50 protein-coding genes and 6 pseudogenes are annotated in these 56,628 nt (G+C 62.9%); 25 read left to right on the forward strand and 31 right to left on the reverse strand.

Going from position 1 to position 56,628, the window contains the following annotated elements; translation table 11 throughout:
- Nucleotides 1-297, forward strand: a pseudogene (locus FB600_RS30390) (nitrite/sulfite reductase); the annotation flags it as partial.
- A gap of 18 nt (nucleotides 298-315) precedes the next feature.
- On the forward strand, nucleotides 316-837 hold the full coding sequence (locus FB600_RS30395; protein WP_046578589.1) for a DUF934 domain-containing protein: 522 nt from the start codon (nucleotides 316-318) through the stop codon (nucleotides 835-837).
- A 21-nt stretch (nucleotides 838-858) separates the two neighbouring features.
- Here FB600_RS30395 and cobA read toward each other — a convergent pair.
- Nucleotides 859-1,566 (reverse strand): annotated as a pseudogene (gene cobA / locus FB600_RS30400) (uroporphyrinogen-III C-methyltransferase); the annotation flags it as partial.
- A 351-nt stretch (nucleotides 1,567-1,917) separates the two neighbouring features.
- Between cobA and FB600_RS30405 the strand changes: the two are divergent.
- The 3 genes from FB600_RS30405 to FB600_RS30415 all read left to right on the forward strand — a co-directional run bounded on the left by FB600_RS30405 (nucleotide 1,918) and on the right by FB600_RS30415 (nucleotide 4,231).
- Nucleotides 1,918-2,808, forward strand: coding sequence for a LysR family transcriptional regulator (locus FB600_RS30405; protein ID WP_145757890.1), 891 nt, complete (start codon nucleotides 1,918-1,920; stop codon nucleotides 2,806-2,808).
- A gap of 247 nt (nucleotides 2,809-3,055) precedes the next feature.
- Nucleotides 3,056-3,418 (forward strand): DUF4148 domain-containing protein, encoded by a 363-nt coding sequence (locus tag FB600_RS30410; RefSeq protein ID WP_096749289.1) that lies wholly within the window; start codon nucleotides 3,056-3,058, stop codon nucleotides 3,416-3,418.
- 3 nt (nucleotides 3,419-3,421) lie between these two features.
- Nucleotides 3,422-4,231 (forward strand): response regulator transcription factor, encoded by an 810-nt coding sequence (locus tag FB600_RS30415; protein ID WP_145757891.1) that lies wholly within the window; start codon nucleotides 3,422-3,424, stop codon nucleotides 4,229-4,231.
- Between the two features lie 263 nt (nucleotides 4,232-4,494).
- Here FB600_RS30415 and FB600_RS30420 read toward each other — a convergent pair whose 3' ends face one another.
- Nucleotides 4,495-4,986: an Lrp/AsnC family transcriptional regulator gene (locus FB600_RS30420; RefSeq protein ID WP_098154229.1), complete on the reverse strand. Its 492-nt coding sequence runs from the start codon at nucleotides 4,984-4,986 to the stop codon at nucleotides 4,495-4,497.
- 91 nt (nucleotides 4,987-5,077) lie between these two features.
- Here FB600_RS30420 and FB600_RS30425 point away from each other — a divergent pair, with 91 nt between their 5' ends.
- Nucleotides 5,078-6,265 carry an MFS transporter gene (locus FB600_RS30425; protein WP_145757892.1) on the forward strand — a complete coding sequence of 396 codons (1,188 nt, stop codon included), beginning with the start codon at nucleotides 5,078-5,080 and terminating at the stop codon, nucleotides 6,263-6,265.
- Entirely contained in the window at nucleotides 6,262-6,711 is a 450-nt protein-coding gene (locus FB600_RS30430; RefSeq protein WP_098154227.1) for an OsmC family protein, read from the forward strand. Before FB600_RS30425 ends, FB600_RS30430 begins: the two co-directional genes overlap by 4 nt.
- Nucleotides 6,712-6,830: 119 nt before the next feature.
- On the opposite strand, the gene FB600_RS30435 is transcribed toward FB600_RS30430, so the two are convergent.
- The 7 genes from FB600_RS30435 to FB600_RS30465 form a co-directional block, all read right to left on the reverse strand.
- A complete protein-coding gene (locus tag FB600_RS30435) occupies nucleotides 6,831-7,898 on the reverse strand; it encodes an aldo/keto reductase (RefSeq protein WP_098154226.1) in 1,068 nt (355 codons plus the stop codon).
- Between the two features lie 26 nt (nucleotides 7,899-7,924).
- A complete protein-coding gene (locus FB600_RS30440) occupies nucleotides 7,925-8,899 on the reverse strand; it encodes an oxidoreductase (protein WP_046578577.1) in 975 nt (324 codons plus the stop codon).
- A gap of 146 nt (nucleotides 8,900-9,045) precedes the next feature.
- Nucleotides 9,046-10,212, reverse strand: a complete 1,167-nt coding sequence (locus tag FB600_RS30445) for a porin (protein ID WP_098181111.1) — start codon at nucleotides 10,210-10,212, stop codon at nucleotides 9,046-9,048.
- Between the two features lie 711 nt (nucleotides 10,213-10,923).
- Complete coding sequence (locus FB600_RS30450; RefSeq protein WP_160293639.1) at nucleotides 10,924-11,289, reverse strand: MarR family winged helix-turn-helix transcriptional regulator; 366 nt, start codon at nucleotides 11,287-11,289, stop codon at nucleotides 10,924-10,926.
- Nucleotides 11,290-11,406: 117 nt separating this feature from the next.
- Nucleotides 11,407-12,030, reverse strand: coding sequence for a TetR family transcriptional regulator (locus tag FB600_RS30455; protein ID WP_098181109.1), 624 nt, complete (start codon nucleotides 12,028-12,030; stop codon nucleotides 11,407-11,409).
- 446 nt (nucleotides 12,031-12,476) lie between these two features.
- The gene (locus FB600_RS30460) at nucleotides 12,477-13,754 is read right to left on the reverse strand and encodes an ATP-binding protein (RefSeq protein WP_098181108.1); all 1,278 of its coding nucleotides are present in this window, start codon (nucleotides 13,752-13,754) and stop codon (nucleotides 12,477-12,479) included.
- The gene (locus FB600_RS30465) at nucleotides 13,738-14,487 is read right to left on the reverse strand and encodes a response regulator (RefSeq protein ID WP_145757893.1); all 750 of its coding nucleotides are present in this window, start codon (nucleotides 14,485-14,487) and stop codon (nucleotides 13,738-13,740) included. The genes FB600_RS30460 and FB600_RS30465 overlap by 17 nt, the downstream gene beginning before the upstream one ends.
- Before the next feature lie 317 nt (nucleotides 14,488-14,804).
- Here FB600_RS30465 and FB600_RS30470 point away from each other — a divergent pair, with 317 nt between their 5' ends.
- The 3 genes from FB600_RS30470 to FB600_RS30480 are packed head-to-tail and all read left to right on the forward strand — an operon-like array spanning nucleotide 14,805 to nucleotide 20,695.
- Nucleotides 14,805-16,043, forward strand: a complete 1,239-nt coding sequence (locus FB600_RS30470; RefSeq protein WP_145757894.1) for an efflux RND transporter periplasmic adaptor subunit — start codon at nucleotides 14,805-14,807, stop codon at nucleotides 16,041-16,043.
- A 12-nt stretch (nucleotides 16,044-16,055) separates the two neighbouring features.
- Nucleotides 16,056-19,271 (forward strand): efflux RND transporter permease subunit, encoded by a 3,216-nt coding sequence (locus FB600_RS30475; protein WP_145757895.1) that lies wholly within the window; start codon nucleotides 16,056-16,058, stop codon nucleotides 19,269-19,271.
- A complete protein-coding gene (locus FB600_RS30480; RefSeq protein ID WP_098181104.1) occupies nucleotides 19,268-20,695 on the forward strand; it encodes an efflux transporter outer membrane subunit in 1,428 nt (475 codons plus the stop codon). The genes FB600_RS30475 and FB600_RS30480 overlap by 4 nt, the downstream gene beginning before the upstream one ends.
- A gap of 689 nt (nucleotides 20,696-21,384) precedes the next feature.
- Here the strand turns inward: FB600_RS30480 and FB600_RS30485 are convergent.
- From FB600_RS30485 to FB600_RS30500, 4 genes are all read right to left on the reverse strand, one after another.
- Entirely contained in the window at nucleotides 21,385-22,398 is a 1,014-nt protein-coding gene (locus FB600_RS30485; RefSeq protein ID WP_046578554.1) for a transporter, read from the reverse strand.
- 123 nt (nucleotides 22,399-22,521) lie between these two features.
- The gene (locus FB600_RS30490; RefSeq protein ID WP_098181103.1) at nucleotides 22,522-23,415 is read right to left on the reverse strand and encodes an acetoacetate decarboxylase family protein; all 894 of its coding nucleotides are present in this window, start codon (nucleotides 23,413-23,415) and stop codon (nucleotides 22,522-22,524) included.
- 511 nt (nucleotides 23,416-23,926) lie between these two features.
- Complete coding sequence (locus FB600_RS30495) at nucleotides 23,927-24,790, reverse strand: fumarylacetoacetate hydrolase family protein (protein WP_145757896.1); 864 nt, start codon at nucleotides 24,788-24,790, stop codon at nucleotides 23,927-23,929.
- Nucleotides 24,791-24,824: 34 nt separating this feature from the next.
- Nucleotides 24,825-25,754, reverse strand: a complete 930-nt coding sequence (locus FB600_RS30500; RefSeq protein WP_046578550.1) for a VOC family protein — start codon at nucleotides 25,752-25,754, stop codon at nucleotides 24,825-24,827.
- A gap of 198 nt (nucleotides 25,755-25,952) precedes the next feature.
- Here FB600_RS30500 and FB600_RS30505 point away from each other — a divergent pair, with 198 nt between their 5' ends.
- The 4 genes from FB600_RS30505 to FB600_RS30520 all read left to right on the forward strand — a co-directional run bounded on the left by FB600_RS30505 (nucleotide 25,953) and on the right by FB600_RS30520 (nucleotide 30,146).
- Complete coding sequence (locus FB600_RS30505) at nucleotides 25,953-26,696, forward strand: GntR family transcriptional regulator (RefSeq protein ID WP_046578549.1); 744 nt, start codon at nucleotides 25,953-25,955, stop codon at nucleotides 26,694-26,696.
- A gap of 142 nt (nucleotides 26,697-26,838) precedes the next feature.
- Nucleotides 26,839-28,083 (forward strand): MFS transporter, encoded by a 1,245-nt coding sequence (locus FB600_RS30510; RefSeq protein ID WP_098181102.1) that lies wholly within the window; start codon nucleotides 26,839-26,841, stop codon nucleotides 28,081-28,083.
- Between the two features lie 60 nt (nucleotides 28,084-28,143).
- A complete protein-coding gene (locus FB600_RS30515) occupies nucleotides 28,144-29,745 on the forward strand; it encodes a bifunctional 3-(3-hydroxy-phenyl)propionate/3-hydroxycinnamic acid hydroxylase (protein ID WP_098181101.1) in 1,602 nt (533 codons plus the stop codon).
- Nucleotides 29,746-29,795: 50 nt separating this feature from the next.
- Nucleotides 29,796-30,146: a nuclear transport factor 2 family protein gene (locus tag FB600_RS30520; RefSeq protein ID WP_261383506.1), complete on the forward strand. Its 351-nt coding sequence runs from the start codon at nucleotides 29,796-29,798 to the stop codon at nucleotides 30,144-30,146.
- Between the two features lie 57 nt (nucleotides 30,147-30,203).
- On the opposite strand, the pseudogene FB600_RS30525 reads toward FB600_RS30520, so the two are convergent.
- Nucleotides 30,204-31,082, reverse strand: a pseudogene (locus FB600_RS30525) (IS3 family transposase); the annotation flags it as partial.
- A gap of 64 nt (nucleotides 31,083-31,146) precedes the next feature.
- Here FB600_RS30525 and FB600_RS30530 point away from each other — a divergent pair.
- Nucleotides 31,147-32,304 (forward strand): IS30 family transposase, encoded by a 1,158-nt coding sequence (locus FB600_RS30530; protein ID WP_145757899.1) that lies wholly within the window; start codon nucleotides 31,147-31,149, stop codon nucleotides 32,302-32,304.
- A 12-nt stretch (nucleotides 32,305-32,316) separates the two neighbouring features.
- Here the strand turns inward: FB600_RS30530 and FB600_RS30535 are convergent.
- Together FB600_RS30535 and FB600_RS30540 are read right to left on the reverse strand one after the other, a co-directional pair.
- Nucleotides 32,317-32,568 (reverse strand): annotated as a pseudogene (locus FB600_RS30535) (transposase); the annotation flags it as partial.
- Nucleotides 32,569-32,651: 83 nt separating this feature from the next.
- The gene (locus tag FB600_RS30540) at nucleotides 32,652-33,494 is read right to left on the reverse strand and encodes an NAD(P)H-dependent oxidoreductase (protein WP_145757900.1); all 843 of its coding nucleotides are present in this window, start codon (nucleotides 33,492-33,494) and stop codon (nucleotides 32,652-32,654) included.
- A 164-nt stretch (nucleotides 33,495-33,658) separates the two neighbouring features.
- Here FB600_RS30540 and FB600_RS30545 point away from each other — a divergent pair, with 164 nt between their 5' ends.
- On the forward strand, nucleotides 33,659-34,564 hold the full coding sequence (locus FB600_RS30545) for a LysR family transcriptional regulator (protein ID WP_080959612.1): 906 nt from the start codon (nucleotides 33,659-33,661) through the stop codon (nucleotides 34,562-34,564).
- A gap of 73 nt (nucleotides 34,565-34,637) precedes the next feature.
- Here the strand turns inward: FB600_RS30545 and FB600_RS30550 are convergent, their stop codons facing one another.
- Nucleotides 34,638-34,913, reverse strand: coding sequence for a DUF1330 domain-containing protein (locus FB600_RS30550; protein WP_160293644.1), 276 nt, complete (start codon nucleotides 34,911-34,913; stop codon nucleotides 34,638-34,640).
- An 83-nt stretch (nucleotides 34,914-34,996) separates the two neighbouring features.
- On the opposite strand from FB600_RS30550, the pseudogene FB600_RS30555 reads away from it, so the two are divergent.
- A pseudogene (locus FB600_RS30555) lies at nucleotides 34,997-35,307 on the forward strand (transposase); the annotation flags it as partial.
- A 124-nt stretch (nucleotides 35,308-35,431) separates the two neighbouring features.
- On the opposite strand, the gene FB600_RS30560 reads toward FB600_RS30555, so the two are convergent.
- The 3 genes from FB600_RS30560 to FB600_RS30570 are packed head-to-tail and all read right to left on the reverse strand — an operon-like array spanning nucleotide 35,432 to nucleotide 39,074.
- Nucleotides 35,432-36,538, reverse strand: a complete 1,107-nt coding sequence (locus tag FB600_RS30560; protein WP_096749286.1) for a porin — start codon at nucleotides 36,536-36,538, stop codon at nucleotides 35,432-35,434.
- A 53-nt stretch (nucleotides 36,539-36,591) separates the two neighbouring features.
- Nucleotides 36,592-37,920: a uracil-xanthine permease family protein gene (locus tag FB600_RS30565; RefSeq protein WP_186467890.1), complete on the reverse strand. Its 1,329-nt coding sequence runs from the start codon at nucleotides 37,918-37,920 to the stop codon at nucleotides 36,592-36,594.
- 38 nt (nucleotides 37,921-37,958) lie between these two features.
- Nucleotides 37,959-39,074, reverse strand: a complete 1,116-nt coding sequence (locus FB600_RS30570; RefSeq protein WP_145757903.1) for an aryl-sulfate sulfotransferase — start codon at nucleotides 39,072-39,074, stop codon at nucleotides 37,959-37,961.
- 104 nt (nucleotides 39,075-39,178) lie between these two features.
- Here FB600_RS30570 and FB600_RS30575 point away from each other — a divergent pair, with 104 nt between their 5' ends.
- Nucleotides 39,179-40,135: a LysR family transcriptional regulator gene (locus FB600_RS30575; protein WP_096749283.1), complete on the forward strand. Its 957-nt coding sequence runs from the start codon at nucleotides 39,179-39,181 to the stop codon at nucleotides 40,133-40,135.
- A gap of 146 nt (nucleotides 40,136-40,281) precedes the next feature.
- Here FB600_RS30575 and FB600_RS30580 read toward each other — a convergent pair.
- The 3 genes and pseudogenes from FB600_RS30580 to FB600_RS30590 all read right to left on the reverse strand — a co-directional run.
- Nucleotides 40,282-40,590: pseudogene (locus tag FB600_RS30580) on the reverse strand (IS3 family transposase); the annotation flags it as partial.
- Between the two features lie 155 nt (nucleotides 40,591-40,745).
- Nucleotides 40,746-40,931, reverse strand: a complete 186-nt coding sequence (locus FB600_RS38235) for a hypothetical protein (RefSeq protein WP_124076192.1) — start codon at nucleotides 40,929-40,931, stop codon at nucleotides 40,746-40,748.
- 216 nt (nucleotides 40,932-41,147) lie between these two features.
- The gene (locus tag FB600_RS30590; RefSeq protein WP_105819299.1) at nucleotides 41,148-42,074 is read right to left on the reverse strand and encodes a LysR family transcriptional regulator; all 927 of its coding nucleotides are present in this window, start codon (nucleotides 42,072-42,074) and stop codon (nucleotides 41,148-41,150) included.
- Nucleotides 42,075-42,203: 129 nt separating this feature from the next.
- Here FB600_RS30590 and FB600_RS30595 point away from each other — a divergent pair, with 129 nt between their 5' ends.
- On the forward strand, nucleotides 42,204-42,596 hold the full coding sequence (locus FB600_RS30595) for a tautomerase family protein (protein WP_013697583.1): 393 nt from the start codon (nucleotides 42,204-42,206) through the stop codon (nucleotides 42,594-42,596).
- A gap of 109 nt (nucleotides 42,597-42,705) precedes the next feature.
- On the opposite strand, the gene FB600_RS30600 is transcribed toward FB600_RS30595, so the two are convergent.
- Nucleotides 42,706-43,335 (reverse strand): aldehyde dehydrogenase family protein, encoded by a 630-nt coding sequence (locus FB600_RS30600; protein ID WP_200055594.1) that lies wholly within the window; start codon nucleotides 43,333-43,335, stop codon nucleotides 42,706-42,708.
- A 328-nt stretch (nucleotides 43,336-43,663) separates the two neighbouring features.
- Between FB600_RS30600 and FB600_RS30605 the strand changes: the two genes are divergently transcribed.
- Nucleotides 43,664-44,464, forward strand: coding sequence for an FkbM family methyltransferase (locus FB600_RS30605; RefSeq protein WP_105819297.1), 801 nt, complete (start codon nucleotides 43,664-43,666; stop codon nucleotides 44,462-44,464).
- A 19-nt stretch (nucleotides 44,465-44,483) separates the two neighbouring features.
- Here the strand turns inward: FB600_RS30605 and FB600_RS30610 are convergent, their stop codons facing one another.
- The 3 genes from FB600_RS30610 to FB600_RS30620 are packed head-to-tail and all read right to left on the reverse strand — an operon-like array spanning nucleotide 44,484 to nucleotide 47,294.
- Entirely contained in the window at nucleotides 44,484-45,869 is a 1,386-nt protein-coding gene (locus FB600_RS30610) for a sensor histidine kinase (RefSeq protein ID WP_096749280.1), read from the reverse strand.
- Nucleotides 45,866-46,417 carry an oxidoreductase gene (locus tag FB600_RS30615; protein ID WP_145757904.1) on the reverse strand — a complete coding sequence of 184 codons (552 nt, stop codon included), beginning with the start codon at nucleotides 46,415-46,417 and terminating at the stop codon, nucleotides 45,866-45,868. Before FB600_RS30615 ends, FB600_RS30610 begins: the two co-directional genes overlap by 4 nt.
- A 4-nt stretch (nucleotides 46,418-46,421) precedes the next feature.
- The gene (locus FB600_RS30620; RefSeq protein WP_096749278.1) at nucleotides 46,422-47,294 is read right to left on the reverse strand and encodes a helix-turn-helix domain-containing protein; all 873 of its coding nucleotides are present in this window, start codon (nucleotides 47,292-47,294) and stop codon (nucleotides 46,422-46,424) included.
- A gap of 166 nt (nucleotides 47,295-47,460) precedes the next feature.
- Between FB600_RS30620 and FB600_RS30625 the strand changes: the two genes are divergently transcribed.
- A complete protein-coding gene (locus FB600_RS30625; protein ID WP_186063353.1) occupies nucleotides 47,461-48,426 on the forward strand; it encodes a cell division protein FtsZ in 966 nt (321 codons plus the stop codon).
- Here FB600_RS30625 and FB600_RS30630 read toward each other — a convergent pair.
- On the reverse strand, nucleotides 48,423-49,340 hold the full coding sequence (locus tag FB600_RS30630; protein ID WP_098181092.1) for a LysR family transcriptional regulator: 918 nt from the start codon (nucleotides 49,338-49,340) through the stop codon (nucleotides 48,423-48,425). The genes FB600_RS30625 and FB600_RS30630 overlap by 4 nt on opposite strands.
- 102 nt (nucleotides 49,341-49,442) lie before the next feature.
- Here FB600_RS30630 and FB600_RS30635 point away from each other — a divergent pair, with 102 nt between their 5' ends.
- Complete coding sequence (locus FB600_RS30635) at nucleotides 49,443-50,177, forward strand: glutamine amidotransferase (RefSeq protein ID WP_098181091.1); 735 nt, start codon at nucleotides 49,443-49,445, stop codon at nucleotides 50,175-50,177.
- A gap of 33 nt (nucleotides 50,178-50,210) precedes the next feature.
- Here FB600_RS30635 and FB600_RS30640 read toward each other — a convergent pair whose 3' ends face one another.
- Nucleotides 50,211-50,981 (reverse strand): DeoR/GlpR family DNA-binding transcription regulator, encoded by a 771-nt coding sequence (locus tag FB600_RS30640; RefSeq protein ID WP_036051928.1) that lies wholly within the window; start codon nucleotides 50,979-50,981, stop codon nucleotides 50,211-50,213.
- A gap of 258 nt (nucleotides 50,982-51,239) precedes the next feature.
- On the opposite strand from FB600_RS30640, the gene FB600_RS30645 reads away from it, so the two are divergent.
- Genes FB600_RS30645 through pdxA form a run of 3 tightly spaced genes read left to right on the forward strand, consistent with a single transcriptional unit; the run spans nucleotide 51,240 to nucleotide 54,577 of the window.
- Nucleotides 51,240-52,241, forward strand: coding sequence for a 2-keto-3-deoxygluconate permease (locus FB600_RS30645; protein WP_145757906.1), 1,002 nt, complete (start codon nucleotides 51,240-51,242; stop codon nucleotides 52,239-52,241).
- The gene (locus tag FB600_RS30650; protein WP_105819294.1) at nucleotides 52,238-53,539 is read left to right on the forward strand and encodes a four-carbon acid sugar kinase family protein; all 1,302 of its coding nucleotides are present in this window, start codon (nucleotides 52,238-52,240) and stop codon (nucleotides 53,537-53,539) included. Before FB600_RS30645 ends, FB600_RS30650 begins: the two co-directional genes overlap by 4 nt.
- Before the next feature lie 36 nt (nucleotides 53,540-53,575).
- Nucleotides 53,576-54,577 carry a 4-hydroxythreonine-4-phosphate dehydrogenase PdxA gene (gene pdxA / locus FB600_RS30655; RefSeq protein ID WP_096749273.1) on the forward strand — a complete coding sequence of 334 codons (1,002 nt, stop codon included), beginning with the start codon at nucleotides 53,576-53,578 and terminating at the stop codon, nucleotides 54,575-54,577.
- 134 nt (nucleotides 54,578-54,711) lie between these two features.
- Here the strand turns inward: pdxA and FB600_RS30660 are convergent, their stop codons facing one another.
- Entirely contained in the window at nucleotides 54,712-55,893 is a 1,182-nt protein-coding gene (locus FB600_RS30660) for an MFS transporter (RefSeq protein WP_145757907.1), read from the reverse strand.
- Nucleotides 55,878-56,483, reverse strand: a complete 606-nt coding sequence (locus FB600_RS30665) for a cupin domain-containing protein (protein WP_096749271.1) — start codon at nucleotides 56,481-56,483, stop codon at nucleotides 55,878-55,880. The genes FB600_RS30660 and FB600_RS30665 overlap by 16 nt, the downstream gene beginning before the upstream one ends.
- Nucleotides 56,484-56,628 lie beyond the last annotated feature (145 nt).

Below are 56,628 nucleotides of genomic sequence, written 5' to 3' on the forward strand. Positions count from 1 at the left end.
TGCGGCCATCACCACGTCGGCAACATCGGCATCCTCGGCGTCGACAAGGACGGCGCCGAGTGGTACCAGATCTCGCTGGGCGGCGAGCAGGGCACGGGCGCGGACGGCCTGAAGCTGGGCCGCGTGATCGGCCCGTCGTTCTCGGCGCATGAAGTGCCGGACGTGATCAGCACGCTGGTCGACACCTTCGTGGAATCGCGCATCGACGGCGAGCGCTTCATCGATACCTACCAGCGTATCGGTCTCGCGCCGTTCAAGGAACGCGTCTACGCGGCCCGCCAGCCGGCCCACGCCTAAGCAACGAGGAATTAGCAGATGGCTTCGATTATCAAGAACCGCGCCGTGATCGACGACGCATGGCAAGTGGTGCGGGCTGCCGAGGACGGCGCCCTGCCCGCGGTGAACGCGCTGCCGGCCGGCAAGCTGCTGGTGCCGCTGGCCTACTGGCAGGCCGAGCGCGAGGCGCTGGTCGCCGCGCGCGGCAAGGACGAACTGGGCGTGTGGCTCGCGCCGGACAGCGAACCGGCCGAGCTGGTCGCCGATTTCGACAAGCTGACGGTGATCGCGGTGGACTTCCCGCGCTTCGGCGACGGCCGCGGCTACAGTACGGCGCACCTGCTGCGCAATCGCCACGGCTGGACCGGCGAGCTGCGCGCGATCGGCGACGTGCTGCGCGACCAGTTGAACTACATGTCGCGCTGCGGCTTCGACGCCTTCGCGGTGCGCGCCGATCGCGACCCGCATGATGCGCTGAACGCCTTCACGGAGTTTTCGGAGCGCTACCAGGGCGCGGTGGACGTGAGCTTGCCGCTCTTTCGGCGGCGGTTCGCGGTTTGAGCGGGAAGAGGCTCCGCGCTATCGCTTGCCGAATGCCTCACCGATCATCAGGAGCGACGGCTGGGAGGGGGCGAACCAACTGGCGGCTGCACCCATGCTGATCTCATGCAGCGTCGATTCCAGGATCCGCTGCCGGTGGGTGCTGCATGACTCGACCACCACCACCGGGGTATCCGGCGCTCGTCCGGCCTGGAGGAATTGTCGGGCGATATCCGAGGCGCGTTCGCGTCCCATGTAAACCACGTGTGAATCGGCGTCCAGCGGCGGCATGCCAGGCGCCGAGCCGCTTGCGTGGCTGGCAGTCGAAAAGCACACGCTGCGTGCAACGCCGCGAAGGGTCAGTGAGCGGCGTATCGCGGCCGCGCCTGCGAGCGCCGTGGTAATGCCAGGGACGATTTCGAAGGGCAGCCCGGCAGCCTCGAGCGCGCGCATTTCCTCGTCCGCGCGGGCATACAGCATGGGATCTCCGCCTTTGAGCCGCACCACGACCGGATATCGGCGGCCGGCGTCGACGATCATCTCGTTGATGTCGGCCTGGTCCACGCCGGCCTGCCCATGACGTTTGCCTACCGCGATGCGAATCGCTTGTGGCCGGGCAAGATCGAGCATCGCGGGTTCGATGAGCGCGTCGTGGAGCACCACATCGGCCATGCCGAGCACGCGCGCACCGCGAAGCGTGATCAGGTCGTCGGCGCCCGGGCCCGCGCCTACCAGATAGACCTTGCCCATTGTCTCAGCCGGCAAGCCATTCGGGCCTGGCCGGGCAGCTTGCCGAATCGACGGGAACGGATTGCATGCGTTTGCCCTTGCGCGAGTAGAAGGATCGATATGACGATCGGCGATGACAGTCTAGGGCGTGGCTGCACACGCGAACAATACTGTTTTTCGATTGCTTCGATACCAAATTGATATGCAGGAGCGAGAATGCCGGAAGGTCCACGCCGCGATCCGAAGGTGTCGACCCGCATCAGGAAGCGACCATGGCGCGAGCACGACGAGACGCCGACATCGCGCGCCTGGCCGCTGGCACGACGACGATCGATGGTGCTGGCGACTCACTCCAACTAATGAATATTCCCCATGAATTTCACCCATCTTCTCGCTTTTTACGAGGTTGCGCGGGCCGGCAGCGTGAGTGCCGGCGCGGAGCGTCTGCATGTCAGCCAGCCGGCCGTGACGCGGGAGATCCGCGAACTCGAGCAACGTGTCGGGCTGGTCCTGTTCGATCGTCTGCCGCGTGGCGTTGCCTTGACCGAAAGCGGCCGGGTCCTGTTTCACCATGCAAGCAGGATCTTCACGCTGGCCGATGCGGCTGAAGCCGAAATGAAGGAACTTGCCGGCATCGGCAAGGGCCACCTGAATATCGGGGCAAGCGCGACGCTGGGCGTCTACCTCGTGCCCGGCTTGATTTCAAGCTTCAACGCCGCCTATCCGCGAATCGGCATCGACTTGACTGTCAGCAACACCGAACGTGTCGAGGCTGGGCTGAGGGACTCGAGGTTTTCGCTCGGCTTCGTCGAAGGTCCCTTCGACGCAAGCGTGCTGGATGCGCGATCGATCGGCTCGGACGAGATCGCGGTTATCGCGGCCGCCAACCATCCGCTCGCCGGCAAAACGGTGCAGCCCGATGATCTGGTCGATCAGGTCGTGATCATGCGCGAACCCGGGTCGGGCACGCGCGCGATCGTGGAGGAGGCTTATGCGAAACGAGGGCTGACAATCATGCCCTTGATGTCGGTCAGCGACACCGAGGCGATCAAACGGATGCTGATCGCGCAACACACGCTTTGCTACGTCTCCCTGCTGAGCGTCACGGACGAATTGCGGCGCGGGGATCTGGCCGTGGTATCCGTCGACGGCTTGCGCATCGAGCGCGCGCTGCATCTGGTCTGGTTGAAGGGCCGGTCGCTGTCGCCTAGCTCACGGGCGCTGATCGACCTGGTGAGTGCCAGCGTCGGGGCGCCCGCTTAGCAGGCGCGCACAGGTAGCACGCGGTTGAGGCGTGGGTGATGCTCGGCGGCCGTGACATAGCGACAAGTCATGCCTCATATCGCAACTTCGTATTATTCCGGGCGCGATCGTTTCGCTAAGCTTTCTCCATCGATTCGACGCTCAAACGAGACGAATCGACCGCGACGAATATCCCGATTGCCGGGTGCTTCGGCGGTATCGATGGAATGTCCATTCAATCCCATTGAATTGATCGAGGAAGCGAATCATGAAGAAGTCTGCGATGGTCCTGTTGGCCACGGCGGCGCTGGTCGGCCCCACCTTGTCCTTTGCGCAATCGACAGGCGCACTGACGCGGGCGCAGGTCCGCGCCGAGCTGATTCAGCTCGAACGCGCCGGATACGATCCGGCTGGTGGTGACGATGCCAACTACCCCGAGCAGTTGGAGGCGGCGGAAGCGAAGGTTGCCGCACAAGAGCGTGGGGCGAACCAGGCGCTCGGCAGCGAGCCGGCGACCCGTAGCGAGGCCGGGCTCGCGAAGCGCCGGGTTCCGCGCCTGTTCGCGTCGCCGGGCGTCCGCCCGTCATGTGTCGGTCCCGCCAGCTTCTGTGACATCTACTTCGGCGGCTGACCGATGATGTCCGTACCGATCTCGTACCAATCGGATTGGCGTGGCGGGGCCCGGCAAGACGCGAACATCGGCCGGATTCTGTTGGTCGAGCACGATGACAAGGTCGCGCGGAGGATCACGGCGTCTCTGCATCAGGAAGGGTGGTGGGTCGAGCATGCGCGGGTAGCACACGACGCGCTGCATCGAACGATCGGCGGCGCCTACCGCCTGATCATCGTGGCGTTCGATATGCCGGGGATCAATGGCATGACCTTGATCACCGCGTGGCGAGCGATCGGTATGAGTGCGCCGATCCTCGCCCTCGATGCGGCAAGCGACACCGATCGATGCGTGCGAATGCTACGCTCAGGCGCGGACGATTACCTGTCCTTCCCGTTCGTCGACGAGGAGTTGGCGGCCCGCGTCATGGCACTGCATCGCAGGCAGTCGCGTGTCCGCCCGTCCTCGTCCGCCGAACCGATGCCGCAACTCCATGCGCCAGGCATCACGCTCGACCGGATCAGGCGAGTGGCATTGATCGATTCAACCCTGGTGATGCTTCGGCCGACGGAATTCCGGTTGCTGGAATTCATGATGTTGAACCCGCAACGCACCGTTACGCGCCGGATGATTCTCGAAGCGGTCTGGCAGCGTAATTTCGATCCGGGCACCAATGTCGTCGAGGTACATATCAAGCAGCTCCGGAACAAGCTCTACGATCGTGATGGCAGTCGTTTCATTCGAACGGTGCGTGGTGCGGGGTATTACTTCATAGGCAAGACGTTCCATCAGCCGTGCTCGTCCTCCTGGCTTGTCGGGTCTCATGCCAACTAGGATGGCTTACGCAGCTGTCCCCGGTCTGTCGGAGGCGTTGCACGTCGACCATCCGCCGCGTGGGAGTGCGAAAGCCCATCGGCTGACTCCAGCACGGGTTTTGCGGCGTAGCGGGTTCGATCGAGGCCGACGAGGACGTTAGCCGAAGAGCGAATCGGCCGCGATGATGCCATCATGGCCAGCCTCAGCCAGGGTCACGCGGGCCGGTGCAGTCGGCTCTTGCACCGGCATTCGTCGATTGCCTGAATTGCGCAGCGGCCTCTTCAACCCGCTTGAACGGATCGCTCTAGATAGGTGGACAGCACCACGTAGGTACGTGTCGTCGATACACCGGGGATCTCGTAAAGACTGGAGAGAAGGGCTTCCAACGCACGTGCGTCTTCCGTTCGTATCTTCAGCAGCATTGAGGTATCGCCGGCGACCGAGTGAATCTCCTCGACCTCCGGGCAATTTGAAAGCCTCATCAATTCTGGCGTTTTCCCCCAGCCCTTGGTATCGACATGGACGAAAGCGAGCAGCGAGCGTCCTATCGCTTGCGGACTGATCTGCACGGAGGTCCGGCGAATCACGCCCGAGCGCCGCAAACGCTTGACGCGTTCATGCACTGCTGGCGCTGAAAGCGCGACACGCTTTCCAAGTTCCGCGTAGCTCATGGTCGCGTCCTCGACCAACACGCCTAATAATTTTCTGTCGACGGGGTCGAGTGGCGTGGCCTGATTACGGTTCTGCCGAACATCATATTTTTCTTCGTTCATTCTTTATCGACTCCAGATTTCGGGTTGTTCGTTAGGCTATCATGAGAAATACAGAACAATATTCCGCATCGGCGGGCGCTCGCAATTCATCATGCAACACAACGATTCGTTGGAAGCCGGCATCCGGAAACGAAGCCTTCCTGCTTCGGTGTACGTATTAACGGCCAGCGTGGCGGTGATCGGCTCGAACTCGCTGGTCTTGGGCCCGATCGCCCCTTTGGTCGCGCTGTCTCTCGGAAGCTCGGTTCCGAACGTCATGATGGCCATGGCGGCATTCGGGCTTGGCGCGGCGGCCAGCGCCTTGTTTCTTTCCCACTACATCGACCGCCTCGGGCCCGCGCGCGTGCTCAGGATTGCCATGGGATTACTGCCGTTGGCCTTGCTTCTCAGCGCCGCGGCGCCATTCGTTTCGGTGCTTGTCTTGGCTCAGTTGCTTGCGGGGGTGGCCTCGGGCCTGGCCCTGCCGGCGATTTACACGAGCGCCGCAGTCATTGCTCCGCCGGGGCTGGAAAGCAAAACCGTCGGCGTGGTGCTGGCCGGATGGACGCTCAGTATGGTTGCCGGCGTTTCGGTTTCCGCGATGGTCGCCGATCTGCTTGATTGGCGCGCGGTTTATGGCGCAGTCGCAACGCTTGCCGCGATCGCGATCGTGTCCTTATCGAGAATGAAAGATCTCGGCGTTCGCGAGAAAGTGGCGGCTCCCGTTCCGCTATCCGCATTGAAACTGGCCGGCATCAAATCCTTGCTTGTGTCCTGCGGCGCGTTCATGGCCGGATTCTATGGAGTCTATGCGTTCCTTGGCGATTATCTTCGAAACGGATTGGGAGAGCCGCTGAGCGCGAACGGATTGCTTGCGATGTTCTATGGGGTGGGGTTTGGCGGCGCCGTCCTGTTCGAACGCCTTGTCAGTAAGGCCGCAGCTCGAAGCGCGCTTCCCGTGGCATTGGCGCTCGTGGCCCTGATCTATCTTCTGCTCGCGGTGGGTGGCAGCACCTTGCTGTCGGTGTTGATCTTGATGTTGCTGCTCGGCTTGGCCAATCACTACGGCGTGAACTTGTTCATCGTCCGGCTTACGGCAATCGACCCCACGAAGCGTGGCGCCATCATGGGTCTGTACAGCGCGGTCACCAACCTCGCCGTGTTTGCCGGTACCAGCAGCTTTGGTCAGATCTATTCGGCGGGGGGATTCGTGACGATAGCTTATACGGCAATGGCCTTGTCTCTGCTGGCCGCATTGGTTTGTGTTTTTTTTGATGGACTCAGGAGTGAGATTCGATGAACACGGTTGAAAAGGTTTTGACCACCGGGAAGACCCATACTACATTCAGCGGCGGCCCCGGCGTGCCGCGAGGGCATAATTCGCGCCTCGATATCGCATTGTCCTCGCATGCGCAGCCCAAGCCAGCACATACATTCGCGGCGATCCCGCCGCACCCGACAGCGGAGCAGCTTTTCGCCGGAGCCTGGTCGGCTTGTTACAGCATCGCTCTGACTGTCGCGGCGCAGGCCCTGCAGGTAACGATTCCTGCCGAGACCTCGGTTGATATCGAGGTTGATCTGTGTATCGGCGGGGCCTCCTATTTCATTCAGGCAAGACTCCTTGTCTGCCTTCCCGGGTTGCCGGAATCCGTCGCAACCGAGATCGTGCACAAGGCTGACGAGATCTGCGTGTATTCGAAGGCGACTCGCGGAAATATCGATGTCGAGTTCAAGGTAAGCGTCTAGCCATGGCTGTTCGGGAGGGGCCGTCGGATCAGGCGGCCCCTCGGCGTCAGGCCTGGTTGTCGGTAGCTTGGCATCAGGCTTTTGCTATCGAACGCATTGCCGACCACCGATGCCGCGAATCAGTCGGGAAGCCGTGCGGATGACGGCACCGTATGCCCATCGACGGTAGTGCCCGGAAAGGCCAGCCTTGGTCCCAAGCTCGCGTTGTTCTCCGCGGGGAAATTGAGCCTTGGCTTGGAAACGTGGCTGAGTGTGCGGATCTGGTCCGCGGAAAGGCTGACTTCCAGCGAATCGAGATTGTCCTTGAGTTGATCCAGACGCCGCGCGCCGATCAGGGTGGAACTCACCCCGCCTTGTGACCTGACCCACACGAGCGCCACCGTCGCGGGGCTCACGCGAAGGTCCGAGGCGATATCCGCGACGGCCTCGATGATATCGAAGTCGGCTTCGCTCGGAACGCCAACCAGCTGGGTGCGCTTGGTATCGACCTTGCCGCCATGGCCTCGACGGAACTTGCCGCTCAGAAAGCCGCTCTTGAGCGGCGACCAGGGCATGATGCCGATACCCATTTCCCGTGCCAGCGGAAACAGTTCGCCCTCGCTTGTGCGCTCGAGAAGCGAGTACTCGACCTGCATCGCGATGATCGGCGTCCAGCCACGAAAGCGGGCGATGGTCTGGGCTTCCGCGGTTTTCCAGGCGGGAATGTCCGAGAATCCGACGTAACGGATCTTGCCGGCGGTGACGAGGTCGTCCAGGCCGCGCAGGGTTTCCTCGATCGGCGCCGTTCTGTCCCAGTTGTGCAGCCAGTAGATATCGATGTAGTCGCTCTGGAGCCGCTTCAAAGAGGCTTCGCACTGCTGGACAAGGGCTTTGCGACCGGCTCCGCCGCCGTTCGGATCGCCAGGAAACAGGTTGCAGTAGAACTTCGTGCTCAGCACGAGTTCGTCGCGTCTGACCTTGTTGTGCTTCAGGTAGTCGCCGACGATGCGCTCCGAGTGTCCGGCGGTATAGATATTGGCGGTGTCCACGAAGTTGCCGCCGCGATGCCGATACTCGTCGAACATGGCGAACGACTCCTCCGGACTGGCGCCCCAGCCGAAGTCTTCGCCGAATGTCATGGTGCCGAGGCAGTACGGGCTCACGCGCAGGCCGGATCGTCCGAGCGTGACATAGTGATTGAGTGGCATGAATGTTTTCCGATCGGATAGGAGAGTCAGTCGATGTGGGTACCGGTGAGCTGCTCGCTCAGTTGCCAAAGGCGGCCCGCGGACACCGGGTCGGTCGCGCGGGGGCGCACGCCGTGTAGTTCCGTGGATTGATCGTCAGGCAAGGCGCGGGCGATATCGCAGTCCGCGCAGTAGACGCCGCCCATGTCGTCGAGTTGCGGGCTGGTGGCGCACCAGACCGTCGTCGCGGCGCCTTGCTGTGGCGTTTTTTTATTGTTCTGCGGATCGATGATCGGTTTGCCGTCCTTGTCGATGACCTGGCTGGCCGCGAGCTGATCGTGCGACATGTGCCGAACGAGATCCGTCACGATTCCTCCCGGATGGACGGAAAACGCACGTACGCCCGCGCCTCGCCCGATCGAATCCAGCGCGACGGCGAACAAGGCATTGGCGGTCTTCGATTGGCCGTAGGCGACCCAGGGATCGTATTCCCGATGCTGGAAGTTGGGGTCCTGGAAGTCCATGCCGGCTCGACGATGGGCGAACGAGCTCAACGCGATCACACGCGCATGGCCCGATCGCGCGAGCGCCGGCCATAAACGACAGGTCAGCTGAAAATGTCCCAGATGATTCGCAGAGAACTGCGATTCATACCCGCGCGCGTCGCGGGCCAGCGGCGGCGCCATGACGCCGGCGTTGTTGACCAGGATGTCGAGGCGGTTGGTCTGGCCCAGCACGTAGTGCGCGAAGTCGTCGATGGACGCCGGATCGAGCAGATCCATGGCTTTCAGCGTGACATCGGGCAAGGCCTCCAAGGCGCTACGCGCCTTTGCCGGATCACGCGTCGGCACGAAGATCCTGGCACCGGCGGCGCTGAACGCCTTGACCGTCTCGATGCCGATACCGGCATAACCTCCAGTGACGACCACGGTTTTACCGCTGAGATCGATACCGCGAATGACTTCGTCAGCGCTCGAGGCAGGGCCGAAGCCCGAGCCGATCGGGGATTGCCGGGTGAACATTACCGTGCTCCTGGTCGATTTGAATCTCGACATGGTGGACCGATCGCTCAGTGACAAGAATTCGCCCGCGTTCACGTTTCATGCGCGGGCGTTCAATTTCCGATGATCCGCCTTGCTCCTGGCTTCGGCTTGGGAAGACGCGGGAGTCAGAAGCGGTGGCGGATGCCGAGCCGAGCGACCATCTGGTGTCCGTTCGACGAGGCCGTCTCACCGCTTAGCGCCGCGACGGCAGCGGCACCCGTGGAATCGCGGCCGCTCGCGACTTGATAGACCCCGGCCAGGTACACGTCGGTCCGATTCGAAAGCGTATAGGTGGCTCCCGCCGCGACCTGGTTGTAGTGAGCTCCGCCGACATTGCGGTTGATTTGACTGCTGTGCAAATAGTTGAAGGCGACGCCGGCCAGGACACGCGGTGAGACGTGGTATTGAAGGCTCGCCTCCAGATCGTTGAACTGTTCCGAAATGCCGCCGAGCGTGGCGATCCCGTCGAAGCGGATATTGGAATAGGTTGCGCCCAGGGACACTGGGCCGATTGCGTAGGTTCCGCCCGCACCCAGTACCGAATACGTGTTCGCACTGGCATAACCGCTGAATACGGGAGAGGAGGTGAGTCCATTTGACGTCGCGGTTTCGTTCGGGTTGCTGCCGAACAGGGAGGTGGCCGGATTGCGTACGTTCAGGTACGCGATACCGAGCGAAACCGCTCCGCCGGTGTAACCTGCGCCCACCGAATACACCTGATTTCTCGCCAGTGATCCCGGCGTGCCGCCAAGACTGTAGACACCGCCGACGCTGAAGCCTCGGTAGTCCGGGCTGCGGTACTTGATCGCGTTGTTGGTACGCCGGCCATTGTTGAAGTTGTCGAGATCAGAGGGATGGGCCGAATGTGCCGTGCCGACGTTCGAATCAGCGAACTCGAACTTGCCCACATAATCCACCACGCTGTCATATTGTCGGCCAAGCACCACGGTGCCGAGGCTTGCGCTCTTCAGGCCAACAAATGCCTGCCTGCCGAATTCCGCGCCGCCCTGGCCGAGGCGACCGTTGTTGAGTTCGAAACCGTTCTCCAGAGCGAACACCACGCGGAGGCCGCCGCCGAGGTCCTCGTTGCCGCGCAAGCCCCATCGGGAGCTATTCAAGCCGAATGTCCCGTCAAGCCGGTATACGCGGCCACCGGTATGCGCTCCGTTCTGTACATTGTTGGCGACTTCCAGGCCTTCGTCGATCAAACCGTAGAGCGTGACGCTGCTCTGGGCGTAGGCGCTGTGCGCGAAGGGGGATAGCAGTGTCAGCAGCAGCATCTTGTTCTTCATATGTGGTGTCTCCATGAGGCGTTGGTTTATTGGTCCGGGCTGCCTGGCAGGTTTCTGCCACCGCATACCCATGCGCGATCCCAACGCCTTGGTCATGCCTGCGTGCGTTGTTGAATTCGATCGTCAGATGTAGACGCAGGCCGAGTGGCATGTATTCCGATATGAAAATTAAAAAAATTTAATTTGTATTGCTAACTTAGTAGAAAAACGGAGATCCAGGTTCGAGTCGAACCGGTGGGGCATCTGCGCGACTCGATCGAAGGTTGATCAGCTTGGTTTTTTCTGGTACGCCGCAGTTATCTGGATTGACCGCCACATCCTATCCGGGTGGGAGCGCGTCCGTCGGTATGGCATCCAGTTGCACTCTGTTGCTAGCTTCGCTATTTCGTGCAAGCGACGACTTTTGGGGGCAGCAGAGAGCAATGCTCAGATTTGACGGTTTATCGCATGCGGCACTTTCAGCGGCACGGCTGCGCGTGCGACGTGATTCATAAATTGACTATCGCAGCACACTATATATCGATATTTATATCGCGCCTCTTGTCCCTGTCGCCGCCGTCATTTGCCCACGCTTCTTGGATGACTTGTGTTAGCGGCTCTTAATCAGAGTTTCCCTAGGATGGTGCTGAACAAGCTGAAGTGAAGGACGCAGTTGACCAACGCGGATGCCCCATTGCTGGGAGCATTCCGGCTCTGAAGGCCGAGCGGGCGCTATCTTTCGAGAATGCGTTGCAGCAGCGTGGCGAGACGAGCCATGTCGTCCGTCCCGAAGCCTGCGAACAATCGCTCATGAGCCTCGCGGAACGCCGCCGGCGCGCCGGCGGCCACAGCGTGTCCGCGTGCCGTCGGCACGAGTTCGACGACGCGTCGATCGGTCGTGTCGCGCCGGCGTTGCAGGAAACCGTCGCGCACCAGCCGATCGACCATGCAGGTGATGGCCTTGGGATCGACGCCGCACTGGCGCGAGATCTCGGCGGAGCAGACCAGCTCGGGTTGCGCGACTAGGTACAGGACGCGCGCCTGCCGGGCCGTCACCTGCAGGGCGTCCCACGTGCATCGCGTGGTGGTCTGGCGCAAGGCTAGGTCAGCGCGCAATAGCAGGCGACCGAAGGAGTGAGCTTCGGCGCTGGCACGTGAGCCGATTGCGGTTCGAGAGTTGTGTGTCATCGTGGATATCTTGAACGCGCTCGCGACTCAATCGGCTGGCTCGTCAGGGCGCAGCAGCAGGAAGGCGAGATCGACGACATGCTCGGCGCTCTGGCGCGGCGCGACGCTCGACTGTTCCGCCAGGCTGCGGATGAAGAAGCCCATCAGGCTGGCGTGCGTGAAGGCCGCCAGTTGCGCGATATCTGCGCTGGTCTCGAGTTGTCCCTGCACGCGCGCATCGGCCAGCGCGTCGGCGATACGCTGCTCGGCGGCCCGCCGCCCCGCATGCATCTTTTCCCAGAACTCTCGCGTCTCCTCGGATACTTCGCAGCGCGAATACACGATACTGTAGATGCGCCGCGCGACACCCTTCGACAACACCCGCGCGAGATGGCGGACCAGCGCCCTCCGCAACCGTTCGAGCGGATCGGGCTCAGGCGCGTGCCAGGCGATCAGGAACGGATCGACGGGCAGCCCCGCATGCTCGAGCATGGCCTCGAACAAGGCGGACTTGTTCCTGAAGTGCCCGTAGACGGCGCCGCGCGTGACGCCCGCCACGCCGGCGATATCGGCCAGCGAGGTATGCGACAGGCCTTGCCGCAGGAATGCCTGGACTGCGGAGTTGAGGATCCTGGCGCGCGTGTGCATGGCCTGCTCCTGTGTACGTTTCATCGATTCCTCACTATTTCGGACGACATCAATGCGAATAGCTCGTCTGGGAAACACTGATTAATATGCAATCGCGCGAGGTGGTCGACGACGTTGGAGAGAATGGCCAAATACCGAAGCGAAGCGTCTCCCATTCGAAGAAGTTCGGTCCAGAGATCCGCCTTTTTTTCTCGCATTTCTCACACGCATGACGGACTTCTCCCATGAATCGGTCGAAGCCGGTTCCATTTGTCGTTTCATCGTCGTGGGCTCGTTCCGTGAACTATCTTCCACGACGTTTTCGGCTGTGCCAGCGATGACCGTCGAGCCGGATAAATCAGTGTCTCCGCAGCGCAATTAGTGATGCCATTCCCCGAGAGCAGTCGAGATACATCAGGCAGCTCAAGCACATAGAGAATCGATTAGACGCCGATGGCACGTAAATAGGTGATGCCACCGCAGACCTGGTGTCATCGCACAGCGCTTTGCTTCGGAAACCGTATCGCGATGATGAGCCCACCGCCCGCCGCGTTAGAAATATGCAGCGAACCGCCGTGATGGCGAATGAGCCGGCGCACGATGGCAAGGCCCAGACCGCTGTGTGCAGTGCCACCGCGTGCGGGGTCAAGTCGGACAAACGGGCGGAGTACGCGCTCGAGGTCAAGCTCGGACACGCCGGGCCCGTGGTCACGCACCACCAGTCCGTAATGCTCGTCACGCGCTACCGTGGCGATTTCTACAGGCGGCTCGCCGTAGGTCAGCGCATTTTCAACGAGGTTCGAGAGAATGCGATCGATATCGACGACGGGCAACATGAAGTCTGGCCCAGCGCGTAGATCGAGCCTCACGAGAGTATCGGATTCCGCTCCACCGCCAGGGCGGAGTGCCTCGGTGTAATTGAGGCGGCAGTATGAGTCTACACTCGTCTTCGAGGAGTCCTCAGGGCTTTCGCGGGCGAAGTCTAGAAACTGCGTAATGACGCGCGACATGGATTCCGTGTCGCGCAGAAAGCCTGCGCGATCACCGACATCGGCTAGCAGATCCGCACGCACCTGCATGCGTGTGAGCGGAGTGCGCAGGTCGTGTGCGATGCTCGCGAGCATCACGGCGCGTTCACGTTCGGCCTCGGCCAGTTCGCGCGTCATATCGTTGAAGTCGTCTATTAGCTCGCGCACCTCGCGCGGTCCGCGCCTGCGCACAATGCCCGCATGATGGCCCATGCGATGCTCGCGCGCCGCAGCAGCCAAGTCGTGCACCATCCCATTGAATCGCCAGGCGAGCACGATGGCGACCAAGATGGCAAACGCCAGTACCAAGACCAGCGCGCCGGTGAAGCGGTTCAGTGGCACCTCGGCTTGCGGCAGCACTATGCCGCGCATGCTTCCTGCGGGTAGAACGCGTAGCGTGCCGTCGCTATCTATTGCTACGTGGGTGCCCGGCGGAAGCAGGTGCCGAAGCTGTTGTTCGATGGACCCGATCGTATCTTTGCGGAAGCGCTGTGCCTCGGCGGCCGGTAGTTGCTTCAGATCCACGAACGAGATACCGAGGATGCTCGCTGCGGACCGTTCGCTTTCCTCGACCCGCTCATTCATGTGAGCGGCCGCTTCCACGACACGCGAAATATGGAATGCGGCGATGCTCGCACGGGTTCGATCGATCAGCAACAGCGACGTGATGTGAACCAGCACGAGAAGACCCACCGTAGTGATGACGAGCCGTCCGAACATCGAATCAAATGGATTCTTCATCGGCTGGGCTGTCCGGAATAAACATGTAGCCAACACCGCGCATGGTTTGCAGCCGTCTTGGATTGGATGGGTCGTCCTCGATCAGACGACGTAGGCGCCATACCGGCACGTCGATCCCGCGTTCCGTTATTTCGGCATCTGGACCGTGAAGCAACTCTAGGAGCCGAGTACGCGAGAGCGTTTCCAAGGGGTGCGAGGCCAGCACCTCAAGCAGCGCGTATTCCCCCCCGGTGAGCTTCACCGGTGAGCCTTCGCATAGCAGTACGCGGGTCGAGAAATCCAGTTCGAAACGTCCGAATCGGCACGGGGCGCGTCTCTGTTGAACCACAGCAGTTTGTGGCGGTCCGTGGCGGCGCAGCACCGCGTGGATGCGCGCGAGCAATTCCTGGGGCATGAATGGCTTGCCGAGATAGTCGTCTGCCCCAAGCTCCAGCCCCAGCACGCGGTCTACCCCTTCGGCGTGTGCGGTCAGCATGATGACCGGAATCGTGTCGCCTCGCGCGCGCAGTCGTTTGAGTGCGACGAGACCATCCACGTTCGGCATCATGATGTCCAGAACAATGATGGACGGCCGCTCGCGCTCCAGTCGCAATGTTAGGTTCGTAGCGTCATGCAGAACGGAAAATGCGACGCCGCGCTGCTGGAAAAACTTGCGCAGTAGGTCGCGTAGTTCAGCGTCGTCATCGACGAGCAGGACCTGCAAGGAGGCGTCGGGAAAGGCAGATGTGCACACGTCGGGTGTTCATGATTGTGTGAGAGCAGGTTAATGGTAGCGGGGAGTGGGTGCGACTGGCTTTCGAAAAATTAATGAGTTTTGCACCCATCTGAGATAAACAGCGCGCGCCTGCTGTTTTGCTTGCCGAAAGCACACCTTGCCTATTTCATTTTCTCGGCTCGTTACTGGATAGCTAGTTTTGGTAAGCACAAGAAAATGCGCCATCGGTAGCGTTACGCCTTGCCCATCACCGGTTCCACTGAGTTGCTGCGGACGAGCCCGGTGCCGTCCCGTTCTCGCATCGCTCGATGCCGCGATACCCAAACAGGTCAAAGATGAAGATGCCAATCCTCCCAAACCACATGCGCCGTCGCACGACGTGCACGTCGTGCCGGCTGTTTGCTGTACTCGCGATACTCGGCACTGCCGGCTGCAACAGGCAAACAGGAGCGTCGCCCGGTGACTTAGCCGCTCAAGCCGCTCAGGTGGGCGTGGTCGTGCTTACGCCACATCGCATCGTCAAAACCGTCGAGCTTTCCGGCCGCCTTTCTTCGCATAAGGTATCCGACGTTCGACCGCAGGTGGGTGGCATCATCCTTAAGCGCCTGTTCGTGGAGGGCAGCGACGTGAAGGCGGGCCAAGTGCTCTACCAGATCGATCCAGCCACCTACCAGGCTGCTTATGATCAGGCGCGCGGCACGCTCGAAAAAGCCCGCGCCACGCTCGCCTCGGCGAAGACGAAAGCGGACCGTTACACGGAACTCGTGAAGATTAACGCTGTGAGTAAGCAGGATTACGACGATGCCGTCGCCGCCGTCCGAGAAGACGCCGCCGACGTCACGGCCGACAAGGCGTCGCTCGAATCTGCACGCGTGAACCTCGACTACACACGTGTGCGGGCACCCATTTCCGGGCGCATTGGTGCATCCAGCGTAACCGAGGGGGCGCTCGTCACCTCCGATCAGACCACTGCGCTCGCCACCATTCAGGCGTACGACCAGATGTACCTCGACGTCACGCGCTCCAGCACTGAGTGGCTGAAGCTGCGTAAGGCCTTCGCTTCCGGTCGCTTGAAGAAGACAGGAAGCGACAGCGCAGCCGTTACGCTCGTGATGGAAGACGGCACTGAATATACTCACCTCGGCACCCTGCAGTTTTCAGGCGTGACCGTGGATGCAACTACGAGTTCGGTTACACTGCGCAGCACATTCCCGAACCCCGAACGCGAATTGCTGCCCGGCATGTTCGTGCGCGCCCGTCTGCAAGAAGGCGAGAACGATAACGAGATACTTGTGCCACAGATGGCCGTAACCCGTGCATCGGACGGCAAAGCGAGTGTCTATGTGGTGGATGCGGCTGGCAAGGCCCAGCAGGTGCAGGTGGTGGCTGACAACGCATTTCACGACCAATGGATCGTAACGTCGGGTCTGCACACTGGCGACCGCGTGATCGTGAGCGGCCTGCAGAGCGTGAAAGCGGGCGCGCCGGTCAATGTGGTGACCGAAACGCCGCAGACGCAGGCGAACACGGCACCCGCGACAGACACGGCCTCGACCGTGTTGGCGCGACGCTAGGCGGAGAATGGCATGGCAGAGTTCTTCATCAAGCGCCCCATTCTCGCGTGGGTCATGGCCATCGTCATCATGCTGGTGGGTGCGGCGGCGGTCACGAGTCTTCCCGTTGCGCAATACCCCACCATCGCGCCCCCCTCAGTGCAGGTGACGGCCACCTATCCCGGCGCCTCCGCCGACACCGTCGCAGCAACCGTGACTCAGGTGATCGAACAGAAGCTGAGCGGCATCGACAATGTGTTGTATATGTCGTCCACTAGCAGTTCCGCCGGGCAGGCCACCATCACGCTGACATTTAATCCCGGTACTAATCCCGACATCGCACAGGTGCAGGTGCAGAATAAAGTGACACAGGCCACGCCTACCTTGCCCGAAACTGTGCAGGAACAAGGCGTGCAGGTGGCGAAGGCGTCGACGAACTTTCTCATGATCGTCGCGCTGTCGTCGCCGGGCGGCACCTGGAATTCTGTGGATCTTGGCAACATCATCGCGACCCGGATTGAAGACCCGCTCGCGCAGTTGAACGGCGTTGGCGACGTGACGCTGTTTGGCGCGCAGCACGCCATGCGCGTCTGGCTTAACCCGGTGAAGCTACACAGCTTCGGACTCACGACCTCGGACGTGACCACAGCTATCACGAACCAGAACGTCGAGCTTTCCACCGGGCAGATTGGTGGCTCGCCAGCAACCGATTCGCAGGCCATCAACGCGACCATTCGTTCGTCAAGTCTCCTTACTACCGCCGACCAGTTCGCTAGCATCCTGCTGCGCGTGAACAGCGATGGTTCGCGCGTGCTACTCAGGGACGTGGCGCGCGTGGAGGTAGGCGGCGACAGCTACGACACCTCGTCGCGTCTGAACGGCAAGCCGGCATCCGCGCTTGCCATCAAGCTCGCCACTGGCGCTAACGCGCTGGACGCCGCCAAAGCTGTTCGCGCGAAGCTCGCCGAAATCCAGCCGCAATTGCCGAAGGACGTAGCGATCAGTTACCCGTACGACACCACGCCGTTCGTGCGTATCTCGATAGAAGAGGTGGTGAAGACGCTGTTCGAAGCCGTGATGCTGGTCTTTCTCGTGATGTACCTGTTCCTGCAGAACGTGCGCGCCACGCTGATTCCCACCATCGTGGTGCCCGTTGCGCTGCTCGGCACGTTCGGCGTGATGTCGATGATCGGTTTTTCGATCAACGTGCTCTCCATGTTCGCGATGGTGCTCGCCATTGGCCTGCTCGTCGACGACGCCATCGTGGTGGTGGAAAACGTCGAGCGCATTATGAGCGAGGAGAAGCTCAACCCGAAGGAGGCCACCCACAAGGCGATGGGGCAGATTACCGGCGCGCTGATCGGCGTGACCACTGTGCTCACTGCCGTCTTTATTCCGATGGCGTTTTTCTCAGGCTCCACGGGTGCAATCTACCGGCAGTTTTCCATCACCGTCGTCTCGGCGATGCTGCTGTCGGTCATGCTCGCGCTCACGCTCACGCCGGCGCTTTGTGCCACCCTGCTCAAGCCCACTGACGTGGAGCACCATGAAAAGCGTGGATTCTTTGGGTGGTTCAACCGGTGGTTCGCAAAGAGCAATGCTGGCTACCGCTCCTCGCTCACGCGCGTGGTCGCGCGACCCGCGCGCTACATGCTCTTCTACGGCGTGATTACTGGTGTCGTGGCGCTACTGTACGTCACATTGCCTTCTTCGTTCCTGCCTGACGAAGATCAGGGTTACTTCATCGTGTCGATTAGCGCGCCTGCGGGAACGCCGAGCTCGCACACGCTGAAGACGGTGGAAGCGGTGGAGCAGTATGTGTTGAAAGACGAGCCGGGCGTCAAGCAAGTGATCGCTATCAATGGCTTCAGCTTCAACGGGGAAGGACAAAACAACGCCATTGCGTTCGTCGGTCTCAAGGACTGGAGCCAACGGGGTGCCCATGACAGCGCGCAGGCCATCATCGCGCGCGCCAACCAACATTTCGCCGGCAATCGAGAAGCGCGTATCTTCGTGCTGAATCCGCCCGCCATTCAGGAATTAGGTACACAAAGCGGTCTTGACTTTGAGATAGAAGACCGCGGCGGTGCGGGCCACGACGCGCTGCTCGCGGTACGAAACCAGTTTCTCGGCATGGCATTGAAGGAGCCGACGCTCTCGATGGTGCGCCCATCCGGTCTTGAAGATACGCCGCAATTGCAGGTGGATATTGATCGAGAAAAAGCCAACGCGTTGGGGCTGTCCATCTCCGACATCAACGACACGCTGCAGACCGCGTTCGGTTCGTCTTACGTAAACAACTACATCGACACGGGGCGCGTGCAGAAGGTCTATGTGCAGTCGGACGCACCGTATCGCATGATGCCTGACGACCTTGGGGATTGGTATGTGAAGGCAAGCAGCAGTTCGTCGGGCTCGCCCAGCTCATCAAGTTCGTCGTCTTCATCGATTTCGAGCACCACCACAAGCACGACGGGCTACGACTCCACGATGGTGCCATTTTCGGCGTTCTCTAAAAGCCATTGGACGTTCGGACCGCCGCAGATCGAACGCTACAACCGGCAGCTCGCCATGGGCATTTCGGCCGCCACGCAACCTGGCGTGAGCACCGGCGAGGCCATGAATGCTGTCGAGCAACTCGCACACAAAATGCCGCCCGGCTTCGCTCTGGAATGGACAGGTCAGTCCTACCAGGAGAAGCAAGCCGGCTCCCAGGCAACGACGCTCTATGCGATATCTCTCGTCGTCGTGTTCCTGTGCCTTGCAGGTCTCTACGAAAGCTGGTCGATTCCGATCGCGGTGTTGCTCGTCGTGCCACTCGGTGTATTGGGAGCGCTGCTTGCCGCTCATGGGCGTGGACTTTCAAACGATATCTACTTCAAGGTTGGACTGCTGACTACCATCGGGCTTTCCACGAAGAACGCTATTCTTATCGTCGAATTCGCGAAGGATCTGCAGGCGCAGGGGCACAGCCTCGTGTACGCCGTGCTCGAAGCAGCTCACATGAGGCTTCGGCCCATTCTCATGACGTCGCTCGCGTTCGTGTTCGGCGTGCTTCCGCTCGTCATCAGCACGGGTGCAGGTGCTGGCGCGCGCCACGCCATCGGCACGGGCGTGGCGGGAGGAATGATCGCAGCCACGGTGCTCGCCATCTTCTTCGTGCCAGTCTTCTTTGTCGTGGTGCGTAGACTATTCAAGGAACATGGTCACACCACGGAGTTCGCTGACACCAACGAGGGCAACGCATGAAACGCACACTGATCGCCCTTCTTTGCGCCGGCGTGCTGGCAGGCTGCACACTGGACCCGACATATCATCGGCCGTCCGCACCCGTCGACAGAACCTGGTCCACCGCGCCCGCACCGGCGCAGCAGAAGGTCGAACCGAATACGGCTCCGGTGCCACTGGCTGCCGAGATCGGCTGGCGCGATTTCTTTAGAGACCCAAGCCTGCAAAAGCTGATTGAGCTCGCGCTTGCAAACAACCGCGACATGCGTATCGCCGTGCTCAACGTAGCACAGTATGAAGCGCAGTACCGCATCGCACGTGCCAACCTTGCGCCTACCATCAGCGCATCCGGCTCGGTCACACGCGAGCGCGCGGAAGGGTCCACGAGCGCATACAGCTCAAGCAGCGCGAGCGTGGGGCTTACGTCGTGGGAAATCGACTTCTTCGGCCGACTGCGCAGCCTGAAGCATCAGGCGCTGGAGCAATACCTCGCCACGGACGCGGCATGCACGAGCACGCAGATCAGCCTGATCGCGACGGTTGCCACGGATTATCTTCAATTGCTTGCCGACGAGGCGTCGTTGCAGATCACGCTGGATACCGTGGATGCAGACCGCCACACCTACGATCTCACGGTAAGCATGATGAAGATGGGTAGTGCGTCGCTTCAGGACGTGCGCCAGTCCGAGAACTCACTTGCCAGCGCGCGATCGAGCCTGGCTTCGTACACGCGTGCAGTGGCGCAGGACCGTAACAACCTAGTGGCCGAAATCGGCGGGCCGTTGCCCGACGATATGCCGCAAGGCCATTCGCTGATGGAAAGCGACAACATATTCGCGGACATCGGCGCAGGCGTGCCGTCGGATCTGCTCACGCGGCGGCCCGACATTGTCGAAGCAGAGCATACGTTGAAGGCCGCCAACGCGAACATTGGCGCGGCGCGCGCCGCGTTCTTTCCGAAGATCGAGCTAACGGCTTCCGCAGGTACCACGAGCAGCAGTCTCTCGAATCTGTTCAAGGCGGGTACTGGAGCCTGGATGTTTGAGCCGTCCATTTCGGTGCCCATCTTCGACTTTGGCTACAACCGCGCCACGCTCGATGTAGCGAAGATCGAGAAGGACATCGACATCGCCAACTACGAAAAGACCATCCAGACGGCGTTCAAGGAAGTGTCGAATGCGCTCGCCGGACGCACGACGTACGTCACGCAGGTGGCGGCGGATCGCGACTACGTGAACTCTGCGCAGCAGTACTACGACCTCGCACAGGCACGCTACCGTAGCGGCACCGATAGCTTCTTGACGCTGCTCGACGCGCAGCGCACGTTCTATACCGCGCAACAGCAGCTGGTAACGGACACGCTTGCTAAGCAGTCGAACCTTATCACGCTGTACAAAGTGTTGGGTGGCGGATGGTCGGAGACGAGTGTGATGGCGCTGCGGTAGCGAGGGCATTTTTATCCGCAGATCAAAAGCCATCCGTGTAGGAGGCCGGTTACACCAACTACTTCATACGAAACTTGAAGTAATCGCGGGTGTCCGATTACATTTCGACTGGCCATGGTAATCAGAGGTAGCCGCGCAAGTTCGGACAGTTGGGTAAGTGGGACGCTCGTGGCCTGAACCAGCGATAATGAAAGCAAAGATGCCGTTCGTGCGCGATCTGAGGAACGGCCTCTTCGAAGGAATCAATGAAGAGGACGCCCTCAATCTGATGGCTCTGCTAAGCAAGTTCGTACATTTGAACAACGAGCAAAGCCGAGCCCCCTCAAACCGTGAGGCAATTTATATCGGGATGCAGCGAAATTCCTAGACTGGTTTATACCGGAAGATCCGGCAACTGAGTGAATAGCCACTCGGGCGCATGAGTTATCACCCGCCGTGTAGTCCGAGTCGTGTAGCCAGTCGCGCGTTACTTCTGGTCTCTGTCATCTCGAGCTTCTCCCGCCCGACAGGCATGGCCGGCAACATGATCGACACTATCAGCGGCAGTCCGTCGGCCGCGTGTCGGCGACGAACTCCATGCTACAGACATCGTTCGGTTCGGCCGGCACAATCTCTGCCACTTGTGTTACCACATTTGGCGCAAGCGCTCCGGCAGATGCCCGGAACTCCCATCGTGGAAATATGACCGCTCAGAAGGGCGTGCCAATCTGCGCCTGGATGACGAGGCTGTTGCGCGTACGATTACGAACGGCCGTTTCAGTATAGGCGTTGAGCCACAGAACACGGTTGCCCTTCATCTGCCAGAAGACGCCGGGGCCGATGCCCAACACCTGTTCGCGCCCGACCACGGACGTGCCATTGATTCGGTCGTCCGCAAGCTGGCGGAAGAAGTAGCCGTTTATGCCCACATGCAACGATGGCGTAAGAGCATAGGACGTCGTGAAATTTATCCAGGCGGCCTGGCCAGCTTGTGTGTTGCCGACGGTTTGGCTGTCGAACGCGAGCGGATAGCTCGCCGCCGGATCATGGTTCTTGAAGTTGTACAGGTAGTACAGCCGCCAACTGATCTCGACCTTGGGAAGTGGAAATAGGGAGGCCGCCCAGTACGGATTCAGGGAGAAATATCCGGAGCTCTGGTTGAGGTCTGCGTTGTGCTTGTACTGCCCCGTCGGCGCAATCACGTCGAATTCGAAACGCTGTACGAAAAGAGGCCGCCCAGACGAGCTCAGAATGGGCGCGTACTGAAGTTGCGGGCCGAACGTCACATCGCCAAGAGCTGTTCCGCCGCCCGACAAACTTGCCCCGGGCTGATCGAAGCTGCCATGCAGCCACGTCAGCGGCACAATCACGTTGAAGCCCAAGTTGCCGCCTGCCAGACGCCACGGCGACGCGTAAGCCAGGTGATTAACCCATGTGAATGAATTGACACGGGGATGACGAAACGCGCTGTTCGTGCTGCCGTCTCCATTCTTGATGGAATCCGCCGTCGAGTAGCGCACTTGGCCGAGGTAAGACCAGCCGAGCGGCCCTGAAAATCCGTCGAAGAAGCTGGTGGAGCCAAGATTGATGCCCTGCGGCTCCGAAACCGTGGGCGCACGTCCTACCGCAGTCTGCGCGAATGCCGGAGCGGCGATCAAGATACATGCCGCCAACAATAGCCACCATTGTGGCCTAACAATAAGTTTTGCAATGCTAATTATCATGATTGTCTCCAAATATGCCGGAATATACCGGTTGTTGTTTTAATGAAAAACTGGGAGGCTGCGTTGTGATATGCCGCAGCGGGTCGCTGCTTTACGCCCGCCGCAGCATTGAACGGCCTTGATTTACAGCGCAGGTTCCACCGGGCGAATGACGTTGGCCGACACCGCCTGGCCCGGCGCGGAGAACTGCACCATTTCGGCGCCCAAATATTCGAGGATGTCGAGGTCCGCCACACCGTTGACGACGTGGAACGTGGTGGGCAACTGCTCGAACGTCGCGCGATGCCAGTTCACCGAGCCGCCGGCGGCTTTCCACTTCCTGAAGTTCGCACCACCAAACTTGATCGGCGCCGTGTCGCCCGCCACGCCTGGCTGGGGCTGTGAGGTGGTCACGTAGGTCACATCGCAGCCGCCGCTGCCGAAGCTTCCCGTGCGCGGCATGTACTTGTAAAAGAGCGCCGCACCGCCCGGTCCCGGCAGCCTCGGTTCTTCGTGCACCTCAACCAGCCCGTGAAGCGCAATCTCGAAAAACTTGAAGTCGAACCACGAGGCTGATCCGCCGGCCGTGCCGCGCGCGTGATCGATGTCGAGCGCCGGAATGTCCGCGAATAGTTTCGGGAACCCAAGTTCCTCGCGCCCCGTCATGATCGCGTCGGGAACGCCTTCCCAGAGCACGGGGCAGAACGCGCCGTCGATGGTTTCCGTCCTGCCGCGATAGGTTGTGGGAATCTCGATCATGGCGATCCCGTACCCGCGGCCAGCCAACCAGTACAATTCACTGAAGAATGCGAGCGATGCGTGTACTTCGGGCTCGCCTCGCAGTTGAAAGCCGGGCGGCAAGATGCGCTCCAATTGTTCGCGGTGAGTGCGATATTTGACGGTCATCCAAGTGGCGCTCATGGTGCCGGCTTCCTCTGGCGTCCACAGCGTGCCATCGGCCTTTTGACGCGGCCCTGGAGCGGGTCCGAACACGGCAGGCATGCGATAGCGCACACCCGGTTTGAATTCGACGGTCATGATCGAATGTTCCTGGTTGGGTTGAAAGGTTCAGAAAGGGATGTGGCTCGGCATGTTCGTGAGCCAGAGTAGTTCGATGAATTCAGATACGCCCGCGCGGCCGCCGCTTACCTGGGTAGTGGGTGACGCGGCTTCGTGCGACGTGGCCGCGACGACCTGCACGTTGAATCCACCAGTCGGCCGTAACGCCGATTCCCGCGCGCATAGCCTCCGGGAACTGTTGTACTTCCGCTTCCAGCGTATCTCCCGCCGTGTCGAGGCGAGCCCGCCATGTACCCAGGCCAAGCGCCGACCCCATGAGAAACGCAGCAGTAGCGCGTCGACTGCTGCATGGGCGTCGCTCGCGATAGTTGCTGCGGCAAGCGGGACCACTGTGCCGCAAAAGCGGACTGCCCCGTTCGAAAATCGCGCCGGACGAAGCAAACGCATCCTTCCCGCATGCGAGCGGGTTTAATGCATAAGTCATGCTGCTGGACCTCCTGTTTGATTCGTGCCGTGCGCGACATCGCACTTATGCAGGTTCGGCCGCGACGGTATTCTCGATATGGCCGAGGCCTTCGATCTCGACCTTCACCACATCGCCCGGTTGGAGAAATTTGCCGAGCGCGATGCCGACGTTCGCACAGGTGCCGGTCGCGATCAGGTCGCCAGGTTCGAGCGTCATGACCTGGGAAAGCTCGTGGATCTGATCCCAGATGTTGTAGATCATCCCGCCCGTACTCGCGCTTTGGCGCAGCTCGCCATTGACCCAGAGCTTCATTTGCAGTGCGTGCGGGTCGACTATGTCGTTGGCCGTGGTAATCCACGGGCCGATAGGTCCGTGCGTATCAAACGACTTCCCGAGAGTGAACGTCGGGCTCTTGAATTGCCAGTCGCGCGCGGTGACGTCGTTCGCGACGAAGTAGCCGCCTACAACCGACGGCGCGTCCTCGACGCTGACGTAGCGGCAGCGCTTGCCGATTACCACGCCCATTTCGGCTTCATAGTCCATCTTGTCCGACACGTGCGGCTTCAGGATCGGATCGAACGGCCCCGTGATGCAACTCACCTGCTTGTTGAACCACAGTTGATGGGGCGGCACGGTAATGCCGGCACGCGCCGCTTCGTCAGCGTGGTCCTGATAGTTCATGCCAATGGCGAGATACTTTTGCGCATCGGGAATGGGCGCTTCGAGCTTCACGAGCCTGAGCGACACGCCCCCTTTCACATCGCGAAGCATCTGTTCGAGACGGCTCAGCAAGGCGGGGCCGGAGGCCATAACTTCGCGGATCGAATCGGGAGCGGAAGGATCGAGCGCCTTCAAGGCAACGACGCGATCTCCATCCACGGCGCCGATGGTGGTCACGCCGTCATGGGTGTAGCGAGCAAGTTTCATACAGAGCGCTCCTGCGCAAAAAATGGGAACAGTGTCAGGCAAAGAATTCGGGTGTCAGCGGTGGCGCCCATTGACGGAGTTCGTCCGGCGACATGGGCGCGTGTCCGACCGGCGTACTGTCGTTGACCAGATCGCCGTCGGTCCAGTGCTCGATCTTGTTGCCGAACGGGTCGCGCCAGTAGTCGAATATCTGGCTGCCTTGCACGTGACGGCCCACGCCCCAGGAGTGTTCGTAGCCGCAGGACTGCAGATGGGCGCCTCCAAGCATGACGTCGTCGAGATCCAACACTTCGAACGCAGCGTGATCGAAGCGCGGGCGGCCGTCCTGCGCCGAGATCAGGGCAACTGTGTGGTGATCGGTCCATTGGTCGCCCAGCCCGCAGTGCAGGAAGGCGGCGATGGTGTTCTGCTCGCTGCCGGCCCAGTATGTGTCCGATACGCGAAAACCCAATACGTCACGATAAAACGCCAGCATGGCGGGGAAGTCTCGCACCTGGAGTGCGATGTGGCCCAACCGTAGCACGCCACTAGGCCGCGGCTGCAGGCGCACGGTCTTGCCCCGACGCTGGCGTGCGCTGCCGCAGTTCATGGCGACCGGTTCGCGCAGCGGCAACTGCGCGTGCCGCGCGGCGCCATGCACGACATCCACCTGGAAGCCGTCTGGGTCGCGAAAGCGCACGTGCCGCCCACCGCCCGGCTCCGGGCTGTTTTCCACCTGAACACCCAGATGCGCAGCGAGCCGCTCAAGATCCGCTGCGTCGCCCGCATGCAGGCCAAAACCCACGGTGGCGTTTTCGGGACCGAGTTCACTTACATGCACGTGGTGCGATGTGTCTGCGGCGCGCATGTACAACGCTTGCTCGCTGCGGGCAGCGCGGTGTAAGCCGAAGTCGAGCAGAAAGTGTTCCATGCTGTCGAGGTCGGTGACCTGATACCGCACGAAGGCGATGTCTTGCACTGTCATCACGAAAGCGTCTCCTTGTGTTGCGCGAGTCGTCGCAGGCAGGCGACGGTATTGTTGCCTGATGAATCCACAAACCCAACAATCAAAGATTAAACGCAAAAAAATATATAAAACATAGGGAATTCCATAATCTTGACTAACATGGATGAAAGGGGCGAGAATCGCGGCAAGCTCCCACATGTACGAACGTTTGTTTTCATGGACATGACCCTTACCTCTCTAGGCGCAAAAAGCCTGACATCGCTCGCGGTGGAGCGCCTACGCGGCGATATCCTTGCTGGCCAGCTCCGCCCTGCGGAACGGTTGCGCATCCAGGCACTTAGCGAGCGGTATGGCATCGGTACTACCGCCATTCGCGAGGCGCTGTCTCGCCTCGTGACCGACGGCCTCGTGGATTCGGAGGACCAACGCGGCTTCTGCGTCGCACCGGTCTCGCGCGACGACCTGACGGATCTCACGCAAACGCGGGTCGAAGTGGAAAGCAGTGCATTGCGGCTGGCACTCAAGCACGGCGGCATTGACTGGGAGTCCAACGTACTGTCGGCCTTTCACCGGTTGCAACGCACGCCTGTACCCAGTTCGCCCGAACTGCATGAGGCGTGGGCGGCGGTTCATCGGCAGTTCCACGAGTCGCTCATCGCTGGATGCGCATCGTCGTGGATGCTGCGCTTGTGCAGGCTGCTATACGACCAGTCGGAGCGCTATCGCAATCTGGCCGAGCAATACACGACCGATAAGAACCGCGACGCCGCGACGGAGCATCGCGAGTTGATGGAAGCCGCGATGGCGCGCGACGCTGATCGCGCGGTTCAACTTCTCGCCAGGCACTTCTGGGAGACCACCGGCATCGTCCTGAAGGCCGTGTTTAACGACGACGCAACGTCCCGCATAGGCGGACGTGGCCCCGGTCGTAAGCCGCGTATCGGTCGCGGCGACACATAACACGGTTCAACCCATAAGCGGGCCCCGCTGACGCCGCGGGGCCCGTCTGACCCGTTCCAGATATTGATGCAGATGCTGCGCACGACGCGGCAGGGGTGGAATTTGCCGTCGCAAACCGCTCACGAACAAAGGAGACAACGCAATGCAACCTCGCATCCCGCTGGTCCACGACCGTGCGTATGAATTCAAGGCCGTCAGCCTGTTGGCCCTGGGCCTTGGCATGGTCGGGCTCGATCGCTTCATCATTAATCCGCTGTTCCCGGTGATGCAGAAAGAACTCGGGCTTGGCTACCAAGACCTCGGCCTGATTTCGGCCGCGCTGGCGCTGACGTGGGGCGTGGCGTCGATCGTCAGCGGACACCTTGCGGACCGCATGGGCCCTCGCCGGGTGTTGATCTCTGCGATGGCGATCTTCTCGCTGCTCGCAGCGACTACCGGGTTTGCAACGGGCCTCGGCGGTCTGCTTGTGATCCGTTCGGTCATGGGTCTTGCCGAAGGCGCTTATGTGCCTGCCAGCATTGTGGCGACCGTGAGCGCTTCGAAGCCATCGCGCGTCGGGCTCAACGTCGGCCTCCAACAGATGGCGCAACCGCTCGTCGGGCTTGGCTTCGGCCCCATCGTGGCAATCGGGCTGCTCAAGGTGCTGCCAAGTTGGCATTACGTGTTCGCCGCGGTCGCGGTGCCAGGCCTCTTGCTAGCAGCATTGATGGCGAAGGTGTTGCGCGAACCGGGCCGGATCGCCAGCGTACCTCGCAACGAGGCGCGCGAGTGGCGCGCCGTCGCCATTCACGGCGCCGTACGCGTAAACACGGCGGCCATGATCTGCTATCTGACCAGCGTGATTACGCTCTCCGCGTTTATGCCCAGTTACCTCGCCGACCACCTCCGGTTGAATCTGAACCAGATGGGTATGGTACTGACTGGCCAAGGCGTTGGCAGTCTGGTCGGCATGGTAGTCATTCCAGCGCTGTCTGACCGGGTCGGGCGCAAGCCGATCCTGCTCCTTGCCCTGCTCGCGGAACTCATGGCGCTTTGGGTACTGCGCGCGACTGGCGCTGAGCCGATCAAGCTGTTCGTGGCCTTGTTCATCATTACATTCATGAATTCGGGCGCCATCGCTATTACGGTAGGGCCGCTAACCAGCGCCGCAGTTCCCGCTCGCCTCGCAGCTTCAGCCACTGGCGTCGTGGTGGGTATCGGCGAAATTGTCGGTGGGGCTCTTGCACCTGCCGCCGCAGGCGTACTGGCCCACCTCATGGGTATTACTGTGATTCCGATTATCGCGTTGGTTTCGATTTCCGCTGGCGCCGCCATCGTGGCGTTCGGCGTGCGAGAGCCCCGCCCGTCCACACACATTGAGAAGCATCCGGCCAACACGCTGCCCTAAAGCAGCAATAACGCAAGGCGTCGCCACACCGCGTTTACGACCTTCCATTGGAGACTTAAAGTGACATCCGTATCCCAGCACCATGACGACGGCGCATCGGAAAACCTCGCCGACGTAGCGATCGTCGGCTACGGCCCGGTTGGCCAGGCGCTGGCCTTGAAGCTCGCGCAGGCTGGGCACCGTGTCGTCGTTCTCGAACGCTGGCCGCAGCTATATGGTCTCCCGCGCGCGGTCGGGCTCGATCACGAGGCGATGCGCATCCTGCAGTCACTTGGCATCATTGACGAATTCGAAGCTCATACGTGCCTGAGCCACGTCTACGAATGGCGCAACGGCAAAGGCGAACTGCTGGCCGCATTTCCTGGCCTCGACGAAACAGCAGTGTCCGGTTGGCCGAGGCAATGCGGGTTCAGCCAGCCCGCGCTCGAGCGTTTGCTTGACGAACGCGTCGGCCGCATCTACGCAGACCGCGTCGTGGTGTATCGCAACGTCACCGTGGTGGCCGCCATTGAGTATCCCGACAAGGTGGTGCTCGAAACCCGGCCTACGGGAGATATTGACGTCGAATCCCGCCGTATCACCGCGCGCTACGTGGTGGGATGCGATGGCGCTGGCAGCTTCGTGCGGGACGCAATGGGCGCCTCGCTCGCAGAGCTCGGCTTCGTTGCCGATTGGCTCGTCGTCGACGTGCAGCCCAGCGACCCTTCGCAATGGAGCGCAGACGTGATCCAAGTGTGCGATCCGCGAGGCCCCACGACGATGGTGCCAGGCGGCCCTGGACGCCGCCGCTTTGAATTCATGATGCTCGAAGGCGAGAACAAGAGCGAGCAGAACAACCCTCAAGCTGCTTGGGCCAGGCTGGAACGGTGGGGCTGGACGCCCGCCAACGCAATCCTGGAACGCCACGCCGTCTATACGTTCCGCGCAGCCGTGGCCGACCTCTGGAGGCGCGAACGGCTGATGATTGCCGGGGATGCCGCGCACCTCACGCCACCTTTCGCCGCGCAGGGGTTGTGCGCCGGCCTACGCGACGTGATTGCACTCGCTTGGCGGCTTGATGCCGTGTTGCGTGGCGCCGCCGCGGAGACGCTTCTCGACAGCTACGGGCCGGAACGGCAGGCTCATGCCACCGTATTAGTCGAATTCGCAGTGATGCTTGGCGAAATCATCTGCGTACTAGACCCGGTCAAGGCGGAAGAACGCGATGAGCAACTGCGCAATGACGCCGGCCGCGGCGAACAGACTTGGCCGACGCCGCGCCTCGGCTGTTCACCGCTGGTGCGCCAAGATGACCCGAGTGCTGGCTGGCTCAGCGTGCAGGGATGCGTGCAGCTTGGTGAACGGACCGCCCGTCTCGACGACTTGATGGGCTCGGGCTTTGTGCTGATAGGTCACGGGCACGATCCGTCGAACGCGCTCACCGCCGAGCAGCATCGCTTTCTCGCCGCCATAGGCGCAAAGGTGATTGGAATCGGCGGGCTGTGCGCAGCCCGCGACGTCGACGGAACCTACGCACGCTGGTTCGAGCAACTGGGCACGACCGCCGTGCTCGTGCGCCCTGACTTCTATGTGTTCGGAAGTGGCGAGGCGTCGGTACTCATCAGCGACCTCATGGCAGCGTGGAAGCGCGACGTATTGGCGTTCACCGGGGAGGCCGCGTGAGTCCGGGCGCGGTGCCCCGGCACGCTGCGCTTGAGCGGCATGGCGAGCGTGTGAGACGGCTTGCTGCCGGTGACATGGTCGGCCTCGCAGACCTGTTGGACGAAGATCTGGTCTACGTGCATTCCACGGGAGTCGTACAGGGAAAAGTGGAAGTGATCGATTTCTTCAGGTATACGCTGCAGATATTGGACATTCGAACTCGTATCGCGAACTTCTCGGAGAGCGTCGACATGGCGAGCGTCGGGCTGTTTCAGCGTATGCACGCACGTCTCAAAACGAACCCGTCGAATGAGATATGCACACACAGCTACGTGAGTGAAACATGGTACCGGTGTGACGGCATCTGGCGCCTGCGACATTTCCAATCCACGGCGGTCAGAGAGGAAGCAGCGCAACTTTAATTCGACGGAGTGATCCGCTTTTTGGACTGCCCAGAGCACACTAGACACCCCCGACCCTCACGCCGCGGCCTGTTCAAAGGCCTCGGGACTCAGGCCGCCAAGATGACTATGGCGACGGGTTCGATTGTAAAAGACCTCGATGTAGTCGAAGACGTCGGCACGCGCCATATCCCGGGTTTTATAGATACGTTTGCGGATTCGCTCTTTCTTCAGGCTGCTGAAAAAGGATTCCGCCACGGCGTTGTCCCAGCAATTGCCGCGCCGACTCATCGAAGGCTCGAGCTTGTGTGATTGGCAGAAGCGACGCCATTCGTCACTGCCGTATTGACTCCCCTGGTCGGAATGAACCAACACGGATTGCTTCGGTTGGCGGCGCACAATCGCCATCAACAGCGCGTCGAGAACCAGCTCGCGAGCAAGCGTGGGCTTCATTGCCCAGCCCACAACTTTTCTCGAATAGAGGTCCAGTACTACCGCCAGATAAAGCCAGCCCTGCCAAGTTCGCAGATACGTGATGTCCGTGACCCAGGCACGGTCTGCCGCTTCGACGGTGAATTGTCGGTTCAGTCGATTGGGCGCGAGAGTCGACGGCCGGCCAGCAGCGCGACGAGGCGACTTGTATCCTCGAATCGCCTTGATACCGTTGCGTTGCATGATTTTGGCCACTCGGTTCTTGCTGCAAACTTCACCCACCTCGCGTAGGTCGCAGCACACGCGACGCGCACCATAAACGCCGTAGCTGGCTGTATATGAGTCCCGAATCAGTCCAAGCAGCCGCTGATCCTCGGTATCTCGGTCAGACATCGGGAAATGCAGCCAGTGATAGTAGCCCGCACGCGCAACGTCCAGCATTCGGCACATCGTAGCGACACGAAATTCATGCCGATGGTCGTTGATGAAGCGATACTTCACTCGGGCTCCCTGGCAAAGTATCGCGAGGTAGGTTCAATGGATGGTTGCAACACCTTCCTATTAATATCGAATGAAGGAGGGTTGACGAATGGCACAAATGGGAAGGCCGGGGTTGTCGCCAGAAGGCAAGTCCGAGGTTTGGCGGCGGTGGCGGGCAGGTGAATCGCTTCTTGGCATTGGGAAAGCGCTAGACAAGCCTGCGGGCTCGATCTACGGCGTGATCCGACTATGCGGGGGGTACACCCCTACTGCTCGTAAGCGATCGCTGCGGGCATTAACCTTGAGTGAACGTGAAGATATCTCGCGTGGCGTCTCGGCTGGACTTTCAATTCGAGCGATTGCCCGCCAGTTGAACCGCGCGCCTTCCACGATTTCCCGTGAGATTGCGCGTAACGGAGGAACGGACCACTATCGAGCTCTGGAAGCGGATGAGCGAGCCTTGCAGGCTGCTCTGCGGCCCAAATGCTGCCTCCTAGAGCAGAACCGACGCCTACGCTATGCGGTCGAGCGTAAGCTTTGCCGCGAATGGTCTCCAGAGCAAGTGAGCGGTTGGCTCAAGAACCGATATCCCGATGACGAGGCGATGCGCGTGTCTCACGAGACGATCTATCGCAGCCTGTTTGTGCAAACGCGCGGCGTTCTGAAGAAGGAACTGCAGTATCACTTGCGGACCCAACGGAAGATGCGTCATTCACGCTCGTCCAGCACGAAGGGTGCTCGCAATAAGATTGCTGACGCGGTTTCGATTCACGAGCGGCCAACTGAAGCAGCCGACCGTGCGGTGCCCGGTCATTGGGAAGGCGATCTTGTCAGTGGCGCCAACAATACCCATGTCGCCACGTTGGTCGAGCGGCGCTCGAGGTTCACCATCATCGTCAAGGTAAAGGGAAAGGACACGGTGAGCGTTGTGGCGGGCCTGAAGCGCGAAGTCAAGCGGTTGCCGCAGCATCTACGCAAGTCGCTCACCTGGGACCGCGGCATGGAGCTAGCAAGCCACAAAGACTTTACGATCGCCACGGACGTGAAGGTCTATTTCTGCGACCCGCGAAGTCCTTGGCAACGTGGTACCAACGAAAACACGAACCGACTCCTGCGTCAGTACTTGCCCCACGGTACGCAACTTGATCAATACTCACAGGCGGAACTGAACAAGATCGCAGCGCGGCTCAATGAAAGGCCCAGAAAGACATTGGGCTTCATGTCTCCGGCCGATAAACTATGCGAGGCTGTTGCAGCGACTCGTTGAACCTACCGAGGCTTTTTTTAGGATGTCTCGTTCTTCTTCGAGACGACGCATCTGAGCCCGCAGGCGAAGCACCTCCTGCTTGGCTTCCAATAGTTCGCCGGCTTGCGCCTCGGACTTGTCGGGCTTGACCGCCTTGACCCACTTGTACAGGCTATGAGCAGATACGCCCAGCCTGGCCGAAACTTCGGCCACGGAGTAGCCCCGCTCGGTGATTTGCCGAACCGCTTCCTGTTTGAATTCCGGGGTAAATCTCTGTGCGCTCATGACGACCTCCTATGCTCAAATCATAGGCCAGCGGCGTCTAGTATTCCCTGGGCAGTCCACGCGCGCATGATTGGCAATCCTGATCAGGTGCGGGCAAGCGCCGCGGGCTGTGATTCGGCTGAGTCCAGATTCTCAACAGGATCGCCCTGTTTCGCCAGGTGGATGCGGAGGCCGGTTTCTCCGGAACCGAGACCGGGCTTGAGCACCTGCTGTCCATCATAGTGTCCGCCATTCTGAGTGCGATACGGGATTGGCGTGTCGGTGAAGAGATTCTCCATCCGGACCTTGAAGGCTGCCGCGACTTCCACCCAGTGCTCTTCAGACAGGCGGTCGCTCTGGTAGATGGGGAAGGGTGGCATAACATCCATGCCCGGATAGAAGAGCTGTCCATGCTGGATGGGCCACAAGATCTCGTCGAGTCGGCCATTGACGCCGCGCTCGCTGTAGTGCGGCTCGCGGCCGCCGATGCTGACGACAATCATCGCCCGGCGACCGGCTAGCGTTCCTTCACCATACCGATCACCCCAGCGTTCACCACCATGCGGGCCAACGCCGTAAGCGAAGCCATGCGCATAGACGCGCTCGACCCAACCCTTCAGGATCGCCGGCGCGCTGAACCACCACAACGGGAAGGTGAGGATGACCGCGTCGGCCCACAGCAGCTTCTGCTGCTCAGCCACGATATCGGCGGGTTGGGTACCCGTGGCGAAGGCGTTGCCTGATTCCGATGCATAGCGTAGCCGATCGGCGTTTTTTCGCTGCGGGAAATCGGCTGCATCGGCGACGGCCTTCCAGTGCATGGCATAGAGGTCAGATACTTGAACCTGATGGCCCTGCGCGGTCAGCGTTTCGACCGCGAGGTTCTTCAAAGAGCCGGTCAGCGACTGGGCCTCTGGATGGGCGTGGACGATAAGAACGTTGCTCATGCGGTGATCCTGAATAAGAAAGGGAAGAGGCGGCTTTCGACCGTTCGCCTCAAAGCTAGACAGCCCTAAGGACTTTCACCGTTCATCGTGTTGATGGTGAAGCATGCAGCGTAAATGGTGATCAGGTATAGTGGAAATGAATTTCATAGATACCTGGTATTGTAATGGATAATTTGCGTAGTCTCGACCTGAACCTTCTGCGCACGCTCAATGTATTGCTTGAGGAGCACAACGTGAGTCGGGCGGCCGAGCGCCTCAACCTGTCGCAGCCGTCTGTCAGCGTCCACCTATCGAAACTTAGAAGAGTCTTCAAGGATCCTCTGCTTTTGCCCGGGCCTCGTGGTATGCGACCAACGGCAAGGGCCGACTCGCTGCGGGAGTCGCTTTCCGTGGCCTTGGCTGCCCTGAACGAAGTCATGTCGCCGTTACAGCCGTTTGACCCATACACCGCGGCACTAACTTGGAAGATTGCCGCGACGGATTACAGTGAAACGACGGTACTGCTCCCCACGCTTCCAAGGCTGCGTGAATATGCGCCGAATACTCGCGTTAGCGTTACGCAGATCGCACCGCGTCTCATCGCCAGACAATGCGAAATTGGTGAAGTTGATCTAGCATTCCATACGGCGGACGAAGCACCTGCCGGCTTACGCCGAAAGACCTTGTTTCAGGAAAAGTATGTGTTGGTCGGACGACCTGATCATCCTCGACTCAAGCGAAAGGTTACCGTGTCGCAGTTTTGCAAGCTGGATCATGTAATCGTGTCACCGGATGGAGGTGGATTTGTCGGCGTCACTGATATGACTTTGGCACAGCTTGGTCTGAAGAGGCGAGTCGTGCTTTCAGTGCCCCATTTCACCTTCGTACAAGACGTATTGTCGCGTACGGACTTGGTTGCGATGCTCCCATCGCGCCTGCTTAAAGGCGAATCCAAATTACGATCGGTCGCGCCGCCGGTCGAGGTTCCCGGGTACGAAATGGTAATGCTGTGGCACGAACGGTCACATCGCGACCTTTCGCATCAATGGTTACGGGAGCTTATCGGTTCGAGCATTAAGGGGGATGATTAGCCGGCGCGGAGATATGACGACTGAGAAAGGTTCCTCTGAAAAGTGGTCCTTCCGTGCGTCGTGTTGGCGAAATTCAACTTATTAGCATCACTCGGATGTTGATGTTTTCTCTTTGCGTCGATCCGGCTCTCGCGTTATCGCCGGTTTTGTACCAGTGGTGTGCGGCGCCAGCACTTGGAAATTGAATGATAAGTGCGCGCGCAAAGTTTGCGATCATGTCTGGATAAGCAGCGCTGCCCCACATGACTATTTGTCCACCATGATGCGCAATAGACCGTGTCGTTAATGCGCTGGTGACATGACTCTTTTCGTCCACATCTCTGATTTCGACAACTACAAACGCAGTCACCAAGCCACCTTCGGGGGTGGTAATCCCCCCGAAAAACCGGGGTGATCAGAAGTAGAATTTTCTCATTGAGGGAGTTCTACGGAATGAAGAAGTCGAGATTCATGGACAGCCAGATCATGGACGCGCTGAAGCGCGTGGAGGCAGGACTGGCGGTACCGGACCTGTGTCGAGAGTTGGGCATCAGCACGGCAACGTTCTACAAATGGCGTTCGAAGTACGGTGGCATGGATGTTTCGCTGATCGCGCGGATGAAGGAGCTGGAGGCCGAGAACGCTCGGCTGCGCAAGATGTACGTCGAGGAGAAGATCAAGGCTGAGATCGTGGCGGAGGCGCTCGCAAAAAAAGATTGAGGCCATCTTGCCGGCGTGAGATGGCCATGCATGCGATGTCCAGCCATTTCCGCCGGCGCCGCGCAAGTGGATCGGGACAGCCGACCACATTGGTTTGCCCCGTTTCGTCCTCGAACATGATGAACAGCATATCCTTGGCCGTGCCTGAACGCAGACGCATCAGCATGCTCAGAACAGGTGATGGATTCCGCTGAGAAACACCGTCTGCCGTCCGTTTGACGCGGCGCCGATGCCCAGCGTATTGGCCACGGCGCCGTCGCCCGCGGTTTCGAACATCAGGTCGGCGTACAACTGCGTGGTTTTCGACAACGAATACACATTGGCCACCGTGAACTGCGTCCAGCGGCGCCCGTCGAGCGTCGCGGTCCATGCGCCCGCCGCGATTTCCTCGGCCGGTGTCAGGCGCAGATTGGCGCCGCCGTCGAAGCTGCGAAAGTGCTTGCTGCCGCCGTTCGAAGCGATCCGTACGTCGGTGGCGAGCGCATGCAGCATCACCCGCTCGAATCGGTACGATCCGCCGATGCCCATGTCACGCACTTGTTTCGCAATGAAGCTCGCACCGGACGCCAGCGCCTGGCCGTTGAACGAAGTCAGTCCAAGGCCACTCGAAAGTGGCAGCGAGCGGTCGCGATATTCGGAGTACACCGCAATCAGCTTGAGCGGGCCGTTCGTGTAGTGGGTGCCCAAGCTGACGCTCCGCCCACCGGTATTGCTGGCCGCCGCACCGGGAAATCCATACAGCGCGCCGAGCGTCAAGCCGCGATAGTTCGCGCTTTTCCATTTCACCGTGCTCGACAATTGTACGGGCAGGGTGCTGCCGAGACCGTCCAGATTGCCGGGGTGAAACGCGGAAAAATTGCCGAGTAACTGCCCGGTCGAGACCGAGCCGAGCCAATCGAAATTCCAGTCCGTCTGGCGGCCGAGCGTTACCGTTCCGAACGTCGAATCGGCCAGGCCTACATAGGCCTGGCGATTGAAGAAGGTGCTGCTGCTCGCCGAGGCACCCGTCGTCGTGACGAACCCGCTTTCGAGCCTGAACACCACGGAGCGGCCTGCACCGATCTCTTCGACACCCTGAAAGCCGAAGCGGTCGGCCTGCAAGGTGCCCTGTTCCGCGATATAAGCCGCCGAGCCGTGCAGGTTGCTCACGTAACCGAGGCCCGCATCCAGACTGCCATATAGCGTCACACTGCTCTGCGCTAATGCGGTCGAGGAAACGACGAGCGCGGCCGAGCCCGCGACCAGTGTCGCGTGTAAGGCGATTTTGTGTTTCATGAGGTATGGGTGAGGCGTTGGGAGGAGGGCTGCGAGGAGCGACGAGGCGGAAATCAGGTGGTCCGGATTTTCTCGGCCGATGAGTGGCGCCAAGCACCAAACACCAGATTGACCACGATGGCCGTTAGCGTGCCGGCGGCCATGCCGTTGCCCAGCACGATCTGCAGCGAGGCGGGGAACCACGCGTACACGTTGGGTACCAGCACCGGTATCAGCCCGACCACGAGCGCCGCCGCCAGCGTGTACTGGTTGCCTCGCGCATGCAGGTCGACCTTGCCGAGCAGGTTGATGCCCATCACGCCGATCAGCGCGAACACGATCAGCGCGGTGCCGCCGACCACCGGCGCGGGGATCGCGTAAGCGAAACGCCCGAACGGCGCGAGCAGGGCGACCAGGATCAGCATCACGCCGGCCATTGCGGTAACGTAACGGGAACGCACGCCGGTGGCCTGCACGACGCCGATATTCTCCGCGCTCGTGATGATGAGCGAGGTGCCGAGCAGCGAGCCCATCAATGACGCGAGCGCATCACCGCGAATCGTGCGCTGCACGTCGCGGCGCATATCGATCTTCCTGCCGGTGATTTCGCCGACGGCGACGGTTTGCCCGGTCGCTTCGGCCATCGAGATCACGCAGAAAATCAGCAGGGGCAGCGCGGCAAGCAAGTTGAAACGCGGCGTGCCGAACGGCAGCAGGCTCGGCAGTGCGAAGAGCGGGCCGCTCCACAGGTCGCCGGTAGACATCAGCCCCATGGCCCAAGCCATGAAGGTGCCGGCAACGAGCCCGAGCAGCACCGCGATCCTGCCCAAGGTGCCCTTGAGCAGGCGCGCTGCCGCGAGCGTGGCCACGATCGTGGCGAGCGCGAGGCCGAGTGACTGAGGGCGCGCGATGCCCGGCGTGCCCGATTGCCCGACCACGATGCCGGCGTAGATCTTGATGAGACTCACCGAGACGAGCAGCAGCATCGTGCCGACCACCACGCGCGGAAAAAATCGCAGGCAGCGCGCGAAGACCGGTAGCACGGCCCAGTAGAACAGGCTCGTGAGAATCGCCGCGCCCGCCGCCGTGCGCAAATCGGTTTGCGTCGCGATCATGGCGAACAGCATGGCGGGTGCCCCGCCGGGCACCATCACGAACGGCAGGCGGGCACCCACCGCGCCGGCGCCGAGGGACTGCAGCAGCGTGCCCACGCCGCACGCGAAGAAGGTCGCGCCGATCAGGTGGACCGTCAGCTCCGACGGCAGCGACAGCATGCGCGACACCAGAACGACCGCGGTGACAGGCGAAGCGGCCATCGACAACACGTGTTGCAGGCCGAACAGCACGAGTTGCCAGGCGGGCAGGCGTGCGTCGACGCTATGAATGGCGGGTTCTGGATTCACGTTGTCCTCGGAGTTCGAAGCGCAATGAGGCGCGGTGCTCATCCGCGCAACCACGGCAGTTGCTCGCGGCCGTAGCGGAACGTCTGAAACACGCTGTTCAGTCGACCCGGGCCGGTTCGGCGCGCCGCTTCGTCCGGATATTCGTCGAACCACGGAATCACGTATTCCCATACCACCTCGCCAGCCGGCGTCACTTCGAACAGACGCCCGGTGGCCGACTCCGTGATATGGGTGTTGCCGTTCGCGAGGCGTTGCGCATTGCCCATGAAGGCACTGTAGAACATGTTCACCATGTCGTCGGCGTATGACCACACCACCTCATGGCTCGCCGGATCGATCTCGAGCACGCGCGAGAATGCCACGTGCGAGCCGGTGCGGAAGTTGCCGTTGTCGAACGTAAGAATGTTGCCATTCGCGAGGGCGACGGGCGCGTGCTGATGCGAGACCACGCTCGGCGGAATATGGGTCGTTACGCCGCCCGTGCGCCGGTCGACCGCGATAATGCCCGACGTGGTGCGCAAGCTCATCAGCACCTCGCCTTGCGCATTCACACCAAGCCCGTTGACGAGCGGCCAGTGATAGCGACCGAATCCCGGCGCTATCGGAAAGTCCTCGGGGTTCAGATGCTCCCAGGTCTTCCATTCCCACAGCAGTTCGCCGGCACGATTCACTTCGCGGATCACGTCGCCGTACATGATCTCGTCGGGGCCGTGCCCCGTGCCGCCAGGCACGCGTTCCGCGAAGCCTGCGGGCACCGGCGCGCACGCGGCGTACAGCAGGTTGCCGTTCGGCAGCCACTGCGCGTCATGGTGGTGAGCGGGGTCCTGGTAACGCCAGACCACCTCTCCCTGCGGCGTGACTTCGTAGAAATCGCCGCCATGCCACATCGACCACGGCGCGTAGCGGTCTTCCGAACCCGCATGGTTGCCGTTGTAACCGAGATTGCCGTTCGGCAGAATCACCGCATGGCGGCCGGGGCGCACCGGCATCCGCCACTCGTGCACGAGCTCTCCGCCCATGTCGACGAGGTATACGCGGCCACCCGCCGTCTGGGGCGCAATCAGCGTGTAGCCGCCAGCGGACAGCTCCGGGTCGTGTGCAATCAGGCCTACGCCGCGGCGCCGCTGGGTGATTTGATCGACTGTGGTGGTCACATTTTGCTCCGCTAAGATGATGGAGCAAAATCTAGGCTATTCGCGGCGTCAGGAAAATCTGATTGTTCTATACAGGCCGTATGGAAAAACCATACGGTATAGGCATGCGTCCAATATCACAGACATTTCGTTGTTTCGACGAGGTGGTCAGGCGCGGTTCGATCCGCAAGGCAGCTCAAGCGCTGCACCTGACCGCCGCCGCGGTGCACCAGCAGATCCTCAATCTGGAGGAACAGGTCGGCTCGCCTCTGTTCGACCGCTTGCCGCGCGGCATGCAACTCACCACCGCGGGGGAGATCATCATTGCCGCGGTGCGGCGAGGTCAGCGCGATTTCGACAATGCGATGACGCAAGTCGAGGATCTGCGCTCACTGCGTCGTGGACATGTGAATCTGGCGGTGTCGCCCTCGTCGGCCGAACGACTGGTGCCCGATGCGATTCAGGCTGCGATGAAGCGCTATCCGGGCGTGACCTATAGCGTGCGATCGGGCAATGGGGAAAGCATCCTGAAGTGGGTGGAAACCGGCGAGGCGGATATCGGTTATGGCCTGCGCCGCAAGCCGCCGCCCGGCGTGGTGGAGGTGCGCGCGTTCGTGCAACATCTCGGGCTCGTCACGCCTCCAGGGCATCCGCTCACCAAGCTGCAAAAGCGTCCACGCTTGCGCGAGTGCCTCGACTACCCGCTGATTCTGATGACACCGGATACCGAGTTGCGATTGATGGTGGACCAGATCGATCATCGCGAGCGTCGCAAGGCGCGTCCGCTGGTGGAGACCAGTTCGGTGGCGATGGTTCGCCGGCTCGTGGCGGACGGCGTGGGCGTCGGCTTTCTGATCGCGGAGAACGTCGCGGAGGATGTGGCGCAGCGCAAGCTTGCGTGGACACCCCTCGCCGACGCGGGCGCTCAATCGTCCAGTTGCCTGTATCAACGCTCCGACCTGACGTCCACCGTGGCGATGGGCATGTTCCTGCAGTTTCTCGGCCAGGCGATCGAGACCATCGAGGATCGTTTCCACCTCGCGACGCAAGCGGCCCCGAAACGGGGCACGCGGCTCACTTGAGCTAGCGTGCCCGTCGGGGACGTCGGCTGCGGCGCTGCGCCTGGACATTGACCCGCGGGGCTTGTTTGAATCGTGCGGCTGGAATTGCCGCTTGCGCAGCGGCGCCAGCTCGGAAATGATCCTGCCTCGTTTCCACGTACAGCAGATCACGCTGCGATCATCGCGGCCTCGTAGGCGACAGGCGTGAGAAAGCCATTCGAGGTATGCAGGCGCTCGCGATTGTCATAGCCTTCGATCCAGTCAACGATATCGAGGCGAGCCTGCGCTCGCGTTTCGTAGCGGACCTGGTAGATTCTCTCGACTTTCAGGGTCTTGAAGAAGCTTTCCATCGGGGCGTTGTCCCCCGCATTGTCACGACGACTCATGGAGATCGTTGCCCTGAATCCGGCGGCCAGCTTTCGGTAGGCCTGGCTTGCATATTGCGCCCCTCTGTCGGACTGTAATAGCAGTCCCGGTGCCCCAACCCCCGCGTCAGGCGTTCCCGGCGCTGCTCGTCGGGTCGGGCTGCTGTTCGCGCCATCAGCGACACGTCGATCCCGCCGTACTTGCTGCGCCAGTTGTAGAACGTCGCCGTGCCGACGTCCAGCTCCCCGGCAAATCTCTGGCGCCGCTACGCCAGCTTCAGTGCATCCATGATCTGGCTATCTGTGAACTTCGACTTCTTCATTGCGTAGAACTCCCGTTGCTGGGAATTCCACTTCTGATCCTGCTTACTGGGCGGGAGGATTACCGCACAATGGGCGTCGGCAAGCATCGCCTTGTTCGGCCGCGCGATGCTCGAATCGGGGATCGGCACGGAGGCTTGCGCCTAGCTGTGTTCTACGGTGCGGCGGCTCGATCGTTGATCGATCTCTGTCCGCTGAGCCGGAACGCAAGCGGATAGCTTGCGGGCCAGGGAGAGCAGGTCGCGTCGGGCGCCGACGTGCTGCTGGCGCAACCGCGCGCTGCGGCGAAACGAGGCCGCGGCGCGCCGATTCGATCACGTGTCGTGTTTGGACCGGCGGGGCGCTCCTTACCGCGATGCAGCGCCTTTCGCACCGCGCGCCGACTGCCCATCGAACGACGCCACGATCGATTCACGCAGCACCTCGACGGCCTGCCGGAGATTCCCCAGATAGCGTGGATGGACCAGCCAGAGGTCGATTGCCAGGGCGAAATCGCTGACTTCCACCACGCTCAGCTTGCGATGCCATTTGCTGGCCCGCAGCACGTCGATCGGCACCAGGCCGAGGCCGAGACCGCTGGCCACCAGTCGCAATTGCATGTCGGTGCCGTAGGTATCGATGCTCAGCCTGACGGCTTGTCCCTTGTCCGTCATGGCGCGTTCCAGCGCCGCGCGATAACCGCAACCGTCAGGATTGAGGATCCATCCATGGGCAGCCAGCGCATGCATGTCGGTCCTGCGCGCGACCAGCGGCTGGTCCGTGCTCTGCACGACTTTCACGTCGAAGCGGGCGACCCGGTTGCCCGCCAGGCCGGCCGGCGACGCCGCCCCCGAGGGCAGTATCAGCATCGCGACATCGAGCGATCCGTCGTCCACCCGCTCCTGCAGCCTGGGGCTGCTGTCGGTGAGCAACTGCACGTCGAGTTCGGGAAACCGGCGCTTCATGCCGGTCACCGCATCGAACAGCACGATGTCCGTGACGGCCTGGGGCAGGCCGAAGCGCAAGGTCCCCGACGGCGGCGAATCCTCGTGGGCGATGTCCTGCAACTGCTCAAGTGCGCGCAAGACCGGCACCGCCTGTTCGTAGACGCGCTTGGCCAGCGCCGTCGGTAGCGGCGGCTTGGCATTGCGGTCGAACAGCACGCCGCCCATCAGTTCCTCGAGACGCTGGATGCGCTTGGAGATCGTCGATTGCGACACGCACAGGACGTCGGCGGCGCGGGTCAGGGAGGCCGCGTCGACGACCGTGACGAAGGACTTCAGCTCATCGATCATTATTCCGTTCCGTCATGTTTTCCATGAATATCATTCGCTTGAGGAAATGCAAGCGCCAGCCTACGCTTAGGCATCGTTTTGCGCCAGTGCCCTCTCACGAGGCTTGCCGCCTCACACCAGGAGAATGAAATGCCCCTCGTCCGTATCGATCTGTCGAAGTCCGCATCGCCCGAAGTCGTCGCCGCCGTGAGCGAGACGGTGTATGAGGCGATGGTCAATATCGCCAACGTGCCGGAGCACGACAAGTTCCAGATCATTTCGCGCCACGCCCCGGACGAGCTCGTCTATCCGGCCGAAGGTTACCTTGGCGTGGATTACACCCCGGGCATCGTTTTCATCCAGGTGACCTGGAATGCCGGGCGCACCGTCGAGGTCAAGAAGGCGTTTTATCGTGCCATCGCGGATGGCATCCACGCCAAGGTCGGCGTGCGCAAGGAGGACGTCTGGATCAGCCTGGTCGATGTCGCGCGCGAGGACTGGTCGTTCGGCAATGGCGAGATGCAATACGCGCCGAAGGCGTGATGGCGTGCCGGGGCGAGCCCTGGCGATGCCCGGGCCCGTCAGCCCGGGATCGAGGCTGGATCACCGGAGGCGGCGACCTGCAGGCCGTCTCCGGCGATCGATACTTGTCTCAAGCCCCGGCGTTGGCGACGAGAACCAGCTTCTGGTTGACGAACTCCTTGATGCCGAGCTCGGACAGCTCGCGGCCGTAGCCTGAGCGCTTCACGCCGCCGAAGGGCAGCTCGGGGGCGGCGCTGGCGAAGCTGTTGATCCAGACCGCACCGGTCTCGATGCGCGAGGCCAGCGACTTGGCGCGTTCGATGTTCCGCGAGAACACCGCGCCCGCCAGGCCGTAGCGCGAGTCGTTGGCCAGTTCGACCGCCTCGTCGTCGTTCTTCACGACATACACCTGGGCGACCGGGCCGAAGAACTCCTCGAAGTAGGCCGGGTTGTCGCGAGCGACATGGGTCAGGATGGTCGGATCGAAGAAGTTGCCCTTGCCTTCGAGTGCCTTGCCGCCCAGGTGCAGCGTGGCGCCGTGCGCCAGCGCGCGCTCGACCTGCCGCGACAGCCCCTTCACCGCCTCGGCGGACGACAGGGGGCCCAGCCTGGTGCTTTCGTCGAGCGGATCACCGATCTTCACGGCCGTCATCGCCGCAGTGAACTTCTCGAGGAACTGGTCGGCGATGTTCTCGTGCAGCACGAAGCGCTTGGCGCAGATGCACTCGGGCAGGCAAGCTGCATCGGGTGCGCGCATCATTCGCGCGAATGCTTTTGAGCGGCGTGAAATTCTGCATGCCTATCGGATGACGGCACGTCCGATACATGCCGCTCCACCCAGCGCCTCCGGGTCGCTACCGGTATGTATTGTCGAACCGACGCACGGTTCGTGCAGGAACCACCGGGCGCCGTTGATCGCGATGTGGCCCGATGTTAGAGTGCGGAGCGGTCGAGCCGAAGAAATGGCATGAATCTCGCGTAGAAATCCTGGCGATTGCTTTCTTCATCGACGCGTGAGGGCAATGCTTCTGTCTATTCCGTATCCGTAAAGCCATGAGTGGCGACCCGGCGCATAGTTCGAATTCGATATGAAAATCTCGTACATCGTGGCATCCACCGTTCATGGCACCCTGATCGTCAATCGCAACGACGAAAACCAGAGCGAGCAATACGGCACCTACGGCGTCGGGTTCAACCTGCTGGAGACCGGCGGTTTCTACAAGTCCGATATCGATCTGCTGGTGTCGGTCCTCCGCTTGAAGAAACGGCAATTGAAGGGGAAAAGAAAAATCGTCGCGATCGACTGCGGCGCGAATATCGGGGTGCACACCATCGAACTGGCGCGGGAATTGTCGGAAACCGGAAGCGTCGTCGCCATCGAGGCCCAGAAGGCGATCTACTACGCGCTGTGCGGGAATATCGCCATCAACAACTGCTTCAACGTCGATGCTAGGAATGTGGCGGTGGGCGCCGAAGACGGCGTCCTGAAGGTGCCCCATGTCGACTACCAGAAGAAATCGAGCTTCGGGAGCCTGGAGCTCAGGAAAGCGGATTCCAACGAGGATATCGGGCAAGCCCCGGATTACGACCGCGGTTATGACGTGCCCCTGGTCCGGATCGACTCGCTGCGCCAGGACCACGTCGATCTCGTGAAGATCGACGTGGAAGGGATGGAGCAGGAGGTGATCAAAGGCGCGATCCGAACGCTCGAGTCGTCGCGCCCGGTGCTGTTCATCGAGAAAATCAAATCCGATTTCGCGCAGATCGAATCGTCCCTGCTGTCCCTGGGCTACGAAGTGCTGGATGTCGGGCCGAACGTGCTGGCCGTGCACGAGGCCGATGCCGATCTGGCCGGCATCCGTGAGTTGGTGGCCAACCCGCCCCGGTGAGCGTGAGGGAACCCGCGCCTTACTCCGCGTCGGGTTGCGCGAAACGCCTGTCGGGCGGCCCTGATTCGTAGGGCAGCAGGACCCGGAAGGCCGTGCCTTTCCCGGGCTCGCTTTCCACGGCAATCTTTCCGCCCAGCACCTGCACCAGGCCGCGGACCACGGCCAGGCCCATGCCGTAGCCCGGCATCGCCTGGTTGCCGGGGAATTGATGCTGGAAGAACGGCGAGAACAGGAAACGGATCTTCTCCTTGTCCATGCCGATGCCTTCGTCGCTGATCTCGACGTGGACCGGAAAACCCTGCGCCCGGCCGTCGATGCCGTAGCGTATCTCGACGAGGCCGTGATTCGAGTACTTGATCGAATTCTCGACCAGGTTGTCGACGATCTGCTGCACCCGCTGCTCGTCCGAGATGAACGAGGTGGCGCTCGTTTCCTGGGTCGCGACGAGCCGAAGCCCTTTCTCCGCTGCCCTCGCGTCGAATTTCCTGGCGGCGCGCGAGACGATCTCGGCTAGGTCGATCTCCTCGATATCGAGGCTGATCTTGTTGGTATCGAGCTTGAGGAAATCGGTCAGGTCGCGCATGTGCGTTTCGATGTGCTTGACCGCGCGATCGATGTTCAGCACGGCCAGCATGGCTTCCCTGTCCAGCGGCGAATGCGAGATGTTCTCGGTCGCGGACACGATGGTCTGCAGCGGGTTGCGCAATTCGTGATTGATGGCGCCCAGGAACACCTGCTTGGTATGCGCCACCTGGCGCGCCGTTTCATAGGCTTTTTCGAAGTTACGCGCCGAGCGGGCAAACATGAGCAGCGCCATCAGGTAGAGCAGCGACACGCCGATGTTGCTGTAGAGCAGGATTTCCCGGTCCCGCAGCGCATTCTTCAGCACGGCATCGCGGCGCTTGATATCGGCGGCGCCGATCGCCTTGACGAACTGGTCGTAGGACAAGGCGACATGGCCCAGTTCATCCAGTATCGATTGCGTGACGGCGGGCCCTCCCTGGGGAAACCGGTCCATCAAGGCGTCCATGCGCGCGAACGATTCCCTCAGTTTTTCGATGGTCGTCGCGTACAGCGGCTGCTGATAGGCGAAATAGGTCGAATCCGAATGCTGCGAGATGATGAAATACTTCGAGACCAGGATTTCGTAATCGAATTTCAGCTTTTGCGTGTCGTGTTCGGTATTCAGCGCGTAACGAAACATGGATGCCTGGAAGTCGTCGGCGGCGGTGCGAAATTGCGCGGCGTTCCAGTAGGGATTGTCGTTCGGGCCGACCAGTTGGTAGATCGACTGCTGGCGCGTGATGCTGACCAGGAAGATCAACCAGAGGGCGAGAATCATCACCAGCGCGAAGGTGAAGTACTTCAGCTTCGAGGCATTCCGGCGGATGGAGAAATCGATCATTTGACGACGATCGCCTTGATCTGCCGGATCTCGCGCGTGGTGTAGTCGGCCGCTTTCAGTATCTCGCGGTCGTCGTCGCGGGAATAGACCAGGAACAGCGGGCCGAGGTCGCGCAGGCGCAGGTAGGCATGGTTCGCCATGTAGGCCAGCAGGGGATGGAAGGACTTGACGTCGCTGACCTGCACGTCATGGAGCACATAACCGTCGTAGGCCACGATGTCGATGCGCGAACCCCGGGCTTGCACCCGCTCCAGGATGTCTTCGAGACGCGGGCCGCGGAATGTCCAGGCCGGGGTCCACGGTGTCGACGTCGTCATCTCGTACTGGGGCAAGGCTTCGAGCGCGGCGCGATCGAAACGGTAGAGGGTCCGTCCGGCATCGGTATGGGCATCGATGTTGCCCGACACGGTGAGCTCGAGAGGGACGATATCGGCGAAGCCGGACCGGCAGGAGAAAACCAGGGCGCCGAACATGCCCGCCCTGGCGATTCGCTGCAGGAGATCGCGGCGGCGCATGGCCTGCCTGCCTGGTGTGAGTCGGACCGTCATGGGGCTAGCGCTGGTAATGCGGCTCGAGCGCCGCCGCGATGACCGGCGCGCGCGCCGGCTTCTCGTAGGGGCCGATGATCTTGTAGGTGGTCATCATCTCGGCAATCGAATTGGCATGCTCGGCGTGGCCCATGTAGGCGGTCAGGATCACGATCGGGGCGGTGATGCCCCGCTTGATCCGAATCTCCTCGATGCAGTTCCTGGCCGTCTCGGTTTCGAGCATCCAGTCGAGCACGAAGCCGCCGAAGGTGGTCGTGTCCATGGCGGCGAGCAGGGCGCTGCTGGAGTGAAAGGGGATCGCCGAGAAATTCCGCTTCTGCAGGGCGCGCGCGAGCTCGTTGGCGGCGTCGCCGTTGTCGTCCAGGATCGCGATGAGCGGTTTGTCGGGCGCGGATTGGCGGCCGTCGATCTCGATCTTCTCGACAAAATACTTCTTTCCCGCCGGCGCGTGCGGTGCGCGATACACGCGCCAGTGATCGCCGATCCATAGCGCGACGAACAAGGGCGGCGAGGCGTCGGCGACGATTTCCGCGCCGATCTGCGCGAGGCAGGGCAGCTCGTCGTTGCCGATGGCCAGGATGCAGCGCTGGCCCAGGTAGTTGAGGTTCTCCTCGTCGTCGGCTTCCTGCAGCAGCTCCGCGGGCGCCACGCCGAAGGCGGAAGCGATTTCCCGGATCTGGGCGAGGGTCCAGGGGCTGTCGCCCTTGATCTTGCGATGCGCCTGCGACGGGCTCAGGTGCAGATACTCGCCGATCGTCGCCGCGTGGCGGCGCTTCGCAATCCCCTTGCTATCAAACAGGTTTCTCACTCGCTCCGCGATGAGTTTCGCGTCGATACCGGAACGGTTGGTTTCCGCGGATTTCGGTTCAGTGCTCATGTCCTGTCTTGATGATTGCATGTCATGCAATTAATTTTCAAAATTCGTCGGCCAAATTATCTTGACGCAATTTTTGGGGTGATCTACTGTGCGAGCGTTGTCATCATATGCTGCCGATCGGCATCGGGAAAAGCGACCAGGGCTCGGTATCGGGAGCTTGCGCGCCGTGATCGGTCAGGCAAGGGCCGTGAAGAGAGCGCGGCCGCAGCATATCCATGGCCGCTTCCAGGCCTGCCGAGGAAAAATCACGATGTCATCCTGCAGCGAGAGCACGGACAACCCGTCATGCCGCGCCTTGTTCGCGACACCCATGTCGAGCGAGGTCCACGAGCATCCCGGTGCTGAGCCAATCGAGCTCGTCGGCGTCGGCCGGATCGGTTCGGCTATCGCGCGCGCACTGCAACGTCGCATGAATTCGCGCGGCCTGGAACGGCTGGAGCGCGAGGGCGCGGGGTGGCAGCGCAAGGGGGCGCGCGAACTCGCCGCCGCGCCACCGTCAGGCGATTCGGCCTCGTCCGATCTGGCGTTCCTGTTCATCGCCGCGGGCGAGCCCGGTGCCCTCGATCTGGCCGAAACGGCCGGTGCCGCCGCGCGGGCGAGCGGGGCCCGCATCGTTGCGCTGGTGATGCATCCCCCGCTTCCCGATCGCGCCGCGCTTCAGGACGCCACGGCGAGCCTGGCGGCCAAGGTCGACGCGATCGTCGTGACGCCCGACTATCCCCACCTGACGCTGCTCGACTGCATCGTGCGCGCCTATCGCGCCGCGCTCGGCGAGCGGCCGACGCGCGCGAGCGCCTCGGCCATGCCCGCCGGCAGCGAATTCCTGGACTTGCGCTCGGCATTCCACGGCGCGGGACGCGCCTCGCTGGGCAGCGGGCTGGCGTCGGGCCCGGAGCGCATCCTCGAGGCGGCGACGGACGCGGTGGACGAGCTCGGCGACATCGCGCTTCACGCGGCATCGGGCATCCTGGTGATCGTCGCCGGCGCCGAGACGCTGCGGCTCGCCGAGGTCGCCTCCGCGCTGTACCAGGTGCATGCCCGCACCCGCGGCGACGCGCAGGCGGTGCTGGCCGCGCACTATGACGAGCGCATGGGCCAGGCCGTGCGCGTGATCGTGGTCGCCGCAAGCTAGCCGGGCTGCCCGATGCGCCCGGCGATGAAGGCGAGGAAGCTGCGGATCTTGGGCGCGGTATGTCGGCTCGGCGAGCAGAACGCCCAGGCATCGCCGTAGTAGTTGGTCTTGAACAGCCAGTCCGGCAGGACCCGCTCGACGCGGCCGTCCTCGAGCGCGGCGGCCGCCACGAAGCGCGGCACGCCGCCGATGCCGAGATCGGCCAGCACCGCCTCCAGCCGCACGCCGGAATGATTGGCGACATACCGGCCGCGCACGTCGACCGCCACCGTGCCGCCCCCTCGCTCGAAGCGCCAGCGCGTGTCGACCGGGTCCTCGCTGAGCGTGATGCAGCCGTGCGCGGCCAGCTCGCGCGGATGCGCGGGCCGGCCGTGCCGCGCCAGGTAGGCCGGCGTCGCGCACACCACGTGCTCGATGCGCATCAGCTTCCTGCCGACCAGGCCCGGCGGCGGATCGTCAGTGATCCGAAACACGATGTCGACCTGGTCGTCGACCGGATCGACCTGGCGGTCGTCGAGCTTCAGCACCACGTCGACGGCGGGATGCGCCGCCAGGAAATCGGGAATGTTGGGGTGGATCAGGAAGCGGCCCAGCGCGCGCGGCGCGCTGATCCGGATCGTGCCGGCCGGCTCGGCCGAGCGGCGTTCGGCCAGCGACATCACCGCCTTCGCGGCGGCCACCAGCTCGCCGGCATGGCGCAACGCCTCCAGGCCCTCGTCGCTGAGCCGCAGCCTGCGCGTGCTGCGCAGGATCAGCCGCGTGCCGAGCGCGCGCTCCAGCCGCGCGATCGAGCGGCTCACCGCCGAGGGCGTCGAGCCGAGCCGGCGCGCGGCCTCGGAGAAGCTGCCGGCCTCCGCGACCTTGACGAAGGTCGCCATCTCGTCCATCAGCGGCGGAATCTGATTTGTGCTCACGGGGAACAGGTCCTTGCTCGGTCGCGCGTATTATCGGCCGGCGCCCGGCTGCGTACAATCGGCGCACCCGATTCCCTGCGGATTCCCTGCCGACTTCCCTCGATGAACAAACCGATCCTGATCGTGATCACCGGCGAGACCTTCGCCTCGATTAGCGCGGCCCACGGCGATTTCGCCGACTGGATCGAGGCGGGCCTCGCCGCGAGCCCGCTGCCCGGCCTCGCGATCGAGCGCTTCGACGCGCGCGGCGCGGCTGCCTTGCCGGATGCGGACGACTACGCCGGCATCGTGCTGACCGGCTCGCATGCGATGGTGACGGCGCGGGAGCCCTGGAGCGAACGGCTCGGGCATTGGCTGGCCGATTGCGCGGCGCGGGGCGTCACGCCGATGCTGGGGATCTGCTACGGGCATCAGCTGCTGGCCCAGGCGCTCGGCGGCGAGGTGGGCGATCGCCGCGACCGGCGCTTCGAGATCGGCACGGTGTCGATCGGGCAGCGCGCCGAGGCGGCGGGCGATCCGCTGTTCGCGGCGCTGCCCGCGCGCTTCGACGCGCAGGTGGTGCATTACCAGTCCGTGCATCGGTTGCCGCCGGGCGCGCGCCTGCTGGCCGCCAGCGACACCGATCCCTGCCAGGCGTTCCGCCACGGGCAGGCCTGCTGGGGCGTGCAGTTCCACCCGGAATTCCCGCTGCCGGCGATCGAGCAGTACCTCGCGATCCTGCGCGCGCAACCGGGCGCGCACGGCGCCGATGCCTTGCCGCCGCAAGTGCGCCTGGCATCCACGCCCGAGGCATTCGCCTTGCTCGCGCGCTTCGCGCGTTTGTGCCTGACGGCCTGAACGCGCCGGGCGCAGGGGTTCGGCGCTACCGCTTCACGCTTCCCGCTGCGCGCATTCCACCGTCACCTCCTCGTGCTGCGCGAAACGCGCGAGCAGGGCCGGGTCGGCCTGCGCGTCGGTGAGCAGGGTCCAGCGGCGCGCCAGCGGCGTCCAGTGCTGCTGGCTGGCGCGCTCGAGCTTGTTCGAGGTCACCAGCACCAGCACCTGGGCCGCCTGCGCGGCGATGCATTCCTTCAGGAAGGCCTGCTCGGCCGAGGCCTCGCACAGGCCGCGTCCGGCCACCACGCCGTCGGCGCCGAGGAAGGCCTTGTCGAAGCTCACGCGCGACAGCGCCAACTGCGCGATCGGTCCGAGCGTGCTCATGCTCGAGGGCCGCACGTCGCCGCCGATCAGGGTCACGCGCAGTTCCGCCGCGGCCAGCATGCCGACCGCCAGCAGGTTGTTGGTCACCACGTGGATATCGCGGCGCCCCGCCAGGCAGCGCGCCAGCGCCGCGGTGGTGGTGCCGCCGTCGAGGAAGATCGTGTCGCCGTCCTGCACGTGCCGCGCGGCCGCGCGCGCGATCGCCGCCTTCTGCTCGCGAAAGCTCTCGCGCCGCGTGTCGAGCGATTCCTCGGGCTCGTGCGCGCCCACCGAGGCGGCGCCGCCGTAGGTGCGCAGGATGCGGCCTTCGTCGGCCAGCGCGCGCAGGTCCCGGCGCACGGTGGCCTCGGACATGCCGAAATGCTCGCAGAGCGCGGCCACGTCGTTCATGCCGGACAGCACGGCCTTGAGCATCGCCTCGCGGCGTTTCTCGACTTTCATGAAGCTCCTGTGTGGTGTGGCGATGGCGAGCGCCAGTGTAGCGGAGCCGCCGCCGGCGCCGCTTGCCCGGCGGGGGCGGACCGGCACGCGCGCCGCTTGATCGATGTGCGCACTCTGGCGCTGTTTTTTGATCGATTCGATCAGGGTATTCCCGTGCAAGCCGGAGATTGCGACAAATTGAGGCAGCCGTTACACTCCGATCTGATCGAATCGATCAAATTATGATCGATTCAAACAAAACTGCCAGCGGAGACAGGGATGGCCCAGATTCACATCAAGCGCGCCGTGGAGCGCGTGCCCGGCGGGATGATGATCGTCCCCTTGCTGATCGGCTCGCTGATCGCCACCTTCCTGCCGGACATGCCGAAGTTCTTCGGCTCGTTCACCAACGCGCTGTTCACCGGCTCGCTGCCGATCCTCGCGGTGTTCTACGTCTGCATGGGTGCGAGCATCGACGTGAAGGCCACGCCCTACCTGCTGCGCAAGGGCGGCGCGCTGTTCGTCACCAAGGTCGGCACCGCGATCGTGGCGGGCGTGGTGCTCGGCCACTTCCTCGGTGAGCAGCCGGTCTCGTCGGGCCTGTTCGCGGGCATTTCCACGCTGGCCGTGGTGGCCGCCATGAACGACACCAACGGCGGCCTCTACATGGCCCTGATGGGCCAGTACGGCCGCTCGGAGGACGTCGGCGCCTATACCATCATGTCGCTCGAGTCGGGCCCGTTCCTGACCATGGTGACGCTGGGCGTGGCCGGCCTCTCGGCGTTTCCCTGGCCGACCCTGGTGGGCAGCATCCTGCCGCTGGCGATCGGCATGCTGCTCGGCAACCTCGATCGCGAGATGCGCGCCTTCCTCGGCCGCGCGGTGCCGGTGATGATCCCGTTCTTCGCCCTGGCGCTGGGCGCCGGCCTCGACCTGCACAAGGTCTGGCAGGCCGGCCTGCTGGGCATCGTGCTCGGCGTGGCGGTGGTGATCGTGACGGGCGTGCCGCTGTTTTTCGCCGACCGGCTCACCGGCGGCACCGGCGTGGCCGGCGTGGCGGCGGCCAATACCGCGGGCAACGCGGCGGCGGTGCCGGCGCTGATCGCCGCGGCCAATCCGGTGTACACCGAGGCGGCCAGGACCGCCACGCTGCTGGTGGCGGCCTGCGTGGTGGTGACCGCGATCGTCTCGCCGATCCTCACCGCCTCGGTGGCCAGGCGAGTGGGCGGCAAGTCCGGCGCGGCGAGCCAGGATGGCGCGGCCGGCGAGGGCGCGCGATGAGGGCCTCGGGACTGCTGATCGTGGCCGACGACTTGTCGGGCGCGGCCGATTGCGCGATCGCCTTCGCGGCGGCGGGGCGGCGCACCGTGGTCTCGCTCGAGGCGAGCGCGCCGGCGCGGCCGGCGGCGGTGCTGGCCGTCGACACCGATACGCGCCGGCTGGCCCCGGCCGAGGCGGCGCGGCGCGCGGCCGACGCCTGGCGGGCGCAGCGCGCGCCGGGCCGGCGGCTCTACAAGAAGATCGATTCGACCTTGCGCGGCAACTGGGCCGCCGAAGTGGCCGCGCTCGCCGCGCTGGCCGGCCCGGCCATCGTGGCGCCGGCGTTTCCGGCCACCGGCCGCGGCGTGATCGATGGCCGCGTGCTGGTGCGCGGCGTGCCGCTCGAGGACACCGAAACCTGGCAGCTCGAACATGCGGGGCGCGACGCCGCGCTGCGCGCGCTGCTCGAGGATGCGGGCCTGCGGGTCGAGCAGGTCGGGCTCGAGGTGCTGCGCGGCGATCCGCAGCGCATCGTCGCGATGCTGGCCGCGGCGGCCGCCGAGGGCGGGCGCGCGATCGTGGTCGACGCCGAGACGAGCGAGGACCTGGCACGGCTGGCGCGCCTCACGGCCGCGCTCGATACGCCGTTCTTCTGGGTCGGCTCGGGCGGGCTGTCGCGCGAGCTGGCGGCCTTGCCCGAGCTGTTCGAAGCCGATGCCGCGGCCGGCTCCGAAGCCGCATCGGAAGCCGAATCCGAATCCCGATCCGCCGAGGTGGCGAGCGTCGTCGCCCCGGGCCCGCTGCTGACCCTGGTCGGCAGCCTCTCGGCGATTTCCGAGCGCCAGTGCGCGCTGCTGCGCGCCGAGGCCGGCATCGCCGAATTCATCGTGCCGCCGGCGGTGCTGCGCGAGGGCGCGGCGCACGCGCAATGGCCCGCCTGGCACGAGCGGATCGGCGCCTGCCTGCGCGGCCGACAGGACGCGATCGTGCGCATCGGCCGCGACGCGGCCTTCGATCCCGCCGAGGGCGCGCTGCTCTCCGGCGCGCTGGCGGCCCTGGTGGCGCCGCACGTCGGGGGCCTGGGCGGCCTGATCGTGACCGGCGGCGAGACCGCCCGCGCGATGCTGGGGGCCGCGCGCATCGGCGCGCTGGAGCTGGCCCGCGAGATCGAGGCCGGCGTCGCGCTGGGCCGGCCCGCCGACGGCCGCGGCCCGCATGTCGTCACCAAGGCCGGCGCGTTCGGCACCGAACACGCGCTGCTGGGCGCCTACCGGCACCTGCGCGGCGAACCGGCACCGCTTGCGCGCGGCGGCGCCTGAAACCCTTCCAGCCTTCACCCCTGAACGAAACACATCATGAGCAACTATCTCCCCGTAATCGGCATCACGATGGGCGACGCGAGCGGCGTGGGCCCCGAGGTCGTGGTCAAGAGCCTCGCGCATGAATCGGTCTACCGGCAATGCCGGCCGCTGGTGATCGGCGACGCGCGCCGCCTGGCGCGCGCGATCGGGATCGTCGGCGGCCAGGCCACGGTGCGCCGCATCGACGACGCCACCGAGGCGCGCTACGAACCCGGCACGATCGACTGCATCGACCTCGGCCTGATTCCCGACGAATTGCCGTTCGGCCAGCTCTCGCCGGTGGCGGGCGACGCCGCCTACCGCTACATCGCGCGCGCGGTCGAGCTGGCGCAGGCCGGCCGGATCGACGCGATCTGCACCGCGCCGCTCAACAAGGAAGCGCTGCACGCGGGCGGCCACAAGTTCCCGGGCCACACCGAGATGCTGGCGCACCTGACCGGCGTCGAGGAGGTGTCGATGATGCTGGTGGCGCCGCAATTGCGCGTGATCCACGTCACCACCCACATCGGCATCATCGACGCGATCCGCAAGATCGAGCCGGGCCTGGTGCAGCGCACGATCGAGCGCGGCAACGCCACGCTGATCAAGGCCGGCATCGCGCGGCCGCGCATCGGCGTGTGCGGGATCAATCCGCATGCCGGCGAGAACGGTCTGTTCGGTTACGGCGAGGAAGAGGAGAAGATCATCCCGGCGGTCGAGCTGCTGCAGGCGCGCGGGCTCGACGTGACCGGCCCGCTGCCGGCCGACACGCTGTTCTATCGCGCCGGGCGCGGCGACTTCGACCTGGTGGTGGCGATGTATCACGACCAGGGCCACGGTCCGGTGAAGGTGCTGGGCCTGGAGGCGGGCGTGAACGTGACGGTCGGGCTGGAGGTGGTGCGCACCTCGGTCGACCACGGCACCGCCTTCGACATCGCCGGCAAGGGCATCGCCGACGAGGGCAGCATGCTCGAGGCGCTGCGCCAGGGCGCGGAACTGGCGACGCGGCGCGCCTGAGACGGTCCCGCGGTGAGCGGCCGGGAGCATTCGTCAACCACGGTGGAGACGCGTTCGCCGAACCGCCGCCGTGGTGCCGGCCGACAGGATGCGAGCAACGACGCGGACCGCCGCGCGCGACGCTTCGTCAGGCATCAGGGGCATGACGCATCGCGCAGCACCTGCGCGATCTGCCGGATCCCCAGCAGGGCGATCGCGCCCATCGTGACCGAGATGGCGGCCAGGCCGCCGCGCAGGCTGGTCGCGTGCGTGAGCGCGCCGATCAGCGGCGGCCCGAACAGCATGCCCGCGTAGGCGAAGCGCCCCACGCCGGCCACCCCGGCCGCGGCGCTCATGCCGGGCAGCCGGGTGCCGGCCAGGAAGAAGAAGGGCATGAAGTTGGCCACGCCGAGCCCCATCAGCGCGAAGCCGGCCAGGCTCGCCGCCGGCAACGGCACGGCGATGGCCAGCGTGATGCCGGCGAAGCCGAGCCAGGCGCTGGCGCGGAGGATCGTCGGCACGCTCAGGCGCCGGCGCAGCGGATCGGCGCCGAAGCGGCCCAGCGCCATGCCGGCCGAGAACAGCGCGTAGCCGTAGCTGCTGGTGTCGAGCGAGGCGCCGGTCACGTCGCGCAGGTAGATGGCGGCCCAGTCGTACATCGCGCCCTCGCAGACCAGCCCGAGAAAGGCGATGCCGCCGAGAATCCACAGCACGCGCGGGATGCCGGTGCTGTCAGGGGATGCCTCGTCGTGCCCCGCGGGCGGATCGGCGAGCAGCCGCGACGATGCGTAGAGGGCGCTGACGCACAGCAGCGCCGCGACGATCGCCAGATGCACGCGCGGCGACACGCCGGCGGCCAGCATGGCGCCGCCGAACGCCGCGCCGGCCATGCCGCCGACGCTGAACATGCCGTGCATGGTCGACATGATCGGCCGTTCGAGCCGCGTTTCCACTTGCGCGGCCTGCACGTTCATGGCGACGTCGAAGGCGGCCATCGCCATGCCGAACACGGCGAGGATCGGCAGCATCAGGGCGAAGCGGCCGGCCAACGGAATCGCCAGCAGGGCCGCCGCGTAGACGACGCTGCTGCGCGTGAGCGCCCGGGCGCTGCCCACGCGCGCCACCCAGTTGCCGACGTGCTTCATCGCCAGCACGGCGCCGGCGGCCACGCACAGCATCGCGATCGACATCTGCGCCTCGGAGGCGCCGAAGGCGGCCTTGAGCACGGGGATCTGCACGCCCCAGGTGGCGAAGCTCGCGCCGTTCATGAAGAATTGCGCCATGGTCGGCAAGGCGGCCCGGCGCGCGGCGCGCGCGGGCATCAGGATCGATGCCATAGGGTGCTCAACGCCGGATGCATGCCGTTGACCGGGTCGCTGTCCGGGAACGGCAGGTGGCGCATGCGCTCGCTCATCTCGGGCGTGGGTGCCGAGCGGCAGACGTCCCAGTCCTGCCCCGGCGGATAGGCGCCCACCACCAGGAAGTCCGGCGTCGAGGACAGCGCGCAATGGCCGGTGCCGGTCGGCAGCAGGACCACGTCGCCGCGCTCGACCCGCACCTCGTGCCCGTCGGGGCCGCCCAGCATCAGGCGCGCGCCGCCGGCCGCGATGCCGAGCACCTCGTGCGCGGTGGAGTGGTAGTGGTGATAGGGGTAGACGCCCGCGCGCCATTGCGGCACCCAGCCGTTGCGGCGGAACCGTTGCTCGAAGGCGGTGGCGAGATCGTCGCCCTGCAGGGCCTGGCGATAGAGCAGCACGGGCAGTTGCGGGTTGTTCGGCACCCAGCCGTTGCGGGAGAGCGGCAGCTGTTGCGGATTCATGGCGAGCTCGGTCGAGGTGTCGGCGGCGACGGCGTGGGCGAGGCCGGTGGAGGCGGCGCCGAGCGCCAGCAGGCCCTGGACGAAGCGCCGACGGTTCAGCGGGGGCATGGTCGGGATTTCCGTTCGGTTCGTTGGGACGAACTATGCCAGCCGACTTCGCCTTGCAGAAATGCGATATTTCGATGCCATGCATCTATGGCATAGATGAATCGTCGGGCGCGGCGCGGCGAGGGGAAGGCAGACGCGGTGAACC

This window comes from Burkholderia sp. SJZ089, from assembly GCF_007828315.1.
GTDB lineage: Bacteria > Pseudomonadota > Gammaproteobacteria > Burkholderiales > Burkholderiaceae > Burkholderia > Burkholderia gladioli.

Coding starts and splice junctions, on each gene's coding strand:
- FB600_RS30620 (WP_096749278.1), bottom strand. CDS start 47,294: ATGAGCACTGAACCGAAATCCGCGGAAACCAACCGTTCCGGTATCGAC.
- FB600_RS30660 (WP_145757907.1), bottom strand. CDS start 55,893: ATGGCATCGATCCTGATGCCCGCGCGCGCCGCGCGCCGGGCCGCCTTG.
- FB600_RS30600 (WP_200055594.1), bottom strand. CDS start 43,335: ATGATGCGCGCACCCGATGCAGCTTGCCTGCCCGAGTGCATCTGCGCC.
- FB600_RS30410 (WP_096749289.1), top strand. CDS start 3,056: ATGAAGAAGTCTGCGATGGTCCTGTTGGCCACGGCGGCGCTGGTCGGC.
- FB600_RS30650 (WP_105819294.1), top strand. CDS start 52,238: ATGAGGGCCTCGGGACTGCTGATCGTGGCCGACGACTTGTCGGGCGCG.
- FB600_RS30480 (WP_098181104.1), top strand. CDS start 19,268: ATGAAACGCACACTGATCGCCCTTCTTTGCGCCGGCGTGCTGGCAGGC.
- pdxA (WP_096749273.1), top strand. CDS start 53,576: ATGAGCAACTATCTCCCCGTAATCGGCATCACGATGGGCGACGCGAGC.
- FB600_RS30440 (WP_046578577.1), bottom strand. CDS start 8,899: ATGTTCACCCGGCAATCCCCGATCGGCTCGGGCTTCGGCCCTGCCTCG.
- FB600_RS30545 (WP_080959612.1), top strand. CDS start 33,659: ATGGATAATTTGCGTAGTCTCGACCTGAACCTTCTGCGCACGCTCAAT.
- FB600_RS30460 (WP_098181108.1), bottom strand. CDS start 13,754: ATGAAGAATCCATTTGATTCGATGTTCGGACGGCTCGTCATCACTACG.
- FB600_RS30635 (WP_098181091.1), top strand. CDS start 49,443: ATGAACAAACCGATCCTGATCGTGATCACCGGCGAGACCTTCGCCTCG.
- FB600_RS30430 (WP_098154227.1), top strand. CDS start 6,262: ATGAACACGGTTGAAAAGGTTTTGACCACCGGGAAGACCCATACTACA.
- FB600_RS30540 (WP_145757900.1), bottom strand. CDS start 33,494: ATGAGCAACGTTCTTATCGTCCACGCCCATCCAGAGGCCCAGTCGCTG.
- FB600_RS30435 (WP_098154226.1), bottom strand. CDS start 7,898: ATGCCACTCAATCACTATGTCACGCTCGGACGATCCGGCCTGCGCGTG.
- FB600_RS30425 (WP_145757892.1), top strand. CDS start 5,078: ATGCAACACAACGATTCGTTGGAAGCCGGCATCCGGAAACGAAGCCTT.
- FB600_RS30530 (WP_145757899.1), top strand. CDS start 31,147: ATGGCACAAATGGGAAGGCCGGGGTTGTCGCCAGAAGGCAAGTCCGAG.
- FB600_RS30605 (WP_105819297.1), top strand. CDS start 43,664: ATGAAAATCTCGTACATCGTGGCATCCACCGTTCATGGCACCCTGATC.
- FB600_RS30645 (WP_145757906.1), top strand. CDS start 51,240: ATGGCCCAGATTCACATCAAGCGCGCCGTGGAGCGCGTGCCCGGCGGG.
- FB600_RS30395 (WP_046578589.1), top strand. CDS start 316: ATGGCTTCGATTATCAAGAACCGCGCCGTGATCGACGACGCATGGCAA.
- FB600_RS30575 (WP_096749283.1), top strand. CDS start 39,179: ATGCGTCCAATATCACAGACATTTCGTTGTTTCGACGAGGTGGTCAGG.
- FB600_RS30475 (WP_145757895.1), top strand. CDS start 16,056: ATGGCAGAGTTCTTCATCAAGCGCCCCATTCTCGCGTGGGTCATGGCC.
- FB600_RS30415 (WP_145757891.1), top strand. CDS start 3,422: ATGATGTCCGTACCGATCTCGTACCAATCGGATTGGCGTGGCGGGGCC.
- FB600_RS30490 (WP_098181103.1), bottom strand. CDS start 23,415: ATGACCGTCGAATTCAAACCGGGTGTGCGCTATCGCATGCCTGCCGTG.
- FB600_RS30445 (WP_098181111.1), bottom strand. CDS start 10,212: ATGAAGAACAAGATGCTGCTGCTGACACTGCTATCCCCCTTCGCGCAC.
- FB600_RS30495 (WP_145757896.1), bottom strand. CDS start 24,790: ATGAAACTTGCTCGCTACACCCATGACGGCGTGACCACCATCGGCGCC.
- FB600_RS30420 (WP_098154229.1), bottom strand. CDS start 4,986: ATGAACGAAGAAAAATATGATGTTCGGCAGAACCGTAATCAGGCCACG.
- FB600_RS30590 (WP_105819299.1), bottom strand. CDS start 42,074: ATGATCGATGAGCTGAAGTCCTTCGTCACGGTCGTCGACGCGGCCTCC.
- FB600_RS30505 (WP_046578549.1), top strand. CDS start 25,953: ATGGACATGACCCTTACCTCTCTAGGCGCAAAAAGCCTGACATCGCTC.
- FB600_RS30405 (WP_145757890.1), top strand. CDS start 1,918: ATGAATTTCACCCATCTTCTCGCTTTTTACGAGGTTGCGCGGGCCGGC.
- FB600_RS30560 (WP_096749286.1), bottom strand. CDS start 36,538: ATGAAACACAAAATCGCCTTACACGCGACACTGGTCGCGGGCTCGGCC.
- FB600_RS30470 (WP_145757894.1), top strand. CDS start 14,805: ATGAAGATGCCAATCCTCCCAAACCACATGCGCCGTCGCACGACGTGC.
- FB600_RS30665 (WP_096749271.1), bottom strand. CDS start 56,483: ATGCCCCCGCTGAACCGTCGGCGCTTCGTCCAGGGCCTGCTGGCGCTC.
- FB600_RS30615 (WP_145757904.1), bottom strand. CDS start 46,417: ATGACGGTCCGACTCACACCAGGCAGGCAGGCCATGCGCCGCCGCGAT.
- FB600_RS30510 (WP_098181102.1), top strand. CDS start 26,839: ATGCAACCTCGCATCCCGCTGGTCCACGACCGTGCGTATGAATTCAAG.
- FB600_RS30485 (WP_046578554.1), bottom strand. CDS start 22,398: ATGATAATTAGCATTGCAAAACTTATTGTTAGGCCACAATGGTGGCTA.
- FB600_RS30640 (WP_036051928.1), bottom strand. CDS start 50,981: ATGAAAGTCGAGAAACGCCGCGAGGCGATGCTCAAGGCCGTGCTGTCC.
- FB600_RS30500 (WP_046578550.1), bottom strand. CDS start 25,754: ATGACAGTGCAAGACATCGCCTTCGTGCGGTATCAGGTCACCGACCTC.
- FB600_RS30595 (WP_013697583.1), top strand. CDS start 42,204: ATGCCCCTCGTCCGTATCGATCTGTCGAAGTCCGCATCGCCCGAAGTC.
- FB600_RS30455 (WP_098181109.1), bottom strand. CDS start 12,030: ATGAAACGTACACAGGAGCAGGCCATGCACACGCGCGCCAGGATCCTC.
- FB600_RS30610 (WP_096749280.1), bottom strand. CDS start 45,869: ATGATCGATTTCTCCATCCGCCGGAATGCCTCGAAGCTGAAGTACTTC.